This window comes from Allonocardiopsis opalescens (assembly GCF_003002095.1).
Classification (GTDB): domain Bacteria; phylum Actinomycetota; class Actinomycetes; order Streptosporangiales; family Streptosporangiaceae; genus Allonocardiopsis; species Allonocardiopsis opalescens.
Map to the genome: position 1 here is coordinate 453,078 of NZ_PVZC01000003.1, position 57,179 is coordinate 510,256.

General features: G+C 74.4%; 53 protein-coding genes (2 of these 53 cut by a window edge). 33 read left to right on the forward strand and 20 right to left on the reverse strand.

Going from position 1 to position 57,179, the window contains the following annotated elements:
- Positions 1-183 carry the end of an MBL fold metallo-hydrolase gene (locus tag CLV72_RS12165; RefSeq protein WP_106244776.1) on the forward strand. The gene continues 531 nt to the left of window position 1, outside the view, so only the last 183 of its 714 coding nucleotides appear in the window; its start codon lies off the left edge, out of view; its stop codon occupies positions 181-183.
- A 497-nt stretch (positions 184-680) separates the two neighbouring features.
- On the opposite strand, the gene CLV72_RS12170 is transcribed toward CLV72_RS12165, so the two are convergent.
- From CLV72_RS12170 to CLV72_RS12190, 5 genes are all read right to left on the reverse strand, one after another.
- Positions 681-1,937, reverse strand: a complete 1,257-nt coding sequence (locus CLV72_RS12170) for a cytochrome P450 (protein WP_106244779.1) — start codon at positions 1,935-1,937, stop codon at positions 681-683.
- Positions 1,938-2,591: 654 nt separating this feature from the next.
- Positions 2,592-4,112, reverse strand: coding sequence for a glucose-6-phosphate dehydrogenase (locus CLV72_RS12175; protein WP_281262409.1), 1,521 nt, complete (start codon positions 4,110-4,112; stop codon positions 2,592-2,594).
- 78 nt (positions 4,113-4,190) lie between these two features.
- Positions 4,191-4,442 carry a hypothetical protein gene (locus CLV72_RS12180; RefSeq protein WP_106244785.1) on the reverse strand — a complete coding sequence of 84 codons (252 nt, stop codon included), beginning with the start codon at positions 4,440-4,442 and terminating at the stop codon, positions 4,191-4,193.
- Positions 4,442-5,284, reverse strand: coding sequence for a cytochrome c oxidase assembly protein (locus CLV72_RS12185; protein WP_106244787.1), 843 nt, complete (start codon positions 5,282-5,284; stop codon positions 4,442-4,444). The genes CLV72_RS12180 and CLV72_RS12185 overlap by 1 nt, the downstream gene beginning before the upstream one ends.
- A 6-nt stretch (positions 5,285-5,290) precedes the next feature.
- A complete protein-coding gene (locus CLV72_RS12190) occupies positions 5,291-5,764 on the reverse strand; it encodes a DUF2243 domain-containing protein (protein WP_106244790.1) in 474 nt (157 codons plus the stop codon).
- An 83-nt stretch (positions 5,765-5,847) separates the two neighbouring features.
- Here CLV72_RS12190 and CLV72_RS12195 point away from each other — a divergent pair, with 83 nt between their 5' ends.
- The 4 genes from CLV72_RS12195 (at position 5,848) to CLV72_RS12210 (ending at position 9,898) form a co-directional block, all read left to right on the forward strand.
- Positions 5,848-6,378, forward strand: a complete 531-nt coding sequence (locus CLV72_RS12195) for a DUF2231 domain-containing protein (protein WP_106244792.1) — start codon at positions 5,848-5,850, stop codon at positions 6,376-6,378.
- Between the two features lie 285 nt (positions 6,379-6,663).
- Positions 6,664-7,569, forward strand: coding sequence for a manganese catalase (locus CLV72_RS12200; protein ID WP_106244795.1), 906 nt, complete (start codon positions 6,664-6,666; stop codon positions 7,567-7,569).
- Positions 7,570-7,619: 50 nt separating this feature from the next.
- Positions 7,620-8,888, forward strand: coding sequence for an Nramp family divalent metal transporter (locus CLV72_RS12205; RefSeq protein ID WP_245930118.1), 1,269 nt, complete (start codon positions 7,620-7,622; stop codon positions 8,886-8,888).
- Positions 8,889-9,055: 167 nt separating this feature from the next.
- Positions 9,056-9,898: an SAM-dependent methyltransferase gene (locus tag CLV72_RS12210; RefSeq protein WP_106244797.1), complete on the forward strand. Its 843-nt coding sequence runs from the start codon at positions 9,056-9,058 to the stop codon at positions 9,896-9,898.
- A gap of 58 nt (positions 9,899-9,956) precedes the next feature.
- Here the strand turns inward: CLV72_RS12210 and CLV72_RS12215 are convergent, their stop codons facing one another.
- The 6 genes from CLV72_RS12215 to CLV72_RS12240 form a co-directional block, all read right to left on the reverse strand.
- Positions 9,957-11,417: an aldehyde dehydrogenase family protein gene (locus CLV72_RS12215; RefSeq protein WP_106244800.1), complete on the reverse strand. Its 1,461-nt coding sequence runs from the start codon at positions 11,415-11,417 to the stop codon at positions 9,957-9,959.
- Between the two features lie 30 nt (positions 11,418-11,447).
- Positions 11,448-13,085: a thiamine pyrophosphate-dependent enzyme gene (locus CLV72_RS12220; RefSeq protein ID WP_245930120.1), complete on the reverse strand. Its 1,638-nt coding sequence runs from the start codon at positions 13,083-13,085 to the stop codon at positions 11,448-11,450.
- Positions 13,086-13,311: 226 nt separating this feature from the next.
- Complete coding sequence (locus CLV72_RS12225; RefSeq protein ID WP_211302856.1) at positions 13,312-14,127, reverse strand: ABC transporter ATP-binding protein; 816 nt, start codon at positions 14,125-14,127, stop codon at positions 13,312-13,314.
- 15 nt (positions 14,128-14,142) lie between these two features.
- Entirely contained in the window at positions 14,143-14,940 is a 798-nt protein-coding gene (locus CLV72_RS12230) for an ABC transporter permease (RefSeq protein ID WP_106244804.1), read from the reverse strand.
- Positions 14,937-15,779 (reverse strand): ABC transporter permease, encoded by an 843-nt coding sequence (locus tag CLV72_RS12235; RefSeq protein WP_211302833.1) that lies wholly within the window; start codon positions 15,777-15,779, stop codon positions 14,937-14,939. The genes CLV72_RS12230 and CLV72_RS12235 overlap by 4 nt, the downstream gene beginning before the upstream one ends.
- Positions 15,776-16,747: an ABC transporter substrate-binding protein gene (locus CLV72_RS12240; protein WP_106244808.1), complete on the reverse strand. Its 972-nt coding sequence runs from the start codon at positions 16,745-16,747 to the stop codon at positions 15,776-15,778. Before CLV72_RS12240 ends, CLV72_RS12235 begins: the two co-directional genes overlap by 4 nt.
- Before the next feature lie 384 nt (positions 16,748-17,131).
- Between CLV72_RS12240 and CLV72_RS12245 the strand changes: the two genes are divergently transcribed.
- The 10 genes from CLV72_RS12245 (at position 17,132) to CLV72_RS12285 (ending at position 27,234) form a co-directional block, all read left to right on the forward strand.
- Positions 17,132-17,938 carry an IclR family transcriptional regulator domain-containing protein gene (locus CLV72_RS12245; protein WP_106244810.1) on the forward strand — a complete coding sequence of 269 codons (807 nt, stop codon included), beginning with the start codon at positions 17,132-17,134 and terminating at the stop codon, positions 17,936-17,938.
- A gap of 134 nt (positions 17,939-18,072) precedes the next feature.
- On the forward strand, positions 18,073-18,903 hold the full coding sequence (locus CLV72_RS12250) for a CoA transferase subunit A (protein ID WP_106244812.1): 831 nt from the start codon (positions 18,073-18,075) through the stop codon (positions 18,901-18,903).
- 35 nt (positions 18,904-18,938) lie between these two features.
- The gene (locus CLV72_RS12255; protein WP_106245480.1) at positions 18,939-19,667 is read left to right on the forward strand and encodes a CoA-transferase subunit beta; all 729 of its coding nucleotides are present in this window, start codon (positions 18,939-18,941) and stop codon (positions 19,665-19,667) included.
- Positions 19,668-19,974: 307 nt separating this feature from the next.
- Positions 19,975-21,153: a thiolase family protein gene (locus CLV72_RS12260; protein WP_106244814.1), complete on the forward strand. Its 1,179-nt coding sequence runs from the start codon at positions 19,975-19,977 to the stop codon at positions 21,151-21,153.
- Between the two features lie 23 nt (positions 21,154-21,176).
- Complete coding sequence (pcaH, locus tag CLV72_RS12265) at positions 21,177-21,944, forward strand: protocatechuate 3,4-dioxygenase subunit beta (protein ID WP_106244816.1); 768 nt, start codon at positions 21,177-21,179, stop codon at positions 21,942-21,944.
- Positions 21,937-22,518, forward strand: a complete 582-nt coding sequence (pcaG, locus tag CLV72_RS12270; RefSeq protein WP_106244819.1) for a protocatechuate 3,4-dioxygenase subunit alpha — start codon at positions 21,937-21,939, stop codon at positions 22,516-22,518. Before pcaH ends, pcaG begins: the two co-directional genes overlap by 8 nt.
- Positions 22,519-23,428: 910 nt before the next feature.
- Positions 23,429-24,841, forward strand: coding sequence for a 3-carboxy-cis,cis-muconate cycloisomerase (gene pcaB / locus CLV72_RS12275; RefSeq protein WP_245930123.1), 1,413 nt, complete (start codon positions 23,429-23,431; stop codon positions 24,839-24,841).
- Positions 24,838-25,605, forward strand: coding sequence for a 3-oxoadipate enol-lactonase (pcaD, locus tag CLV72_RS32180; RefSeq protein ID WP_170140962.1), 768 nt, complete (start codon positions 24,838-24,840; stop codon positions 25,603-25,605). The genes pcaB and pcaD overlap by 4 nt, the downstream gene beginning before the upstream one ends.
- Positions 25,602-26,036, forward strand: a complete 435-nt coding sequence (pcaC, locus tag CLV72_RS32185; RefSeq protein WP_170140963.1) for a 4-carboxymuconolactone decarboxylase — start codon at positions 25,602-25,604, stop codon at positions 26,034-26,036. The genes pcaD and pcaC overlap by 4 nt, the downstream gene beginning before the upstream one ends.
- Positions 26,037-26,040: 4 nt before the next feature.
- Positions 26,041-27,234 (forward strand): 4-hydroxybenzoate 3-monooxygenase, encoded by a 1,194-nt coding sequence (locus CLV72_RS12285; RefSeq protein WP_106244821.1) that lies wholly within the window; start codon positions 26,041-26,043, stop codon positions 27,232-27,234.
- A 612-nt stretch (positions 27,235-27,846) separates the two neighbouring features.
- Here CLV72_RS12285 and disA read toward each other — a convergent pair.
- Entirely contained in the window at positions 27,847-28,935 is a 1,089-nt protein-coding gene (disA, locus tag CLV72_RS12290) for a DNA integrity scanning diadenylate cyclase DisA (protein ID WP_106244824.1), read from the reverse strand.
- Positions 28,936-29,025: 90 nt separating this feature from the next.
- Positions 29,026-30,408, reverse strand: a complete 1,383-nt coding sequence (radA, locus tag CLV72_RS12295; protein ID WP_106244827.1) for a DNA repair protein RadA — start codon at positions 30,406-30,408, stop codon at positions 29,026-29,028.
- 120 nt (positions 30,409-30,528) lie between these two features.
- Between radA and CLV72_RS12300 the strand changes: the two genes are divergently transcribed.
- Positions 30,529-31,548 (forward strand): adenosine deaminase, encoded by a 1,020-nt coding sequence (locus CLV72_RS12300; protein ID WP_106244830.1) that lies wholly within the window; start codon positions 30,529-30,531, stop codon positions 31,546-31,548.
- Positions 31,549-32,012: 464 nt separating this feature from the next.
- Here the strand turns inward: CLV72_RS12300 and CLV72_RS12305 are convergent, their stop codons facing one another.
- Positions 32,013-32,993: a GntR family transcriptional regulator gene (locus tag CLV72_RS12305; RefSeq protein ID WP_106244833.1), complete on the reverse strand. Its 981-nt coding sequence runs from the start codon at positions 32,991-32,993 to the stop codon at positions 32,013-32,015.
- A gap of 283 nt (positions 32,994-33,276) precedes the next feature.
- Between CLV72_RS12305 and CLV72_RS12310 the strand changes: the two genes are divergently transcribed.
- A complete protein-coding gene (locus CLV72_RS12310; protein WP_106244835.1) occupies positions 33,277-34,449 on the forward strand; it encodes a DUF418 domain-containing protein in 1,173 nt (390 codons plus the stop codon).
- Between the two features lie 117 nt (positions 34,450-34,566).
- Here CLV72_RS12310 and CLV72_RS12315 read toward each other — a convergent pair whose 3' ends face one another.
- On the reverse strand, positions 34,567-35,343 hold the full coding sequence (locus tag CLV72_RS12315) for a PadR family transcriptional regulator (RefSeq protein ID WP_245930124.1): 777 nt from the start codon (positions 35,341-35,343) through the stop codon (positions 34,567-34,569).
- A 213-nt stretch (positions 35,344-35,556) separates the two neighbouring features.
- Here CLV72_RS12315 and CLV72_RS12320 point away from each other — a divergent pair, with 213 nt between their 5' ends.
- A complete protein-coding gene (locus CLV72_RS12320) occupies positions 35,557-36,540 on the forward strand; it encodes a ketopantoate reductase family protein (RefSeq protein ID WP_106244837.1) in 984 nt (327 codons plus the stop codon).
- Positions 36,541-36,559: 19 nt separating this feature from the next.
- Here the strand turns inward: CLV72_RS12320 and murA are convergent, their stop codons facing one another.
- Positions 36,560-37,876: a UDP-N-acetylglucosamine 1-carboxyvinyltransferase gene (murA, locus tag CLV72_RS12325; RefSeq protein ID WP_245930125.1), complete on the reverse strand. Its 1,317-nt coding sequence runs from the start codon at positions 37,874-37,876 to the stop codon at positions 36,560-36,562.
- Positions 37,877-38,024: 148 nt separating this feature from the next.
- On the opposite strand from murA, the gene CLV72_RS12330 reads away from it, so the two are divergent.
- From CLV72_RS12330 to CLV72_RS12340, 3 genes are all read left to right on the forward strand, one after another.
- A complete protein-coding gene (locus CLV72_RS12330; protein ID WP_106244841.1) occupies positions 38,025-38,675 on the forward strand; it encodes an RNA polymerase sigma factor in 651 nt (216 codons plus the stop codon).
- Positions 38,672-39,553 carry a hypothetical protein gene (locus tag CLV72_RS12335; protein WP_146159433.1) on the forward strand — a complete coding sequence of 294 codons (882 nt, stop codon included), beginning with the start codon at positions 38,672-38,674 and terminating at the stop codon, positions 39,551-39,553. Before CLV72_RS12330 ends, CLV72_RS12335 begins: the two co-directional genes overlap by 4 nt.
- A gap of 421 nt (positions 39,554-39,974) precedes the next feature.
- Entirely contained in the window at positions 39,975-40,481 is a 507-nt protein-coding gene (locus CLV72_RS12340; RefSeq protein ID WP_425428061.1) for a DinB family protein, read from the forward strand.
- A gap of 613 nt (positions 40,482-41,094) precedes the next feature.
- Here CLV72_RS12340 and CLV72_RS12345 read toward each other — a convergent pair.
- Positions 41,095-41,577 (reverse strand): hypothetical protein, encoded by a 483-nt coding sequence (locus CLV72_RS12345; RefSeq protein WP_146159434.1) that lies wholly within the window; start codon positions 41,575-41,577, stop codon positions 41,095-41,097.
- A 231-nt stretch (positions 41,578-41,808) separates the two neighbouring features.
- Complete coding sequence (gene dnaE, locus CLV72_RS12350) at positions 41,809-45,330, reverse strand: DNA polymerase III subunit alpha (protein ID WP_106244850.1); 3,522 nt, start codon at positions 45,328-45,330, stop codon at positions 41,809-41,811.
- Between the two features lie 409 nt (positions 45,331-45,739).
- Here dnaE and CLV72_RS12355 point away from each other — a divergent pair, with 409 nt between their 5' ends.
- Positions 45,740-46,651: an SGNH/GDSL hydrolase family protein gene (locus CLV72_RS12355; protein WP_106244852.1), complete on the forward strand. Its 912-nt coding sequence runs from the start codon at positions 45,740-45,742 to the stop codon at positions 46,649-46,651.
- Between the two features lie 143 nt (positions 46,652-46,794).
- Positions 46,795-47,547, forward strand: a complete 753-nt coding sequence (locus CLV72_RS12360) for a pentapeptide repeat-containing protein (protein WP_106244854.1) — start codon at positions 46,795-46,797, stop codon at positions 47,545-47,547.
- Between the two features lie 148 nt (positions 47,548-47,695).
- Here the strand turns inward: CLV72_RS12360 and CLV72_RS12365 are convergent, their stop codons facing one another.
- Complete coding sequence (locus tag CLV72_RS12365; protein ID WP_106244857.1) at positions 47,696-48,394, reverse strand: class I SAM-dependent methyltransferase; 699 nt, start codon at positions 48,392-48,394, stop codon at positions 47,696-47,698.
- Positions 48,395-48,497: 103 nt separating this feature from the next.
- On the opposite strand from CLV72_RS12365, the gene CLV72_RS12370 reads away from it, so the two are divergent.
- The 10 genes from CLV72_RS12370 (at position 48,498) to CLV72_RS12415 (ending at position 56,406) form a co-directional block, all read left to right on the forward strand.
- Complete coding sequence (locus tag CLV72_RS12370) at positions 48,498-49,376, forward strand: sugar phosphate isomerase/epimerase family protein (protein ID WP_106244860.1); 879 nt, start codon at positions 48,498-48,500, stop codon at positions 49,374-49,376.
- Positions 49,377-49,393: 17 nt separating this feature from the next.
- A complete protein-coding gene (locus CLV72_RS12375; RefSeq protein WP_106244862.1) occupies positions 49,394-49,996 on the forward strand; it encodes a TetR/AcrR family transcriptional regulator in 603 nt (200 codons plus the stop codon).
- Between the two features lie 59 nt (positions 49,997-50,055).
- Positions 50,056-50,847 carry a pyrroline-5-carboxylate reductase gene (proC, locus tag CLV72_RS12380; RefSeq protein ID WP_106244865.1) on the forward strand — a complete coding sequence of 264 codons (792 nt, stop codon included), beginning with the start codon at positions 50,056-50,058 and terminating at the stop codon, positions 50,845-50,847.
- A 126-nt stretch (positions 50,848-50,973) separates the two neighbouring features.
- Positions 50,974-52,152: an acetoin utilization protein AcuC gene (locus CLV72_RS12385; protein ID WP_106244867.1), complete on the forward strand. Its 1,179-nt coding sequence runs from the start codon at positions 50,974-50,976 to the stop codon at positions 52,150-52,152.
- Positions 52,153-52,165: 13 nt separating this feature from the next.
- Positions 52,166-52,999, forward strand: a complete 834-nt coding sequence (locus tag CLV72_RS12390; RefSeq protein WP_106244869.1) for a phosphatase — start codon at positions 52,166-52,168, stop codon at positions 52,997-52,999.
- A gap of 153 nt (positions 53,000-53,152) precedes the next feature.
- Positions 53,153-53,356 carry a helix-turn-helix domain-containing protein gene (locus CLV72_RS12395; RefSeq protein ID WP_106244871.1) on the forward strand — a complete coding sequence of 68 codons (204 nt, stop codon included), beginning with the start codon at positions 53,153-53,155 and terminating at the stop codon, positions 53,354-53,356.
- 213 nt (positions 53,357-53,569) lie between these two features.
- The gene (locus CLV72_RS12400; RefSeq protein ID WP_018654693.1) at positions 53,570-53,668 is read left to right on the forward strand and encodes a 30S ribosomal protein bS22; all 99 of its coding nucleotides are present in this window, start codon (positions 53,570-53,572) and stop codon (positions 53,666-53,668) included.
- Positions 53,669-53,795: 127 nt separating this feature from the next.
- Positions 53,796-54,824: an NAD-dependent epimerase/dehydratase family protein gene (locus CLV72_RS12405; RefSeq protein WP_106244873.1), complete on the forward strand. Its 1,029-nt coding sequence runs from the start codon at positions 53,796-53,798 to the stop codon at positions 54,822-54,824.
- Positions 54,821-55,888, forward strand: a complete 1,068-nt coding sequence (locus CLV72_RS12410; RefSeq protein WP_245930126.1) for a lysophospholipid acyltransferase family protein — start codon at positions 54,821-54,823, stop codon at positions 55,886-55,888. The genes CLV72_RS12405 and CLV72_RS12410 overlap by 4 nt, the downstream gene beginning before the upstream one ends.
- The gene (locus CLV72_RS12415) at positions 55,885-56,406 is read left to right on the forward strand and encodes a class I SAM-dependent methyltransferase (protein ID WP_211302835.1); all 522 of its coding nucleotides are present in this window, start codon (positions 55,885-55,887) and stop codon (positions 56,404-56,406) included. Before CLV72_RS12410 ends, CLV72_RS12415 begins: the two co-directional genes overlap by 4 nt.
- 9 nt (positions 56,407-56,415) lie before the next feature.
- On the opposite strand, the gene CLV72_RS12420 is transcribed toward CLV72_RS12415, so the two are convergent.
- Positions 56,416-57,179: the 3' portion of an HAD family hydrolase gene (locus CLV72_RS12420; RefSeq protein WP_106244875.1), read on the reverse strand. Its footprint extends 118 nt past the window's final position; 764 of the gene's 882 nt are visible here — the last part of the coding sequence; the start codon falls outside the window, past its right edge; the stop codon is at positions 56,416-56,418.

Consider the following 57,179-nt stretch of genomic DNA (forward strand, 5'->3'; position numbering starts at 1 on the left):
GCGGCGAACCCGGGCGGGCAGACGATGCTGGGCGTGTTCAACCTGGACCGTGAGCGCACGGCGGCCTCGTTCCTGCGCCTGGCCGGACTGGACGCCGAGATCGCGTGCTTCGGCCATGGCGACCCCATCCTGTCCGGCGCCTCCGCCGCGCTCCGTGCGGCCGCGACCCGACTGGGGTCCTGAGCGGACGCGCGGCGCCGCCTTGGAGGCGAGTGCGGCGGGTGTCCCGCTCGATCCGGGCCGCCGGACCGGTTCGCGCGCCCGTCGCCCGGGCGGCTCCGTTCTTCCCGCCTCTTGGCCCGGCGGCCGGCGGCATGCCCGGCCTCCGGCGCCGTCGCCCGGTCTGAGGGGGCCGCTCTCGGCGACCGGGACGTTCGGCGTCGCGGACGGTCGCGGCGGGCCGCTCCGGCCCGGGCCGCCGACGCGCTCCGCCCGAGTGAGACGGGGATCGAGCTGGAGGCCGTCAGCAAGAGGACATGTCCCCCGCACCGACGTGGACCCGGTCCACGAGGCCGTCTGCGGCTCGCGCCTGCTTCGTGCCGGGAACGCGGCCGCGATCGACCGGAGGGCCGGCCCCGGCCCGGGCTGCGCTGCAGAATTCACCTCGGCCCAAGCGTCGCCGGGAGCCGGTCCCCGGGAACCCCGGTCGGGGATGGCCGGGCGTCCCGGAAGGTGACCGCTCAGCCGGGTGCGCGGACGTCCGCGAGCACCATGCCGCTGAGCGGGCGGGACGGGATGCGGTGGAGCGGGATGGCGAGGTTCTGCTCGGGCACCCGGTAGTCGAGCCGGGCCAGCCGGATCGCCAGGGTGCGGAGCACCGCCACGGTGATGTCCTCACCCGGGCAGCGGTGCCCGGCGCCGGGGTCACCGCCGCCCTGGGGGATCAGCGTGAACGGGTCGATCCCGCCGTCGGCGAACCGCTGCGGGCGGAAGGCGTAGGGGCGGTCCCACAGCGCGGGGTCGTGGTTCTGCCCGTACACGTCGAGCAGGACGGTCGCGCCGGCCGGGATGTGCTCGCCCTGCCAGTCCAGGTCGCGCACGGCCCGCCCGCCCACGAAGGGCGCGAACGGGTAGAAGCGGCGGATCTCGTGCGCGAAGGCGGTGGCGAACCCGCCATCGCCGTCGCGCAGCCTTGCGCGGTGCTCGGGCCAGCGGTGCAGGGCGTGCGCGGCGTAGGCGACGAACCAGCTCACCGCGACGGTGGGCCGCAGCAGGTTGAGCAGTTCCACCCCGGCCGTGTGCGTGTCGAGCGCCTCACCGTCGACGCCGTGGTGCCGGAGCACCGCGTCGGCCGGCGAGTCGGCCGGTGCCTTCGCCGCGCCGCGCCGCACCTCGGCGACGAAGGCGGCCGTCCGCCGCTCCTGCCGGGTGCGGGTGCGCCGCGCCCGCCAGTGCCGGGGCCCGGGGGTTGCGAAGCCGTCCACCATGGCCACCAGGTCCTGCGCGGTGCCGTCCAGGTCGGCCGGGTCGAGCGGCACCCCGGTCCAGTCGTACACGGCGGCGGTCAGCACCCGTGCCGCCTCGTCGAAGAGGACGATCCGCGGTTGCTCGGCCCACTCCTGGACGGCCCTGTCCCAGGCGGAGGCGGCGCCGTCGGCGAGGGCGGTGACCCTGTCCGCGGTCATCAGCGAGGTGAACAGCGACTTGCGGACGCGGTGCGCCGCCCCGTCGAGGTCGTGCACGGCACCGTGGCCGAACAGGGTGCTCTGCACCGGTTCCGGGATCGCGCCGTGCCGCCGGACGTGCGCCTCGTCGTAGAAGAAGCGGGCGGCCTCCGGGCCGCGCAGCGCAACCGTGGGACGGGCGAGCAGCCGTGTGCGCACCATGGCGCCCTGGGCGCGGCGCCGCCGGTCCGGCAGCCAGGCGTACCCCTTCACCAGCAGCGGGACGGTGTCGTCGGTGAATCGGCTCGGGTTCAGCGCGTCGCTCAGGGGCATGGCGCCTCCCCTGCCCGGCCCGCAGGGACGGAAACCGGTCCGTGAGCCGGGCGGGAGGCAAGGGGCTCGGTGGCCGACGGCGTGGCGGCCTCTCCCGCGCTCGGGCACCGAGGTCGGCCGTGCGGGTCGGGTCGCCGGTGGTTCGCGGTATGGTCCGCACGATCCTGGTGGGCCCCGGGCTCCCAGGCGGTGGGACAGCGGACGAGGCGACCGGCCGTGCGGTGCTCTGCGCGACCGGCGCGTCTCGGGTGGACGGCCTGCGTCGCCTGACCTGAGCCCTTGAGGTCGCAGAGCCGGTCGGGCGAGGTCGCGTGGCACTGGCGGATGATCCACCTGGCCCAAGGACTCGAAAGCGTGAGTCGCGGGTGTTCGCGGCGCCGTGGATCCGTGTCGAGACCGCGCTGCGACGGTGGCGGGGGCGAGGAGCGGGCGGAGCGCCGGCGGCGCTCGTCGCAGGACCGCGCGACCGGAGCCGACGACGGGCGGGGCGGGTGCGGCCCGGACGGTCACCGGTGCTCCGGTCCGCTCGTCCGCGCCGCCCGTGCGCCCGACCCGCTCGCCCGCCCGACCCGTCCGCCGTCCGGCCGCGGCGTCCGGGTCCGGACCTTGGACGCAGCCCGTGCGCCCGGGCACCGGATCGAGCGCCGCCGAAGCTCAGGCGGTGTTCGGCCCCTGGGAGCCCGCCGGGTACTCGAGCAGCGGAGCGGCGCCGTCCTGCCAGGCGGCGAGGATGGGTTCGACGATGCGCCAGCTCTCCTCGGCCTCGTCGTCGCGGATGGTGAGGCTCGGGTCGCCCTCCAGGACGTCGAGCAGCAGCCGGGAGTAGGCGGGCAGCTCCTGGGGGGCGAGGTCGGCGCCGAGTTCGGCGGTCTCGAGGTCGAAGGGGTCGCCTTCGCCGTTGAGGTTCACCAGCAGGTCGATGCGGTCGGGGGCGAGCCGCAGCCGCAGCACGTTGGCGACGGCCTGCTGGGACTGGCCGAAGGCGAGGTGCGGCACGGGCTTGAAGTGCACGCTGATCTCGCTGCGGGCGGTGCCCAGGGCCTTGCCGGAGCGGAGCCGGAACGGCACCCCGGCCCAGCGCCAGTTGTCGATCGCGAGGGTGACCTCGGCGAAGGTCTCCGTGCCGTTGGCCGGGTCGACCCCCGGCTCGGCGGTGTAGTCGGGGACCGGGCGGCCGCGCGAGGTGCCCGCGGTGTAGCGGGCCCGTACGGTGCGCCGCGCCGCCTCCTCCGGGGTCATGCCGCGCACCGACCGCAGCAGCTGCACCTTGCGGTCGCGCAGGTCGCGCTCGCCGAGGGTCTGCGGGGGCTCCATCGCCACCAGGCACAGCAGCTGGAGCAGGTGGTTCTGGATCATGTCGCGCAGTGCGCCGGAGCGGTCGTAGTAGCCGGCCCGGCCCTCCAGGGCGAGGGTCTCGTCCCACACGATGTCGACCCGGTCGATGTGGACGGAGTTCCACATCGGCTCGAAGATCCGGTTGGCGAAGCGCAGCCCCAGCACGTTCTGCACGGTCTGCTTGGCCAGGAAGTGGTCGACCCGGAACACGCCGGGCTCGGCGACGACCTCGGCGAGCAACTCGTTGAGGTGGCGCGCGGACGCCTGGTCCTGCCCGAACGGCTTCTCCACCACGACGCGGGCGTCCGCGGGCAGCCCGGCCTTGGCCAGCGCCGAGATGGCCGGGGCGAACAGGGCGGGCGGCAGCGCCAGGTAGGCGATGACGGGGCCGGTGGCGTCGGTCAGCGCTTCGGTCAGGTCGCCGGCGTCGGTCACGTCCGCGCTCAGGTACTCGCAGCGGCCGATCAGCGCGCCGGCGACGCCGTCGGGGAGGTCGGCGGCGTGCTCGGCGAGGGAGGACCGGACGTGTTCGCGGAACGACGCGGTGTCGAGCGGTTCCCGGCTGATGCCCCGGACGCGCAGGTCGTCGGGGAGCGCGTCGGCGGCCAGCAGCCGGGCGAGCGCGGGCAGCAGGTAGCGTCCGGCCAGGTCGCCGGCGGCGCCGCAGATGATGAGGGTCGTCACGGGGCGGTCTCCTCCGCGGGTGGTTGCGGGTCCGCAGCCATCATCCCGCCTCCGGCGGCGCCGGGAGCACGGAGCCCGCAAGGGCGGGCGCCTGCCCTCCCGACCGCCCGTGCCGCCGCGCCTGGGACACGCGCCCGCCGGGGCCGTCGGCCGCACGTCCGGCGCCCCCGGGGTGGACGGCCCCGCACAGGAGCGCCACCCCGTCCGGCCCGGTGCGGGTACCGGAGCCGCCGCTCAGCCGCCGAACCCGGCCAGGGCCGTGTCCAGCCGGGCGGCCAGGGCCGCGATCTGGTCGTCGGAGCTCTCCGGCGCCGCCCCCTGGGCGCGCAGGTCGGCCTGGGTGGCGACCACCAGGGCCCCCTCCGCGGACTCCGCCGCCGAATCCCCGCCGACCACGGCCGCCGCGCCCCGCCGCACCACCAGTGCCGCACCGGGGTCTGGGGCCGCCAGCAGTTCGCGGACGTGCCGTGACTGGATGATCGCCATCACTGCCTCCCTCGCCGTATCGCTTCGCGTGTGGGCCGCCTGGTACCGGCGCGTCCCGCCCGCCGGTACCAGGCGGCGAACAGGGCGACCGCCAGGAGCAGCCCGGCGAGGTCGCCCCCGTAGTACATGAGTTCCGCCGCCGCCCTGACCTGGTCGGGCGGGTGCGGGGAGCCGTGGGGCCGCAGATCGGCGTACATCGTCTTGGCGAGCACGGAGTGCGCGGCCGCGGCGGCGAGCAGCGCCGCCAGGCGGACGGCCGTCCCGGGCCGGCGCGGCGCCGGGTCGGGCCCGGCGACCGACCAGGTGAACAGGTACCCGGCGGCGAAGACGTGCAGCAGCACGGCCGCGTGCAGCGGCGGGTGGGCGTGTGCCGCCGCGTACAGCGGCGTCAGGTACAGCAGGTACATGCCGCCGGTGCTGAGCACCAGTGCGGTCGCCGGGTGGCCGAGCAGGTGGACCGGCCGGGAGCGCAGCACGCCGGCGACCGCCCCGCGGGTCCGCACCGGCAGGCTCCGCAGTGCCAGGGTGGCCGGCGCGGCCGCGACCAGCGCGAGCGGCGCGAGCATCCCGACCAGCAGGTGCTGGAGCACGTGTCCGCGCAGGTCGCGGTGGGCCCATTCCGCCATGGGCGGGAGCAGTGCCGCCGCTAGCAGGGCGGTGCCGAGCAGCCACAGCGCGCAGCGGCGGCCGCTCCACCCGCGGGGCGTCCAGCGCTGGGCGGCGGCCGCCGCCAGGTAGGCGACGGCGGCGGCGAGCAGCAGCAGGAGCAGCGGCGCCGACGGGTCGACCGGCCAGCCGCCGGCCGGCCCGTGTCCGCCGTGCGGTGCGGGAGCGGTGGGCACGGCGCCCTAGTCCGGCCCGGCCCGGCCCCCGCGCCGGGCCGCCAGCGCGAGCACGGTCCCCGCCGCGAGGAGCGCGGCGCCGGCCAGGTTCCACGCCAGGTCGTAGGGGAGCAGGTCGACGCCGTAGCGGATCTGGTGCAGGCCGAGCAGTTTGTGGTTGACCAGGCCGTCGAAGAGCTGGAAGGCGCCCGCGCCGAGCAGCAGGCCGGCCCAGGCCGGCAGCGGGGCCACCGCTCGGCGGCGACGCAGGTCGGCGAGCAGGAAGAGGCCCGCTACCACCGCGATCAGCTCTGCGGCGTGCAGCAGGCCGTCGGCCAGCAGGCCGATGCGGGGGGTGGCGCGGTCGTAGAAGTGGTGCCAGGCCAGCAGCTGGTGGAAGACGATCTCGTCGACCGCGGCGGTGATCCCGGCGCCGACCAGCGCCGCGGCGCCGAGCGTGCGGGTGGCGGGCCGGGGAGGGGCGGGCGTGGCGTGGGGCACGCGGGCCCGGCTACCCGTCTGCGGTCCTGCCAACCGGCCGCCGGGACCGTTTGCCCGATGGGCCGCCGGGTACCCGGCGGCCCATGGCACTGATACGGCGGCTGCTGGGTGCGGTGGAGGAGCAGGACCGGGTCGACGGGCCGGCGCGGGCCGTCCAGGGCGCGGTCCAGGAGGCGCGGAGGGGGCCGGCGGGGGTCCGGGTGGCGGAGGTGCTGCGCGGGTCGTGGCTGGGCCATCCGGCCCACCCGCTGCTCGTCCAACTCCCGATCGGGGCGTGGCTGTCCGCCGCCGTCCTCGACATGGTCCCCGGCGGGCAGGACGCCGCCCGGCGCCTGGTGGGCGTCGGGCTGCTGGCCGCGCCGGCGGCGGCCGCGGCGGGACTCGCGGAGACGAGCGACCTGGATGTGCGGCAGCGCCGGGTGGCCGCGGTGCACGCGCTGGCCAACGGCACCGCCGTGCTGTGCTATCTCGGCTCCTACGCGTGCCGCCGCGCGGGGCGGGCGCGGGCCGGGCGCGGCCTGGCGCTGCTCGGCCTCACCGCGGTGGCGGCGGGCGGCGCGCTCGGTGGCCACCTGGCCTACTCGCAGGGCGCGGGTGTGCACCGCTGGAAGTAGCCCGCGCCCGGACTCCGGCGGACGGCCGGCGCACCGGAAGAAGCGCCGGCCGCGCCGTTGCGCCGCACCCACCAGGAACTCCGTGAATTTCTGCCGCTCCGGTGTTACTTCCGTCGCCACCGCGGGGTAGGCGTGGCGCGCAGGCGAGGCGCGGACACGTCCGGACGACCCGACGGTAATTGACGGGTCCGCCCGGCGGTTCGCCTTGACGCCCCTCGGTTCGCATCTCCTGTACCGATCGTCCCGTACCAGGTCGGCCCGGCCGACCGGAAATGAGTCATGCCCATGTTCCGTCACACGAAGAAATTGCAGTTCGAAGCCAAGCCGGAAAAGCCGGATGCCGTATTCGCGATGAAACTGCAGGAATTGATCGGCGGTGCCTTCGGTGAGATGACCGTCACCATGCAGTACCTCTTCCAGGGCTGGAACTGCCGGATGGAGGGCAAGTACAAGGACCTCATCATGGACGTGGCCACCGAGGAGATCGGGCACGTCGAGATGCTCGCCACCATGGTGGCGCGGCTGCTGGAGGGCGCGCCCGCCGACGTCACCGCCAAGGCGGCCAAGGACCCGGTGACGGCCGCGATCCTCGGCGGGATGAACCCGCAGCACGCGATCGTCGGCGGCGGCGGAGCGCTGGCCGCCGACAGCGCAGGCACCCCGTGGAACGGCAAGTACATCGTCGCCAGCGGCAACCTGATGGCCGACTTCCGCGCCAACGTCGCGGCCGAGGCGCAGGGGCGCCTGCAGACCGCGCGGCTGTACAACATGACCGACGACCCCGGGGTCAAGGCCATGCTCAAGTTCAACCTGGCGCGCGACACCGTCCACCAGAACATGTGGCTGGCCGCCATCGAGCAGCTGCAGGAGGACGGGCTGGAGGGGCCGGTCGCGCCCACCGCCCTGTTCGACGAGGAGAACCAGGAGCACGCCAACACGATCTGGGGCCTGTCGGACGGGACGGCCGCGCCCGAGGGCAGGTGGGCGTCGGGTCCGGCCCCCGACGGGATGCACGAGTTCCGCTACCTGGACGACCCGCAGCCCCTCGGCGGACCCGCGTCCGCACCGCCGCCCGACCCGGCGCTGTACGGCACCTACGCGCCGCCCGGCGGACAGGGCTCGGTGAAGGGCGCGAAGGCGGCCACCAAGCCGCAGAGCATGGGCGACAGGATCAAGGACGCCCTGGAGTAGGGGCGGGCTGACGCGGTGGACGTGCTCGATCGACCGGCCGGGGAGTGACGGTGCTGCAGGAGAACACGGGGGTACGGGAGGGGCGCCCGGCCGGGACCGGGCGCCCCGCGCTGTCGCGGTCGAGCACGCTGACCCTGCTCGTCGGGCCGGCGTTCGTGGCGGCGATCGCCTATGTCGACCCGGGCAACGTGGCCACCAACGCGTCGGCGGGCGCGCGCTTCGGCTACCTGCTCGTCTGGGTGATCGTCGCCGCCAACGCGGTGGCGATGCTGGTGCAGTACCTGTCCGCCAAGCTCAGCATCGCCACCCGCAGGACCCTGCCCGAGCTGTGCCGCGAGCGCTGTCCGCGGCCGGTGGCGCGGGGGCTGTGGCTGCAGGCGGAGGTGGTGGCCGTGGCCACCGACCTGGCCGAGCTCATCGGCGGCGCCGCCGCGCTGCAGCTGCTCTTCGGTGTCCCGCTCGTCGTGGGCGGAGTGATCACCGGCGCGGTGTCGTGGGCGGTGCTGCTGCTCCAGCAGTACCGCGGCCAGCGGGCATTCGAGGCGGTCGTGGCCGGGATGCTCGGCGTCATCGCGGTGGGCTTCGCCTACAGCGCGGTCGCGGCCCGCCCGGAGCTGGAGCCGTTCACCGCCGGCCTGGTGCCCAGGCTCGAAGGGCTGGACAGCCTGCTGCTGGCGGTGGGCATCCTCGGCGCCACCGTCATGCCGCACGCCGTCTACATGCACGGCGCCCTGGTGCTGGACCGCTACGGCCGCGGCCCGGCCGACGGCGCGCGGCGGCAGCGGCTGCTGGCGGCCACCCGGGTGGACGTCGGGGTGGCGATGGTGCTGGCCGGGCTGGTGAACCTGGCCATGCTGACGGTGGCGGCGGCCGTGCTCGACCCCGCCGACGGGGAGTCGCTCGCCGCCGTCCACGGCGGCCTCGGGGAGGCGCTGGGGGCCGGGGCGGCGCTGCTGTTCGCGCTGGCGCTGCTCGCCTCCGGCTTCGCCTCCACCGCCGTCGGCACCTACGCGGGCTCGGTGATCATGGACGGCTTCCTGCGGCGCCGTGTACCGCTCGCGGTCCGGCGGCTGGTCACCCTGGTGCCGGCGCTGGCGGTGCTGGCCGCGGGCGTGGAGCCGGGGCAGGCGCTGATCCTGTCGCAGGTGGTGCTCAGCTTCGGCATTCCCTTCGCACTGTGGCCGCTGGTGCTGTTCACCCGCGACCGGCGGCTGATGGGCCCGCTGGTCAACCGGCCCGCCACGACGGTCGCCGCGGTGCTGGCGGCGGCGGCGATCACGGGCCTGAACGCGGCGCTGGTCCTGGGCGAGCTGCTGTGAGGCGCCGAGCGGGCCCGGGCGCTTCGAGACCGGTTGTCCCATGGTGGGGGATCGTGGTGCGGATCGCGCCGATCCGTCTGCGGATGGGGCGCTTCGCCGCCTAGAATCCCGGTACCGTCCCGGATTCCGTCCGGGGAGCCTTGCCAAGGAATCGGAGTCGCCCGGCCATGTCCGACGAGTTCCCGGTAGAGATCAAGACCGATCAGCCCACCGTGGCCCGGATCTACGACTACGGGATGGGGGGCAAGGACAACTACGCCGTCGACCGCCAGGCCGCGCTGGAGCTCTCCAAGATCACGCCGGAGATGCTGGACGTGGCGCGGGAGAACCGCCGCTTCCTGTACCGCGCGGTGCGCCACATCGCCCGTGAGAGCGGCGTCCGCCAGTTCATCGACATGGGCAGCGGCCTGCCGACCGCGCACAATGTGCACCAGGTCGCGCAGCAGTTCCAGCCGGACGCCTCCGTCGTCTACGTCGACATCGACCCGATCGTGCTGGCGCACGGCCGCGCCCTGCTGGCCGACAACGACAACACGATCGTCATCACCGCCGACATGGCCGACTCCGCCGACATCCTCGCCAACCCCGACCTGCGCGACCTGATCGACTTCGAGCAGCCGGTCGGCGTGCTCTACTTCTCGGTGCTGCACTGCCTGCCCGACGACGCCGATCCCAAGTCGGCGCTGTGGCTCATGCTCGACACCATCCCGTCGGGCAGCTTCCTCGCGCTGTCGCACCTGGTCAGCGAGGACGTCGCGGCGGGCGACGCGTTCACCGAGGGCATGCTGGCGCTCGGCCCCTGGGGGCGGGTGCGCCGCCCCTCGGAGGTGGCCGACTTCGTCGCGGGCCTAGAGCCGGTGGAGCCGGGCCTGGTGGACGTGGCCGACTGGCGGCCGGACCCCGACCAGCCCGAGCTGGACCCGGTGCCGCCGCCGCTGGAGCCGTACCTGGGCAGGTCCGCGGCCGGCAAGTCCGTGTGGGAGCTGGGCGGCGTGTTCCGCAAGCCCTGAGCACCGCGCGATCTCTCCGGCGCCCCCGCCCGGTGCGGGGGCGCCGCCGTGTCCGCGGCTAGAACGGGTACGGGGTGATCTCGCTCTGCACGGTCACCCACTGGGTCTCGGTGAACGCCGCCAGGTTCGCCTGCGGCCCGCCGAAGCGCGAGCCGGTGCCCGAGGCGCCGAGCCCGCCGAAGGGCGCCACCGCCTCGTCGTCCACGGTCTGGTCGTTGATGTGCACGATCCCGGTGGGGATGCGTTCGGCCAGTTCGAGGGCGCGCAGCGGGTCGGCGGTCAGGATGCCCAGCGAGAGGCCGTAGGGGCTGTCGGCGGCCAGCCGGGCGGCCTCGTCGGCGTCGCGGAAGCGCAGCACCGGCGCGACCGGGCCGAACACCTCCTCGGTGTAGGCGGGGCTGTCGGTGCGGACCCCGTCGAGCACGGTCGGCCGGTAGAACAGGCCGGAGTAGCCGCCGCCGGCGGCCAGCCGGGCGCCGCCGTCGACGGACGCTGTGACCAGCCGGTGCACCTTGTCGCGCTGGCCGGCGTCGATGATCGGGCCGAGCGCGGTGCCGTCGTCGCGCGGGTCGCCGACGGTCAGCGCCTCGGCCTTGGCGGCCAGCCGCTCCACATAGGCGTCGGCGACGGACTCGTGCACCAGGTGCCGGCCGGTGGTCATGCAGATCTGGCCCTGGTGCAGGAAGGAGCCCCAGGCGCCTGCGGCGGCGGCGCGGTCCAGGTCGGCGTCGTCCATGACGATCAGGGCGGAGTTCCCGCCCAGCTCCAGGTGGACGCGCTTGAGGTGGCGTCCGGCCGCCTCGCCGACGCGCCGCCCCGCCGCGGTCGAGCCGGTGAAGGAGATGACGCGCACCGACGGCTCGGCGACCAGCGCCTCCCCGGCCTCCGCCCCGCCGGGCAGCACGTGCAGCACGCCGTCGGGCAGCCCGGCGGCGGCGAAGACCTCGGCGATCACCGCTCCGCCGCTGACGGCGGTGCGCGGGTCGGGCTTGAGCACGACCGCGTTGCCGAGGGCGAGGGCGGGGGCGACCGAGCGGATGCCGAGGATGAGCGGGAAGTTGAACGGCGCGATCACGCCGACGGTGCCGGCGGGGACGCGCCGGGCCAGGCTGAGCCGGGGCCGGGCGGTGGCCAGCACCTGGCCGGACGGCTGGGAGGGCAGCCCGGACGCCTCGTAGCACTCGGTGACGGCGAGGTGCACCTCGAAGGCGGCCTTGCCGGCGGCCGAGCCGGCCTCGCGGCGCAGCCAGCCGGCGATCTCGCCGGTGTGCTGCTCGAAGAGGGCGCCGGCGCGGCGGAGCACTTCGGCGCGGCGCTCGTAGGGGAGCGCCGCCCAGGCGGGCTGCGCCTGGGCGGCGCGGGCCGCGGCGGCCGCCACGTCCTCGGCGCCGGCGGAGCCGATGCGGCCCAGTTCGGAGCCGGTGGCGGGTTCGGTGACGGGCGCGTCGCCGCCCCGGGCCGGCACCCAGCCGCCCGAGTAGACCGACGATGTCCAGTTCTGCTGATCGAGAAGGCTCATGGGGCGGCTCCAGGTGGGGATCGGACGGGTTCAGGGCTGGAAGTCGGGGTCGGCCAGTACGGCGACGTCCAGCAGCAGCGGTTCCGCGCGCTCGGCGAGGGTGGGCACGACCTCGTCCAGGACGGCGACGAGTTCGTCGTGGCGGTCGACGCGGCGGGCCGGGCAGCCGAGGCCGCGCGCCAGCGCGGCCACCGACACCTCGGCGAAGTCCGGCCACGGCGGCTTGCCGCCGTGCCGCTCGGCGAGCCGGTCCATCACCGCGTAGCGTCCGTTGGACAGCACCACGAACAGGACGCCGGCGCCGTACCTGGCCGCGCTCCACAGCGCCTGCACCTGGTAGAGCGCGGAGCCGTCGCCGACCACGGCGACGACCGGGCGCCCGGGCAGCGCCATCCGCACCCCGGTGGCGGCCGGGAGGGCGAAGCCGAGGCCGCCCATGGCGGCGGACAGGAAGCCGAGCGGGGCACGCGCCGGGACGAGGGCGTGCAGGGCGGGGCGGCTGGACGGCGTCTCCTCGACCAGCACGGTGGCGGCGTCGAGCCGGGCGCCGAGCGCGGCGAACACCTGGGCGGGGCGGAGCGGTCCGCCGTCCGGCGGCGGCTCGGCGGGTGCGGTGGGGCGGCCGGGCGCCGGCGGGCGGCCCGGTCGGGGGGTGACGTGGGCGGCGAGGCGGGCGGCGAAGGGCGCGACCGGCGCGAGCACCGCGAGGTCCACCGGGCTGCGGTGCGCCTCGGCCGGGTCCGCGGTGACGGCGACCAGGCGGGTGCCGGGCGGGGCGAGCGGGCCCGGTGTGTAGGGGTACTGGCGCCAGACGGCGGTGCCGACCGTGAGCACGAGGTCGTGCCCGGCCAGGGCGGCGCGCAGCCGGGGCCGGTCGGCCGGCAGGTGGCCGGCGAAGAGCGGGTGGTCCTGCGGGAATCCGGCGCGGGCGCCGAAGGATTCCTGCCAGACGGGGGCGTGCAGCCGTTCGGCGAGCCGGGTCAGCGCGGCCCAGGCGGCGGCGCCGTCGGCGCCCGCGCCCACCACCAGGGCGGGCGCCCGGGCCTCGTCGAGGAGGGCGGCGACCCGGGCGACGTCGGCGCCGTCGACTGCGGCGACCCGGTGCACGGCGAGGGCGGCGGCGGGCGGCTCGTCGTCGGGGAACGGGGCCGCCCAGTCGTCCATCGGCACGATGACCAGCGCCGGGCCGCCGCCGTGGACCGCCTCGTGGCAGGCGCGGCCGACGGCGCCCGGCACGTCCTGGGCGCGTGCGGGCTGCTCGACCCGGACGGGGTAGTCGCCGGCCAGTCCGGCGAGCCGGCCGGTCAGGAAGGGTTCGAGTGCGAGGTGCCTGCGGTCCTGCTGGCCGACGAGGACGACCAGCGGCGCCCGGTTGACGCGCGCGGTCGCCAGCGCGCCGACGGCGTTGCCGAGCCCGGCGGTGGTGTGCAGCAGCGCCAGCGCGGGCCGCTCCCGGGCGATCGCCCAGCCGGTGGCCATGCCGACGACCGAGCCCTCGTGCAGCGCCAGCACGAAGCGCAGGTCCTCGGGCAGGTCGGTGAGGAGGGCCACCTCGGTGGAGCCCGGGTTGGCGAAGACCGTGGTCAATCCGTGCCGGCGCAGTACGTCGAACACGGCGCCGCGCACCGTGCGTACCGCACCGGCCCCGCCGGCCGCGCCCCCGCTCACCGCGGCACCCCCGCGGCCCGCCCTGTCAATCCGGCCGTCCACAGCCGAGCCGCCGGCGGGGCCGCCGTCCACAGATCCCCGCCACGCGCACCGCGTCGCTCAGCGGGCTGGGAGGATGGATACAGGGGTGCCCCCCAGGGCGGGAGGGGGCTGTCCACACTCAGACCGACCCCCCGCCCCCTCCACCTCAGGCCGCGATCGCCCGGCCCCCGGCCCCGGCACCCCCTCACCGCGGTGCCGGGGCCGGGGGCGCGGACGGGTCCGGCGCGGGCCGCTCGCCGCGTTTGGCGGCCTGGACCCGGGCGTACACCCGGGCGCGCAGCTCGGTGAAGCGGACGTCGCCCCGGGTGGTCAGCTGGTCGCGCCGGTCGGGCAGGTCCACCGCGAGGTCGTCCTGGACCCTGGTCGGCGAGGCCGACAGCACCAGCACCCGCTGTCCGAGGTAGACGGCCTCGTCGATGTCGTGCGTGACGAACAGGACCGTCACGCCCAGCCGCTGCCACAGGCCGCGGATCAGGTCCTCCAGTTCGGCCCGGGTCTGCGCGTCGACGGCCGCGAAGGGCTCGTCCATCAGCAGCACCCTGGGCTCGTAGGCGATGGCCCGCGCGATCGCGACCCGCTGCTGCATGCCGCCGGACAGCTGCCAGGGGTGGGCGCCGGCCGCGTCGGACAGCCCGACGTCCGCCAGCGCCCGCCGGACCAGCTCGGCCCGCCGCGCCCTGGGCACGCCCTTCTCCTTGAGCGGCAGCGCCACGTTGTCGGCGACACTGAGCCAGGCGAACAGGCTGCGGCCGTACTCCTGGAAGACGACCGCCATGTCGGGCGGCGGCTCGGTGACGGGCTCCCCGGCCAGCCGCACGCTGCCCGACGTGGGCCGCATCAGCCCGGCGACGCACTTCAGCAGCGTGGTCTTCCCGCAGCCGGACGGCCCCACCAGGCAGGCCAGCTGGCCGGCCGGCACCGTGAAATCGAGGCCGCCGACGGCCTCCACCCGCCGGCCGCCGCCCTCGTACACCTTGCGCAGCCCGGTGACCTCCAGCACCGCCGACATCGGCGCTCACTCTCCCCGCGTCGCGGCCCGCAGGCCGTGGTACCAGTCCAGGACGGAACGCTCCACGCGCTGGAAGGCCAGCGACAAGGCCAGGCCCAGCAGCCCGAGCAGCACGATGCCGCTCCACATCTCCGGGATCGCGAATCCCCGCTGGAACTGCACGATCGTGAAACCCAGGCCGCTGGAGCTGGCGAACATCTCGCTGATCACCATGAGGATGATCGCGATGGACAGCGCCTGGCGCAGCCCGGCCATGATCTGCGGGGAGGCCGAGCGCAGCACCAGGGTGCGCAGCCGGGTGAACCCGGAGATCCGGTAGCTGCGGCAGGTGTCGGCCAGCACCGGGTCGACTGCCCGCACCCCCTCGACCGTGTTCAGCAGGATCGGCCACACGCAGCCGGAGACGATGACCAGCACCTTCATCGCGTCGTCGATCCCGGCCAGCAGGATCAGCAGCGGCACCAGCACCGGCGGCGGGACGGCCCGCCAGAACTCCAGCACCGGCTCGGTGAAGGCGCGCAGCCGGGGCGAGGAGCCGATGGCGGTGCCCAGCGCCACGCCCAGCACGGCGGCCAGCGCGAAGCCGGCCAGCAGCCGTACCACGCTGGGCAGCGCGTCGGCCAGGATCCGCTCGGAGAACCACACCTCGGCGAAGGTCACCGCGACCGCGTCGGGGGCCGGCAGGTAGTAGCTGCGCGAGGAGGCGGCGGCCGCCCACCACAGCGCGACGAGCCCCGCGGGCAGCGCGCACACCCGTAGCGCCCGGCGGCCCAGCCGCGCGGCCGCGCCGCCGCCCCGGCTCACGCCGCCGCCTCCGTCCGGACCGAGGAGTGCCAGTGCAGCAGCCGCCGCTCCAGCAGCCGCACCCCCGCGTTGACGGCGACGCCGAGCCCGCCGGTCGCGATGACCAGCGCGTACACCGACGCGATGGCGCCGCTGCTCTGCGCCACCGCGATCTCGCGGCCCAGGCCGGGGCTGCCGATCACCAGCTGGGCGGTGATGGCGAGGATGAGGGCGACGGCGGCGCCCAGCCGCAGCCCGGTGAGCACGTAGGGGAGCGCAGACGGCCAGGTCACGTACCGGATCCGCGACCAGCGGGACAGCCGGTAGGAGCGGGCGGTCTGCTCGGCGACGGGGTCGACGTCGGCCACCCCGTACAGCACCTGGAGGTAGATCTGCCAGAAGGCGGCGTAGACGACCAGCAGCAGGGTGGAGCCGATGTCGGTGCCGTACAGCAGCACGGCGAGCGGGATCAGCGCCACCGAGGGCACCGGCCGCAGGAACTCCACGGTGGAGGTGGTGAACGCGCGCACCGCCGGCAGCGAGCCGATCGCGAAACCGAGCAGGCACGCGGCGGCGAAGGCGATGGCCAGGCCCAGCGCCCAGGCCAGCACGGTGTCCCACAGCGCGACCCAGAACGCCGCCTCGGCGGCCCGGGCGGCCAGCGCCGCCAGCACCTCCGTGGCCGGCGGCAGGTAGCGGCCGGGCACCAGGCCCAGGCGCGGCACCAGCTCCCACACGGCGAGGAAGGCGAGCACGCCCACCGCGCCGAGCGGCGCGGTGCCGGCCGCGCCGCCCGCCGCCGCGGTCCGGGCCGGGGAGGCGCCGCCCTCCGCGGGCGTGCGGGTGCCGCGGCCGGTCAACGGTAGAACTCGTCCCAGTCGGGGGCGGCGTCGATCAGGCCGTCGGCGACCATCAGCTCGGCCACGGTGGTGACGGAGCCGCGGTCCACCTCGGCGGGGAAGCGGGGCAGCCGGATCCGCTCGATGACCTCGGGCTCGATCTCGGTGTAGGTGGCGAGGATGCGCCGGACCTCGTCGGGGTTCGCGTCGGCGTAGGCCATCGACTCGTTGAGCGCCTCGGTGATGGCGTCGATCAGCTCAGGGTTCTCGGCGGCGATGGGCGCGGAGGTGAAGTAGGTGGCGATGGAGAGGTTCTCGTCCACGTCCACGAAGTTCGAGGCGATCTCGCGGGCGCCGGACTCCAGCGCCTGGGTGAGGAAGGGCTCCACGATCCAGGCCGCGTCGACCCGGCCGGTCTCCACGGCGGCGGGCATGTCGGGGAAGCCCAGCTCCACGAAGCGCACCGCGGTCGGGTCGCCGCCGTCCTGGCGGATGGACTCGCGCACGCTGGTGTCGCCGATGTTCTGCAGGTTGTTGACGGCGACCTCGGCGCCGGCCAGGTCGGCGGCGCTGCGGACGGGGCTGTCGGCGGGCACCACGACCGCGCCGAAGTCGCCGCCCTGCTCGCCGTTGCTGGACGCTCCGTTGGTCAGCACCTGCAGCGGCAGCCCCTCGTGCGCGCCGACCAGCAGCGAGGTGACGTTGGCGAAGGCGAACTGGTAGTTGCCGCTCATCACCCCGGGCACGCTGGCGGCGCCGCCCGAGCCGGTCTCGATGGTCAGCTCGATGCCGCGCTCTGCGAAGAAGCCCTGCTCCTGGCCGAGGTAGATGGGGGCGACGTCCACGATGGGGATCACCCCGGCGGTGACGGGCACCGGCTCTCCGCCGGCCTCGGGCACCTGGCCGCCGGATCCGCCCGAGCAGGCGGCGGCCGCGACCAGCGCGAGGGCCGCCGCGGCGGCCGGGACGACGGGGATCTTGCACCGCATTGCTGCTCCCGGGGGAAGGGGACGGGCGGGGCGGCGACGGGACCGGGCGGTGACGGCATGCGCGGTACCATGTTCGTCAGCCGTACGGCTGTGCTGGCAGCGAACTTAAGTGACGCGAGCCACAGCGTCAAGGCTCCGAACCGACGCGTTACCGGTGCGCTCCGGCGCCTCCGCGCGCCGGCCCGCCGCGGCCGCGGCGCCCCTTGATCCTTGGACCGGAAGGCGGAGCGGTACCTTTGCGGCGGGTCCGGCGCCGGGAGCGGCGGCCGGCACCGGCCATCCTGCGGCGCCCGCCGGGCCGCCCGCGGCCGGGAGAGCCGAACAGCGAGGAAGCGAGTTGAGAGGCCCAGCCATGAACGCCTCACCCTCCGGCCGGGACCGCCGGTGAGCGCCACCGAGCCCCGCGGCGACTACTTCGTCCAGTCCCTGGAACGCGGACTGGCGGTGATCCGGGCCTTCGACGCCGACAGCCCCGAGCTGACCCTCAGCGAGGTGGCCCGGCTCACTGGGCTGACCAGGGCGGCGGCGCGGCGCTTCCTGCTCACCCTGCACGACCTCGGCTACGTCAGGACCGACGGGCGGCTGTTCTCGCTGACGCCCCGCGTGCTGGAGCTGGGCTACGCCTACCTGTCGTCGGTGGGCCTGCCCGAGGTGGCCGCCCCGCACCTGGAGCAGCTCGCCGCCGAGGTGCGCGAGTCCTCCTCGGTCTCGGTGCTGGACGGCGGCGATGTCGTCTACATCGCCCGGGTGCCCACCTCGCGGATCATGACGGTCGCGATCAACGTCGGCACCCGCTTCCCCGCCTACGCCACCTCGATGGGGCGGGTGCTGCTGGCCGGGCTGCCGGAGGAGGAGCTGGACGCCTACCTGGAGCGGCTGGTCCCGGACCGGCTCACCGCGCGCACCGTCGCCTCGGCGTCCGGGCTGCGCGCCGAGGTCGCCCGGGTGCGCGCCCAGGGCTGGGCCATCGTCGACCAGGAGCTGGAGGAGGGGCTGCGGTCGGTGGCCGCGCCGATCCGCGACCGCGACGGGCGGGTGGTGGCGGCGGCCAACCTGTCCGCGCACGCCAGCCGCACCTCGGTCGCCGACATCCGGCGAGAGCTGCTGCCGCCGCTGCTGGCCGCCACCGCCAGGATCGAGGCCGACCTCGAGATCGCCACCCGCGGCCGGGGCGCGGCCCGCCGCGCCTAGCCGCGGCTCCGCGCACGCCGGTGTGCGACCGCGGCCGCTCCGGTGCGCTCCCGTGCCGCCTTGACCAGGCCAGGTGCCGTCGTTATGTTCGCTAGGGGAACTTCCATTCGGCATCCGTACGACCGGGGGGCAGTGTGGCGACGATCCTGCCACTGGACGAGGCGGTGCGCCGGCTGGTCCACGACGGCGACACCGTCGCCCTGGAGGGCTTCACCCACCTCATCCCGATGGCCGCCGGCCACGAGCTGATCCGGCAGCGGCTCCGCGGACTCACCCTCGTGCGGATGACGCCCGACCTCGTCTACGACCAGATGATCGGCGCCGGACTCGCCGACCGGCTGGTGTTCTCCTGGGGCGGCAACCCCGGCGTCGGCTCCCTGCACCGCTTCCGCGACGCCGTGCAGAACGGGTGGCCGGGACCGCTGGCCATCGAGGAGCACAGCCACGCCGGGATGGCCAACCGCTACGTCGCCGGGGCCTCCGGGGTGCCCTTCGCGGTGCTGCGCGGCTACCGGGGTACCGACCTGGTCGGCCAGACCGCCACGATCAAGCCCATCACCTGCCCGTTCACCGGCGAGGAGCTGACCGCCGTGCCCGCCCTCAACCCCGACGTCGCCATCGTGCACGCCCAGCGTGCCGACCGGGCCGGCAATGTGCAGCTGTGGGGCATCCTCGGCGTGCAGAAGGAGGCGGTCCTCGCCGCCCGCCGCTCGCTGGCCACCGTCGAGGAGATCGTCGACGAACTCGCCCCGGTGCCCGGCGCGGTCCTGCTGCCCGCCCGCGTCGTCACCGCCGTCGCCGAGGTCCCCGGCGGCGCCAGCCCGTCCTACGCCCAGGGCTACTACGACCGCGACAACGACGCCTACCAGGCGTGGGACGCCATCGGCCGCGACCGCGCCGCCTTCACCGACTGGCTCCGGCGCGAGGTCCACGGCCGCGCCGGAGTGAGCGGCGGCGCCGCGTGAACGCGCCCGCCGGCGCCGACTGGACCGCCGACGAGATGATGACCGTCGCCGCGGCGCGGGCGCTGCGGCCCGGCGCCGCCTGCTTCGTCGGCATCGGCCTGCCCAGCACCGCCGCCAACCTGGCCCGCCGCACCCACGCGCCCGACCTGTGGCTCATCTACGAGTCCGGCGCCCTCGGCGCCAAGCCCGACCGGCTGCCACTGTCCATCGGCGACGGCATCCTCGCCGACACCGCCGACACCGTGGTCTCGGTACCGGAGATCTTCAACTACTGGCTCCAGCCCGGGCGGATCGACGTCGGCTTCCTCGGCGCCGCCCAGATCGACCGGTACGCCAATATCAACACCACCGTGATCGGCCCCTACGGCGAGCCGGAGGTGCGGCTGCCCGGCGCCGGAGGCGCCCCCGAGATCGCCGCCTCCTGCCGCGAGGTGATCGTGATCGTCCGGCAGAACAGGCGCACCTTCACCGAATCCGTCGACTTCGTGACCTCCGTCGGCTTCGGCCGCGGCCCCGGCGACCGGGAGCGCCTGGGCCTGCGCGGCGGCGGACCGGTGCGGGTGATCACCGACCTCGGCGTCCTCGAACCCGACCCCGACACCCGCGAACTCACCCTGACCAGCGTGCACCCCGGAGTCGACCCCGAGCAGGCCCGCGAACGAACCGGCTGGGAGCTGAAGCTCGCCCCCGACCTCGCCCGCACCCAGGCCCCCACCCCCGCCGAACTGGCCGCCCTGCGCGCCCTCCTCCAGACCCAGCGCTGACGGAACCTCCCGTGCCGTCCGTGCCACCCGTGCCGCCCGCCCCCAGCCCATCCCCCGCCCTCCCAGGGGGGCGACCCCACATCCAGTCTCCCGCACCGCCGCCCGGCCCCGCCAGGGCCGGCGCGGGGCTGTGGATAACCTCCCGCCCCGGGCGCGAACCTGTGGACAGCGCGCGCCGCCTCAGCGCGCGGCGGCCGTACTCTGGCCACCGCGGCGGACCTGCGCCCGCCGCGCGACCCCTCGGCCGCCCCCCGCGGCCGTTCCCACCCGCGTCCGGGGCGCCGCCCCGCCCGGCCCAGGAGGCACCGTGTCCGACACCTTCGTGATCGACGCCGTCCGCACCCCCTTCGGGCGCTACGGCGGGGCGCTCAGCGGCGTCCGCCCCGACGACCTCGCCGCCTGCGCCGTCCGCGGCCTGCTCGACCGCAGCCCCGGCCTGGACCCCGCCGCCATCGACGACGTCCTCTTCGGCAACGGCAACGGCGCCGGCGAGGACAACAGGAACGTCGCCCGGATGGCCGTCCTGCTCGCCGGCCTGCCCACCTCCGTGCCCGGCGCCACCGTCAACCGGCTGTGCGGCTCCGGCCTGGAGGCCGCCATCGAGGCGAGCCGGGCCGTGCAGACCGGCGACGCCTCCCTCGTGCTGGCCGGCGGGGTGGAGTCGATGACCCGCGCCCCCTGGGTGCTGCCCAAACCCTCCCGCGCCTTCCCCACCGGCACTGAAACGCTGCACTCCACCACCCTCGGCTGGCGGCTCGTCAACCCCGCGATGCCCCCGCGGTGGACGGTCTCGCTCGGCGAGAGCACCGAGCAGGTGGCCGAACTGCACGGCATCGGCCGCGAAGCGCAGGACGCCTTCGCCCTGCGCAGCCACCAGCGCGCCGCGGCCGCCTGGGCGGCCGGCCACTACGCCGACGAGACCGTGCCGGTCCCCGGCACCGACCTCGCCACCGACGAGAGCATCAGGCCCACCACCAGCCTGGAGGCGCTGGCCCGGCTCAAACCCTCCTTCCGTCCCGACGGCACCATCACCGCCGGGAACGCCTCCCCGCTCAACGACGGCGCCGCCGCGCTGCTCATCGGCGACGCCGCCGCGGCCGCCAGGACCGGCCGCGAGCCGCTGGCCCGCATCGCCGCACGCGGCGTCGCCGCCGTCGACCCCGACCGCTTCGGCATCGGCCCCGTCGAGGCCGCCCGGACCGCGCTGCGCCGCGCCGGAATCGGCTGGTCCGACCTCAGCGCCGTCGAACTGAACGAGGCCTTCGCCGCCCAGTCCCTGGCCTGCCTGAAGCTCTGGCCCGAACTCGACCCCGAGATCGTGAACATCAACGGCGGCGCCATCGCCATCGGCCACCCCCTGGGCGCTTCGGGCGCCCGCATCCTCGGCTCGCTCGCCCACCACCTGCGGCGCACCGGCGGCCGCTGGGGGCTGGCAGCCATCTGCATCGGAGTCGGCCAGGGCCTGGCCGTCGTCATCGAAGCCTGACGCACCAGGACAGGACACCCGCCATGGCACACCCCGGACCCGCACACGGCGGCGAGCACCGCACCGAGCACGGACTCGTCGTCCCCGACCGCTACGTCCGCGACGACGCCGTACACCCGCCGCTGGACTCCCCCACCTACCGCAGCACCGCGCTGCGCCACCCCAAGCGGCCGCTCACCGTGCTCCCGCACCTGCTCACCGAGGTCACCGGCCCCGCCTTCGGCCAGGAGCGGGTCGGTCCGCTCGACCACGACCTCACCCGCCAGCACCCCGGCGAGCCCATCGGCCAGCGCATCATCGTGCACGGCCGCGTCCTGGACAGCGACGGCAGACCCGTGCCCGACTCCCTGGTCGAGGTCTGGCAGGCCAACGCCGGAGGCCGCTACCGCCACACCGCCGACAACTGGCCCTCACCGCTGGACCCCAACTTCTCCGGCGCCGGACGCACCCTCACCGACTCCGAGGGCCGGTACCGCTTCGTCACCATCCAGCCCGGCGCGTACCCCTGGCGCAACCACCCCAACGCCTGGCGGCCCGCCCACATCCACTTCTCGCTGTTCGGCCGCGCCTTCACCCAGCGGCTCGTCACCCAGATGTACTTCCCCGGCGACCCGCTGTTCTTCCAGGACCCCATGTGGAACTCCATCCCCGACGAACGCGCCCGCCGGCGGCTGGTCGCCCGCTACGACCACCACGTCACCGAGCCCGAGTGGGCGCTGGCCTTCGAGTGGGACATCGTGCTGCGCGGCCGCGCCGCCACCCCCTTCGAGAGCGAGGCCGACGATGACTGACCCCCGCGCCGCCGAGCCGCCCGCCACCACCCCCTCGCAGACCGTCGGCCCCTACCTCGCCATCGGCCTGCCCTGGGCCGACGGCCCCTACGCGGCCGCCGAGGGCGTCCCCGGCGCTTTCTGGCTGCGCGGCCGCGTCCTCGACGGCGAGGGCCGCCCCGTCGGCGACGGCCTGGTCGAGACCTGGCAGGCCGACCCGGACGGGCGCTTCGACCACCCCGACGACCCCCGCGGCCCCGCCGCCCGGCCCGGCTTCCGCGGCTTCGCCCGCTGCCCCACCGACGCCGAAGGGCGCTACGCCGTGCACACCCTGCGGCCCGGGCCGCTACCCGGACCCGGCGGCACCACCCAGGCGCCGCACATCGACGTGTCGGTCTTCGGCCGGGGCATGATGCACCGGGTGGTCACCCGCGTGTACTTCCCGGACGAGGCCGAGGCCAACGCGGCCGACCCCGTCCTCGCCTCCGTCCCACCCGACCGCAGGACCACCCTGGTCGCCGAGCCCGACGGCGAGGGCTACCGCTTCGACATCCGGCTCCAGGGCCACGATGAGACCGTCTTCTTCGCGCTGTGAACCCTTGGCCGCGGCGGCCCGGCCCGGCTCTGGCCCCGCTGCGGGGCGGCCGGGCGACCACCGCATGCGCGCCATGCCGGGCCGGGCACCCGCCCGGCGGCCCGAGCGCCTCGACCGTTTCCGGAGCCTGGCGCGCACCGCGGACACGAACGGCCCGAGTTCCCTGTCCAGTCGGTCTGTTCGACGCCAAGGCGACGAATCGATCGCAATAAGGCCGCCATTCCGGCGACTTCGTCAGCATCCCGATGCTGATTTCGACGTTCGCGTCATCGCGGCGCAGTGCCTTCGGCCCGCGGCCGACCGCGGAGACGCCGGGGCACCCGGCGCCCGGCCCGTGACGGGAAGCGGCGCCGCGGTGTCGACGAGGGCGTTTCGTCGCCCTAATTCGGCGGAAATGTTCGAGACCGGCCCGGCTAACAGGCTCATGACGCCGCCGACCTGCGCTTTCGTCCTCCCGGCGCGGCCGCGTACTGCGGCGCTCCGAGAAAGCGGAGGTACGGCGGACGAACCGGAGAGCGCCGGGGGCCGCGGTGCCCCACCTGCGGCCGGGAGTGGCGCCAAGGTGCCGGGGCGGGACACGTCGTCGACTCGGTGCCGAGGAGACCTCTGCGAGCGGCCGGACACCGGACTCTCCAAGCCGCCGCAGGGGGCCTGCGTTCCTCCCGGCGTGGCCGCGCACCGCGGCGCGCCGACTGAAGGGAAGCGACGGCGAACGCCCATGGGAACGCCGGAGCGCGCGGTGCCTGCCTGTGACGTTGAGCGGCCGTCGCCAAGGTGCCGAGGAAGCGTCCGTGAGGCGTCCAGGCGGCCGACTCCTCCGACCGCCGACGCGTGCTCACGTCCCCGTCCAGAGCATGTTCCGCGGAGGCCCGGGTGAGGGGAGCAGCGGCTGGGGATCATGGGAGGACCGGTGCGACAGCGGCCGTCCGGCGGCCGCCCCGTCGCGATGATCGACCGCAGGAGGACCGTGAACCCGCCTTCTCCACCTGAGCCGCCCGGCCTGTTCGACGGGGTCTTCGCGGCGGGCGAGATTCGGCACCGCGTCAGCGACGGCGCCTGGCTGCGCGCGCTGCTGGACGCCGAGGGCGCCCTGGCCCGGGCGCAGGGCGCGGCCGGGCTGATCCCGGCCGCCGCGGCCGCCCGCATCACCGAGGTGTGCGCCACCGCCCGGCCGAGCACCGCCGAACTCGGCGCGGCGGCGGCCGGAGGCGGCAATCCCGTCATCCCGCTCGTCTCCTGGCTGCGCACCGCCGTGGGCGCCGACGCCGCCGACCACGTCCACCACGGCGCCACCAGCCAGGACATCATGGACACCGCCGCCATGCTGGTGGCGCACCGCGCCCTCGGCGCGGTACTGGCCGACCTGCGCGCCGTGCGCACCGCCCTGGCCGCCCTCGCCGCCGAGCACCGCGACACCCCCATGGCGGCCAGAACCCTGCTGCAGCAGGCGCTGCCCACCACCTTCGGGCTGGTCGCCGCGGGCTGGCTCAGCGGCGTCGCCGCGGCGGCCGACCGCCTCGCCGAGGTGCGCGCGCGGCGGCTCGCCGCCCAGCTGGGCGGCGCCGCCGGCACCCTCGCCTCATTCGGTCCGGCGGGCCCGGCCCTGGTCGAGGCGTACGCCGCCGAGCTGGGCCTGGCCGCGCCCGCGCTGCCCTGGCACACCGAGCGCACCCGGATCGCCGAACTGGCCGGGGCACTGGGCGGCGCGGCCGGCGCCCTCGCCAAACCGGCCAGGGACATCACCCTGCTGGCCCAGACCGAGGTCGGCGAACTCGCCGAGGTCGGCCCGCCCGGCAGCGGCGGCTCATCTGCGCTCCCGCACAAGCGCAACCCGATCGCCGCCGTCAGCGTGCTGGCCGCCGCCGCGCAGGCGCCCGGCGAAGCGGCGTCGCTGCTCGCCGCCATGGTGCACGAGCACCAGCGGGCCGCAGGCGCCTGGCACGCCGAATGGCCGCCGCTGCGGCGCCTGCTGACCGCCACCGGCTCGGCAGCGCACTGGCTGCGCACCTCGCTGGAACGGCTGCACGTCGACGCGCCCCGGATGCGCGCCAACCTCGACCTCACCGGCGGCCTGCTCCTCGCCGAACGCGTCACCGCCGACCTCGCCCCCGAGCTGGGCCGCGCCGCAGCCCGCGAACTCGTCACCCGGGCAGCCGCGGCCGGCGGCGACCTGGCCGGGGCGCTCGCCGCGGAACTGGCGCGGTGCGGCGGCCCGCACCGCACCCCGGCCGCGATCGCGTCACTGCTCGACCCCGCCGGATACCTCGGCGCCGCAGCACAACTCACCGACCGGACCGTACGCTCCCAGCGGGAGGAAGCATGACCACCGCCGTCCACCACGTCGCCGACGGACCCGCCGACGCACCCGTGCTGCTGCTCTCCGGCTCGCTCGGCAGCTCCGTCGACATGTGGGAGCCGCAGGTGGCGCCGCTGTCGCGGCGGTTCCGGGTGGTGCGCCTCGACCACCGCGGTCATGGCCGCTCGCCCGTGCCGCCCGGCCCCTACGACCTGCCCGACCTCGCCGGCGACGTACTGGCGCTGCTGGACCGCCTCGGCGTGCGCCGGGCCCACATGGCCGGGCTCTCCCTGGGCGGAGCCGTCGCCATGTGGCTGGCCGCGCACGCGCCCGACCGCATCGACCGCCTCGCGCTGCTCGGCACCTCCGCCGACTTCGGCGACCCGGCACCCTGGGCCGAGCGGGCCGCCACCGTACGGGCGCACGGTACCGTCGCCATCGCCGACACCGTCGTCGGCCGCTGGTTCACCCCCGGCTACGCGGCCGCGAACCCCGACACCGTCCGGCGGATGCGCGACATGGTCGCCGCCACCCCGGACGAGGGCTACGCCGCCTGCTGCGGCGCCATCCAACGCACCGACCTGCACGCCGACCTGCCCGCCATCACCGCCCCCACCCTCGTCCTCGTCGGCGCGGACGACCCCGCCACCCCACCCGAGCACGCCGAACGCATCGCCGCCGCCATCCCCGGCGCCAAGCTCACCGTCCTGCCGGACGCCGCCCACCTGGCCAGCGTCCAGCAGGCCGAGCACGTCACCACCGCCCTGCTCACCCACCTGGACCCCCCATGACGACCCCGCCCCCGCCCGACACCGCCTCCGACGAAGCCCGGCGCGCCTCCGGAACGGCCGTCCGCCGCGCCGTCCTCGGCGACGCCCACGTCGACCGCGCCACCGCCGCCACCACCCCCTTCACCGCCCCCTTCCAGGACCTCATCACCCGCTACGCCTGGGGCGAGATCTGGACCCGCCCCGGCCTGGACCGCAAGGTGCGCAGCTGCGTCACCCTGACGGCACTCGCCGCCCTCGGCCACCACAACGAACTGGCCATGCACGTACGGGCCGCGCTGCGCAACGGCCTCACCCCCGAGGAGATCCAGGAGGTGCTGCTGCAGACCGCCGTCTACGCGGGCGTACCCGCCGCCAACACCGCCTTCGCGATCGCCCAGCGCGTCCTCGACGAGGAGGGCGCGGCCCCGCCCTCCGCCGGACAGGCCGGGTGAGCCCGTGTACGCACCGGTCGGAATCATCGGCGCGGGCCCCGCGGGCCTGCTGCTGTCGCACCTGCTGCACCTCCAGGGCATCCAGTCATGGGTCCTCGAGGCCCGAAGCCGCGACCACGTCGAGAGACGGGTGCGCGCGGGCGTACTCGAACAGCCCACCGTCGACCTGCTGCACGAGGTCGGCCTCGGCCATCGGCTCGCCGCCGAAGGGCTGCGCCACGAGGGCACCCGTCTCCGCTTCGCCGGCACCACCCACCGCATCGACTTCGCCGAACTCACCGGCGGCCGCGCCGTCACCGTCTACGGTCAGCAGGAGGTCGTCAAAGACCTCATCGCCGCCCGGCTGGTGGCCGGCGCCACCCTCCTGTTCGACGCCCCCGCCACCGCCACGGCCGGCCTGGACTCCGCCCGCCCCAGCGTCCGCTACACCCTCGACGGCACCGCCCGCACCGCCGAATGCGACTTCCTGGTCGGCGCCGACGGCTTCCACGGCATCAGCCGCGCCGCGATCCCCGCCCACCGGCTCACCGTCTACGAGCGCGCCTACCCCTACGCCTGGCTCGGCATCCTGGCCCGGTCGTCGCCGGCCGGCGACGAACTGATCTACGCCCGCCACGACCGCGGCTTCGCGCTGCACAGCATGCGCACCCCCGAGATCACCCGCCAGTACCTCCAGGTCGATCCGGACGACTCCGTCGACGCCTGGCCCGACGACCGCATCTGGGCCGAACTGGAGCAGCGCTTCGCCGCCCCAGGCTTCACACTCGGACGCGGACCGATCATGGACAAGGGCATCACCCCGATGCGCGGCTTCGTGGTCGAGCCGCTGCGGTACGGGCGCCTGTTCCTGGCCGGGGACGCCGCGCACATCGTGCCGCCCACCGGCGCCAAGGGCATGAACCTCGCCATCGCCGACGTGCGCCTGCTCGCGCACGCCTTGGGCGGGTTCTACGCCGATGGGCGCGAGGACCTGCTGGACGCCTACTCGGAGACGGCGCTGCGCCGGGTCTGGCGCGCGGAGTACTTCTCCTGGTGGATGACGTCCATGCTGCACCGTGCGCCTGGGGGCGACGCCTTTGGTGAGCGGCTCGCCTATGCGCAGTTGGAGCATGTGGCCACCTCGAGGGCGGCCGCCACCAGCCTGGCCGAGAACTATGTCGGGCTGTCTGCCGACCGGCCCTGGGCTTACCGGTTGTGAGGGGTGCCGGGCCGTTGCTCGCTTCGGTTGCGGGGCTTGTCCGGGTGGGCTCCTCTCCTTGTGGGCGGGTGGGGTGTGGGCTTCCTTTCGTGGTGTTGTCGGCTGGGGTGACGGTCACGTTGCCGTGGTTCACCAGCGGCCGTTCGTATGCGTGTCGGAACGGCCCCGTTGGCGGGGCCGTGCTTCCCGTGAAGCCCGCCGACTGTTCGTCGACGGCACACTGGGCGCCCGGGTTCGCGGGTGCGTGCGGAGGGGCCAGCACGCATCGGCCTCTCCTCCCCTGACGGAACCTGGAGCGGCGGCAACGTGACCGCCACGCCTCAGAGCATGCCGCGCGGGGGCTCGGGGTGCCAGCGCGGGCGGGCGAGGCTGTGGACAGTGCGGTATGCGGCGGCGGGTCGTCCACAGGGGGGCGGGATGGTGTTGACGGATGCGGTTCGTCGTGCGCGCGGGTTCGGTGGCGCGCGCTCGGCGCGGGGGAAGGCGGGGCGCGTCGGGTACGGCGGGAGTACGCGAGCCCGGGCGGGCCGAGACGCGCCGGGTACACGCCAGTTCGGGCCAACCAGGTATGCGTCGGCCCAGGCGGACCGGGCGGGCCGTGGAGCCGCCGAATCAGACGTAGCGTTCCAGGATGGAGGACTCCGCCAGCCGGGACAGACCCTCTCGGATGCTTCGGGCGTGGGCGTCGTTCATGCCGCCGACGGCCCGGAGGTCGGCGACGCTGGCCGCGAGGAGCTTCTGCAGGCCGCCGAAGTGCTCGACCAGGCGGTCCTCGGCCGCCTCGGGCAGCCGGGGCACCTTGGCGAGCAGGCGGTGGCCGCGCGGGCTGACCGGGGCGTCCAGGGAGACCGCGCCGCCGAGGCCGATGGTCTCGGCCACCGCGGTCAGCTCCAGCAGTTCGGAGGCGGACAGCGCGTCGAGCTGGTCGAGCACGTCGCGCAGCGCGCCGGGGCGGGTGGCGGAGCCGGCGGGCAGGTAGTCGCGGACCACCAGTTCGCGTTCCAGGCCGACGCCGGCGACCAGTTCGTCGAGTTGCAGCGACAGCAGCCGGCCGTCGGTGCCGAGTTCGACGACGTAGCCCTCGATCTCGTCGGCGATCCGGCGCACCATCTCCAGCCGCTGCGCCACCGCGCAGACGTCGTGCACGGTGACGAGGTCCTCGATCTCCAGTGCCGACAGGGTGCCGGCCACCTCGTCCAGGCGCAGCTTGTAGCGCTCCAGGGTGGCCAGCGCCTGGTTGGCGCGGGACAGGATGGCGGCGGAGTCCTCCAGCACGTAGCGGGAGCCGTCCAGGTAGAGGGCGATGATGCGCATGGACTGGCTGACCGAGATCACCGGGTGGCCGGTCTGCCTGGCCACCCGCTCGGCGGTGCGGTGGCGGGTGCCGGACTCGCCGGTGGGGATGGCGGGGTCGGGCACCAGGTGCACGGCGGCGCGCACGATCCGGCCGTTGGGGCCGTCGAGGACGATGGCGCCGTCCATCTTGGCCAGCTCGCGCAGGCGGGTGGCGGAGAACTCGACGTCCAGCTCGAAGCCGCCGCTGCACAGCGCGGCCACTTCGGAGTCGTAGCCGAGGACGATCAGCGCCCCGGTGTTGCCGCGCAGGATCCGCTCCAGCCCGTCACGGAGCATGGTGCCCGGAGCGACAGCGGCGAGAGTGGTCCTGCGGCGCTCGTCGAGCCCCCTGAAGTTCGCTGGCACGTGACCCCCGGCGGTCGATAGGTCCCCGTCAGTGTAACGATGCCCGACTTGCCCGCCTGCCGGTGGACGACTTATCGAATCGTGACTCGATCACGACCCACCGTCACGGCCGGACGGAGCGAGCAGCGAGCGGAGTTCGGCGACGTTGTCGAGCTCGACGGCGCGGATGCCGGGCACCGCGCGGCCCAGGCCCTTGGGGACCAGCGCGTCGGTGAAGCCGAGCCTGGCCGCCTCCGCGAGCCGGCGCTGCACACCGGTGACCTGCCGGATCTCCCCGGCCAGCCCGACCTCGCCGCAGGCCACCATCCGCACCGGCACCGGGCGGTCGGCGTAGGCGCTGATCAGGGCGGCCATCAGCGCGAGGTCGACGGACGGCTCGGTGAGGCGGACGCCGCCGACGGTGGCGGTGAAGACGTCGTGCTTGCCGAGGAACAGGCCGCCGCGCCGCTCCAGCACCGCGATGACCATGGCGGCGCGGGCGGAGTCCAGGCCGGAGGTGGCGCGCCGGGGCTGGCCGAGGTTGCTGGCGGCGGCCAGGGCCTGCACCTCGGCGACCAGCGGGCGCTGGCCCTCCAGGGTGACGGTGACGCAGGTGCCGGGCACGGGTTCCTCGCGCCGGGTGAGGAAGAGGCCGCTGGGGTCGGGCAGGCCGACGATGCCGGTGTCGGAGAGGTCGAAGCAGCCGATCTCGTCGGTGGGGCCGTAGCGGTTCTTGACCGCGCGCACCATGCGGAGCCGGGAGTGGCGGTCGCCTTCGAACTGGAGCACGACGTCGACCAGGTGCTCCAGGGTGCGGGGCCCGGCGATCGAGCCCTCCTTGGTGACGTGGCCGACCAGCACGACGGTGATGCCGCGCTCCTTGGCCAGCCGGATCAGCGCGCCGGCGACCTCGCGCACCTGGGTGACGCCGCCGGCGGCGCCGTCGGCCTCGGCGGTGGTGATGGTCTGCACGGAGTCGACCACCAGCAGCTGCGGTTTGACGTCGTCGACGTGGCCGAGCAGCGCCGAGAGCTCGGTCTCGGCGGCGAGGTAGAGCCGGGGCGCGAGCGCGCCGACGCGCTCGGCGCGCAGCCGCACCTGGGCGGCGGACTCCTCGCCGGTGACGTACAGGGCCGGGGCGTCGCGGCCGCACAGGGCGGCGACCTCCAGCAGCAGGGTGGACTTGCCGATGCCGGGCTCGCCGGCCATCAGCAGCACCGCGCCCGGGACCAGCCCGCCGCCGAGTACGCGGTCCAGCTCCTCCATGCCGCTGGGCGCGGCCCGGGCCGCTTCGACGTCGACCTCGGCGATCGGCCGGGCCGGCGCGCTGACGGGCCCGGCCGCGACGGCGCCGAGCTTGGGGGCGCCGATCTCGGTGACGGTGCCCCACGCCTGGCACTCGGTGCAGCGCCCGACCCACTTGAGCGCGGTCCAGCCGCATTCGGCGCACCGGTAGGCGGGCTTCTGCGGGGACTTGGCGGTCGACTTGGCCATGGGTCAGACGTTAGGGCCTGGCACCGACAGCCGTCTCCGCCGCGTCGTACTTCGCGGTCCGCGCCGCGCTTCCGTGCTTGACTGGCCGGGCCGCGCCGTCCGCGACCGAACGGGGGATCCGTGCACGACTTCATCGCCGGCCTGCCAAAGTGCGAGCTGCACCTGCACATCGAGGGCACGCTGGAGCCGGAGCTCAGGTTCGAGCTGGCCCGCCGCAACGGCGTGGAGCTGCCGTACGCGTCGGTGGCCGAGATGCGCGCGTCCTACGAGTTCGACAGCCTGGCGTCGTTCCTGGCCGTCTACTACGACGGCATGGGGGTGCTGCGCACCGAGCCCGACTTCTACGAGCTGGCGACGGCCTACCTGGAGAAGGCGGCGGCGCAGAACGTCCGGTACGCGGAGATCTTCTTCGACCCGCAGGCGCACACCGGGCGGGGTGTGCCCTTCGACGTGGTGATCCGGGGGCTGGCCCGCGCGATCGGCGACGCCGAGGCGCGCCTGGGCGTGCGGGCCCAGCTGATCATGTGCTTCCTGCGCGACTACCAGGCCGAGTTCGCGATGGCGACGCTGCTGGAGTCGCTGCCGTACCGGCAGTGGATCGCGGGGGTCGGGCTGGACTCCGACGAGCGGGGCAACCCGCCGGCCAAGTTCGCCGCCGTGTTCGAGCGGGCGCGGCGCGAGGGGTACCGGCTGACGATGCACTGCGATGTGGACCAGCCCGACACGACCGAGCACATCCGGCAGTGCCTGGAGCTGATCGGGGTGGACCGCATCGACCACGGGGTGAACGCGCTGGAGGACCAGGCGCTGGTGGACGAGATCGCCAGGCGCGGCCTGGGGCTGACGGTCTGCCCGATCTCCAACGGCTTCGTGGTGGAGGGCGCCAAGGCGGCCGAGATCCGGCGGATGCTGGACCTGGGGCTGCGGGTGACCATCAACTCCGACGATCCGGCGTACTTCGGCGGCTACGTGCAGGAGAACCTGGTGCGGGTCTACGAGGAGCTGGACCTGACCGCCGAGGAGCTGGTCCGGTTCGAGCGCAACGCCTTCGAGATCGCGTGGCTGCCGCGCGCGGTGAAGGACGGCTACCTGGCGGAGCTGGAGGCGTACGCGGCGGCGCGGGGCGCGTCGGCCGGCTGAGCGGGCCGCCGCCGGGCCCTGGAGCCCGGCGTGGGTAGCCGGGGCGGATCGGCGCGCGAGGGTCGGGCGGAGGACGGAGTGCATACCCCCGCCCACCCTGGGGGCACCCCTGTGACAGTTCTTCCGCTCTGGCTTGTGCATGGGTGGTGCTGTGCACAGGGTGTGGATAAGTTTCGGGTGGGCTGCGTGTCTGTGGACGGTGGGCCGGCGGGCACGGCGGCGGTGTGGTCGACTGGTCGGTCGCGCACGGCCCGGCCGGGGGTGCGGCGGCGGGCGGCGCGCCGTCCCGGTACGGGGACGGCGGGGGCACGCGTTCGCGCTCGCCGCGAGGGCGGGGCGTACCGCCCGGCCGCTGCGGTCTCGGGGGGACGAGTGGTCAGGAGTGCCGCCGCAGAGGCCGGTCGGACCGGTCGACGGCTCCTGCCAGGGCGAGGGCGCGGTCGGGAGCGGCGCCCCGTGGCCGGTCAGCGTCCCGACTCAATCAAGGGCGCGAGTCCGTCGAGCAGGTGCTTCATGCCGAGCTCGAAGAGGGCGTGCACGTCGGGCGGCCCCGAGATGCTGAAGGTGAGGGGAAAGCCGCCCTGGGCGGCGATCCGCAGGAACTCCTGGCCCCGTGACCGCCACCAGTGTTCGGCGTCCAGCCCGAACTCGTACTCCTCCACCACCGCCCGGGTGCCCTGGAGCGCCATGCCGGAGGTGTAGGCGGACACGAAGGTGAGGATCGCCATGGCCTCGTCCGGGGAGCGCCCCTGGGCCGTGATGACCCTCATCATCCACTCGGCGTTCTGCACCAGCCCGGGGGCCTGGACCGACCCGGCGAGCGGGGTCAGCCGGACGGCCCAGGGGTGCCTCCGGTAGATGTCCCACTCGGCCCGCAGCGCCAGTTCGAGGGCTTCGCGCCAGTCGCCGGGCGGCGGCTCGGGCAGCGCCCGCTCGGTGTAGATCTGGTCGATCATCGCCGTAACCAGGGCGTCCTTGCTGGCGACGTGGCGGTACAGGGCCATGGTGCTCACCCGCAGTTCGGTGGAGACCCTGCGCATGGACAGGCCGTCGACGCCCTCGGCGTCGGCGATGGCGATCGCGGCGCCGATGATGGCCTCCCTGGTCAGCGCGGCCTTGGCGCCGGGACGGCGCTCGGCACTCTCCGGCGGACGCGAGGGCTCCCGCCTCCCATGGGGGCCGGGCGGCCTCGCGGCCGGGGCGGGCGCGCCCCGCACGACGGTGCCCACCCCGCGCACCGCTTCGACCAGGCCCTCCCGGCGCAGGGCCGCCAGCGCCTTGGTGGCGGTGGCCATGGCCACCCCCCACTCGCGGACGATCTCCCTGGTCGAGGGCACCCGCTCGCCCGGCCGCAGCTCCCCGGCACCGATCCGTGCCCGGATGTCGGCGACGACCCGTGCGTAGGGCGGCAACTCCCCTTGGGAGTCCGGCGCGGCCGCGGACATCGGCCTCCCCTTCCGATCCTGTTCCACTCCCACCGAGTGTACTAGTGCACATGGCGTCGGGGCGCACCTGGCCCGGGACGCCGGAACGCGCCGACGGAACTCCTCTCCGTCCATGGTGCACTAGTGCGATGGCCTGGAATGACCAGCAAAAACGGCTTTGCTTGGACGGGATTGGCTGTTTATTGTGTACGCGCACGCGTGCCGCATCGAAGTGTGCAGTCGACTGCTCGGCTCGTGTACGCCGTCCAACTCCCGTGAACCCACGGCCCTTCCGGAGGCCACCATGTCCCGCACGCCCACGTCCGAGCACGCCGCCTCGGACGGCCCGGCACGCCCGCTCGCGCTCGACCGCCGCGCCCTGGCCCCGGACCTGGCCCGCGGCGTCATGCTGCTGGTCATCGCGCTCGCGCACGCCCACCTGTTCACCGTGTTCATCGGCGGCCCCGACAAGGCGCCCACCGTCGCGGACCGGATCGCCACCGCGGGCACGGTCATGTTCGTCGACCTGCGCGGCTATCCCATGTTCGCGGCCCTGTTCGGCTACGGCCTCGCCCAGATCCACCGCCGCTGCCGCGAACAGGGACTGGCCTGGCCCCGGATCCGCCGCCTGCTGCGCCGGCGCGGCCTCTGGCTGGTCGTCTTCGGGCTGGCGCACACCGTGCTGCTCTTCCCCGGGGACATCCTGGCCGTCTACGGCCTGGTGGCGCTGCTCCTGGTCGGCGTGCTGCGGCTGCGCGACCGCACCCTGGTGCTGCTGGCGGTGCTCTGGCTCCCGGTGGCCGCGGCCGCGCACGCCCTGGTCGCCGCCGACGACGCCATGACGGGCGGCGGTATGCCGCGGCTGCCGGACGGCTTCGTCAACGAACTCCTCTTCCGCCTGTCCCTGTTCTCGATCCTGGGCGTGATGATGTTCATCAGCACCCTGGTCCCGTTCGTGATCGGGGTGCTGGCGGCCCGGCACCGGCTCCTGGACCGGCCGCACGAACACCTGCGGCTGCTGCGCGCGGTCGCGTTCATCGGCGTCCCCCTGGCCGCCCTGGGCGGGCTCCCCCTGGCCCTGGACGAGGCGGGGGTGTGGGCCGGCGCCTCACCCGGGGACGTGCTGGTCACCACCGCTCTGCACCAGGTGAGCGGCTACGCGGGCGGCCTGGGCTACGCGGCGCTGATCGCCCTGGCCGCCGTCCGCCCCGGCCACCGGCAGGGGCCGGCGACCACGGCGCTGGCCGCGCTCGGCCGCCGCTCCATGACCTTCTACCTGGCCCAGTCGGTGGCGTGGGCGGTGCTCTTCTCCTCCTACACGCTGGACCTGCCGCTGACCTCGCCGGCCGTCGGCGCGGGCGTCGCGGTGGCCGTGTGGCTGACCACCGTGCTGCTCGCCGAGCTGATGCGCCGCCGGGACATGCGCGGGCCGGCCGAGGCGGCGCTGCGCCGACTCACCTACGGGCCGTCGCGCTGAGCCGCCCGGAACTCCCGCGCGCACGGAGAAGGGCTCCGTCCATGCCGGACGGAGCCCTTCCCTGCCCGGCGCCGCCGGCGGTGCAGCCCCCGCGGCCACCGTCGGCGGCGCGGCGGGTCAGGACTCCGCCGGCTCCCCGCGCTCGCCGTCGGCGTCCTCGTCGCCGGGCTCGTCGGCGAGGATGCGGTACAGCGAGCGGCGCGTCTCGCGCAGCACCCGCTGGGCCGCCTCGATCTGCGCGGGGCTGCCGGCCGCGCTCACCTGGGCGGCGGCCGAGTGCAGGTGCGCCAGGAGTTCGTGCAGCTCGTAGGCGCTCTCGTCGACGGAGCCGGCGGCGATCTCCCAGGGCGGGGTCAGCGAACCGGCGCGCTCCTCGAGGTAGTCGCGGCCGGCCTGGGTGAGCGTGAAGCCGTTCTCGGCCGGCTGGACCAGGCCCTCCTCCTCCAGCTGCTGCAGCGCCGGGTACACCGAGCCGGGGCTCGGCCGCCACATGCCGTGGCTGCGCTCGGCCAGCTCGCGGATGAGCTGGTAGCCGTTGCGCTCGCGCTCGGCGAGCAGCAGCAGGATGCCGGCCCGCACGTCTCCGCGCCGCACCCGCGGCCGGCGCGGAGGCCCGCCGGGTCCGCCGTGGAAGCCGCCGAACATGAACGGGCCGAACGGGCCGGGCGGGAAGGGGCCGCCGGGGCCACCGGGGCCGCCGGGGCCGCCGAAGGGCCCGCGCCGCCGTCCGCGGCGCCTGCCGCCGCCCTCGCCGTGGTGCTCGGCGCGGCTCATCGGCTCCGAGGGGTCGGCTTCGCGCCGGCCGCCCCAGCCGCCGGACTCGCCCCAGGGGCCCTTCCAGAACATCGCCCACCGGCCCTGCTCCGGGCCCGGCATCGCGTGTGGCATGCCCATGACACTCTCCTTTGCATCTTCGAACGTCTTAGAGTTATCGCGATACGTTGACGATATATCGGTAACTGGAGACTGGCAAGTGGCCTCCGCGAGGAAGAGGAGCCGGACGGCGCTGCCCCGTGCCGCCCGCCGCCGTCCGGACGGTGATCGCTAAGTTGGGAGGCGGCCCGCGGCGGACGCCCGCGGGCGGCCCGGCGGCAGCGAGGAGGCGCGATGGCGTTCGTGGTGTACGGGGCGGGGGCCATCGGCGGGCTGCTCGGCGGCTCGCTCGCGCGTGCCGGGGAGGACACCGTGCTGATCGCGCGGGGCGCCAACCTCGCCGCGATCCGCGAGAACGGCCTGCGCATGGAGATCGCCGGACGTACCGAGACGGTCCGGGTGCGCACCGCCGAGGACCCCGCGTCCGCCGGCCTGCGCGCGGGCGACACCGTCATCCTCGCGATGAAGTCGCAGGACACCCCGGCCGCCGTCGAGGCGCTGGCCGACGCGGCGCCGCCCGGCATCGCGGTGGTCTGCGCGCAGAACGGCGTCGAGAACGAGCGGCTGGCCCTGCGCCACTTCGCCGAGGTGTACGGCATGTGCGTGCTCTGCCCGGCCACCCACCTGGAGCCCGGCGCGGTCAGCGCCTTCACCGAGCCCTACTACGGCGTCTTCGACCTCGGCCGGTACCCGCACGGCGGCGACGGCACCGCCGAGCGCATCGCCGAGGCCGTCACCGCCTCCGGTGCGCTGTCGCGGGTGCGGCCCGACATCATGCGGCTGAAGTACACCAAGCTGCTGGGCAACCTCGCCAACGCCGTCGAGGCGGCCTTCGGAGCCGACGCGCACGGCGAACTCGACGCCGACGCCGCCCGGCTGCGCCGGCTGGCCGAGGATGAGGGCCGCGCCGTCCTGGCCGCCATCGGGGTGGACCCGCTGCCCGCCGAAGAGTTCTGGGCCGACTACGCCGCGCTCACCCGGACCGAGCCGAGGCCGGACGCGGCCACCCGCGGCTCCACCTGGCAGAGCCTGCGGCGCGGCGCGGGCCGCGCCGAAGGCGACTACCTCAACGGCGAGATCGCGCTCCTCGGGCGGCTGCACGGTGTGCCGACGCCCGTCAACGCCGAACTGCAGCGCCTCACCCGGCGGCTGGCCCGCACCGGGGCCGCGCCCGGCTCCGCCTCGGCCGCCGAGGTGCTGGCCCGCGCCGGGGCCTGACGGCGGCGCGGGCGGGCGCTCAGCCGGCGGGCTGCACCCGGCGCACGTGCAGGCCCAGTTCGCTGAACTGCTCCAGCGGGTGGTGGTAGCCGCGCTCGATGTGGTGCACCCCGCGCAGCGTCGAGGGGCTGCCCGCCACCGCCGCCGCCAGCACCGCGGAGAAGCCCGCGCGCACGTCGGGCATGGTGACGTCGGCGCCGCGCAGCTTCGACACTCCGCGCACCACCGCGGAGTGGATGGCGTTGGTGTCGTGGAAGCGGCAGGCCGGCCCGCCCAGGCAGGTGTCGAAGACCTCGATCTCGCAGCCCATGCTCTGCAGCGCCGGCACGTACACCAGGCGGTTCTCGAAGACGGTCTCGTGCAGCACCGACATGCCCTCGGCCTGGGTGAACAGCACCACCAGCGGCGTCTGCCAGTCGGTGACGAAGCCCGGGTAGGTGTCGGTGTGCACCGCGGCCGAGCGCAGGCCGTCGGGCGCCGAGCCCATCACCCAGTCGTCGGTGATCTCGAAGCGGGCGCCCATCTTGGCCAGGGTGGTCAGCGCGGTGACCAGGCGGTCCTGCGGGCAGCCGTGCACCCGCACCTCGCCGCCGGTGATCAGGCCCGCGACCAGGTAGGAGAAGGCTTCGAGGCGGTCGCCGCCGAGGGTGGTGGTGGCGCCGTGCAGCCGGTCGACGCCCTCGATCACGAAGCGGCGGTCGGGGCTCATCTCGATCCGGGCGCCCATCCGCTGCAGGAAGAGCGCGAGGTCGATGATCTCCGGCTCCAGCGCCGCGCCGCGCAGCACGGTCTTGCCCTGGGCCAGCACCGCGGTGAGCAGCACCGTCTCGGTGGCGCCGACGCTCGGGTACGGCAGGTCGATGCGGGCGCCGTGCAGCCGGCTGGCCTTGGCCGTCACCCCGTTCTCGTCGACGCGCACCTCGGCGCCGAAGCGGCGCAGCGCGTCGACGTGGAAGTCGACGGGGCGCCGGCCGATGGGATCGCCGCCGACCAGCGGCAGCTCGGCCTCGCCGGTGAGGTGCAGCAGCGGGCCGAGCATCAGGATCGGGATGCGGTTCAGGCCGGTGAATGCCTCGGGCACCCGCGGCTCGGCGACCGGGCCCGGCACGACGGTGATCTCGCCGTCGGAGCGCTCCACGCCCATGCCCAGGGATTCCAGCATGGCCGCGGTGATCGCCACGTCGCCCACGTCGGGGGTGTTGCGCAGCGTGCTGGGGGAGTCGCCCAGCATCGCGGCCACCAGGTGCTTGGTGACGCCGTTCTTCGCGCCGCGGACGCTGATGTCGCCGCGCAGCGGGCCGGACGGTTCGATCTGCCACATCGCCTCAGAAGTCACGCTCGCCAAGATACTCTTCACCGCTTGCCGCGACATGTCCGCTTTCGGGCGCGCCGGTGACCTTGCGCCGCCGGTCCGGAGCGGCCGAAGCCCGTGTTCACGGCGGTGCGGGAACCCGGACGGGGCGTGCGGACACGGAGGGGATGTGATGGAACAGGCATCGACCGACGGCGAGCTGTGGCGGCTGGCCGCCGACGGGCGCGCGGAGGCCTTCGGCGCGCTCTTCGAGCGGCACGCGCGCGCCGTCTACAACCACTGCTTCCGCCGCACCGCGGACTGGTCCGCCGCCGAGGACCTGGTCTCGGTGGTCTTCCTGGAGGCGTGGCGGCGCCGCGGCGAGGTGCGCGTCGAGCGCGACTCGGCGCTGCCGTGGCTGCTCGGCGTGGCCAACAACGTGCTGCGCAACCGGCGGCGCTCACTGCGGCGACACGCCGCCGCGCTGGCCAGGCTGCCCGCGCCGCCCGCCGAGCCCGACCCCGCCGAGGGCGTGGCCGAGCGGGTGGACCTGGAGCGCCGGATGCGGCGGCTGGCGGCCGCGATGGAGCGGCTGCCGCTGCGCTACCGCGAGGTGGTGGAGCTGTGCCTGTGGTCGGGGCTCGGCTACGCGGAGGCCGCCGTCGCCCTCGGGGTGCCCGTCGGCACGGTGCGCTCCCGGCTCTCGCGCGCGAAGGCGCGGCTGCGGGCGCTCGGAGCGGCGGCCGAGGACGGGGCCGGGGACGCGGCGGAACCCGCCGGGCGCGGCGGACACGGATGGGGTGGGCGCGGCACCGCGCTCCGGGTCTCGGAGGAGGGGACATGACGAACACGCCAGTGCCGGAGAAGGACCTTCCCGCGGCCCGTTTCGCCCAGCGGAAGGACCACCTGATGAGCGAGATCGAACGCGACGCGCGGCCGGGCCGGCGGCGCCTGGGCCGGTGGGCGGTCGGCGCCGCGGGCGCCCTCGTCCTGGCCGGGGGCGGGGCGGCCGTCGCCACCTACGTGTGGGACGGCGGCGGCGCGCCCGTCGCCACCCAGCTGAGCTGCCACACCAGCGGCGAGGGGCCGGGCAGCGGGAACGACATCTCCTGGATGTGGCAGACCACCGACCAGGACCCCGTCGACTTCTGCCGGGAGCAGTGGCTGGCGGGCGCCATCCGGACGGAGCTGGACGGGGACGGCATGCTGCACGGCGAGCCGCGCGACCCGGGCCGCCTGGTCGCCTGCATCGACGAGGGCGGCTGGGTGGGGGTCTACCCGCTGGCCGCCGGGGAGTGCGCCGACATCGGCCTGGAACCGGTGCGCGAGGCCACCGAGACCGAGCGCGCGGAGGCCGTCGCGGTCCGCGCCCTCGCCCAGGAGCTGCACGAGACGGCGCAGCCCGTGGACGAGTGCATCCCGCTCGCGGACCTCGGCGCGCGGATGGAGGAGGCGCTGGACCGGCACGGCCTCGACCACTGGACCGTCGCCCCGCCCCCCGGCGGCGCGGTCGACTGCGGCATGGCCGTCCCCAACGACGCCCGCGACCGCATCGAGCTGTTCCGCTACGTCCCGGACACCCCTGAGTACCGCGAGCGGTACCCGGAGGAGTTCGACGAGGCCCGGCCGGCCGACGGGGACGACTCCGCCGACGAGGAGGAGCCCACCGGCGAACCGGAGGGCGACACCGTCGTCAACCTCGATGGCGGTGCGCCCGAGTAGCCGCCCGGACGAGGACGGCCGCACGCTGGACGACGGCCGGTGGCCGCCCGCGCGGCCCGGACCGGTCCGGGCCGCGCGGGCGGTCGCGCGTAGCGGTTCCGGCCGCCGCGCGACCGGCCAGTCCACCACACCGCCGCCGTTCGGGCCAGGCCGCCGTCCACAGGAGTGCGGCCGAGCGGAGAGTTGTCCACACCCTGTGCGCGGGCCTGTCGAGGCGCAGGCCGGAGCGGAAGAATTGTCACAGGGGTGCCCCCCAGGGTGGGCGGGGGTACGCACTCGTGATTCCGGTTCCGGCACGGTGCGGAGCCGCCGCCCGGACGGTGCGGCCCTGGCCGGCGGACGTCGGGTGCGGCCCGGGACGGCGGTGCGGGCGGGGCGCGCCCGACGACGCGTTCGGGCCGCGGCTGCGACAATGCCGGGCATGGTCACCGAGCTGCGCGTCGATCCGCCGTACGACGCTGACGAGCGCACCATGCTGAACAGCTGGCTGGACTGGCACCGCGCCACCGTGCGGGTCAAGTGCACCGGGCTGGACGCCGCCGCCAGGGAGGCGCCGCTGCCCGGCTCACCACTGATGAGCGCCGCCGGGCTGGTGAGCCACCTGCGCTGGGTGGAGAGCTACTGGTTCGAGGTCGTCATGCTCGGCCGCCCCGCCCGCGCGCCCTACACCCCCGACGACCCCGACGCCGACTTCCGCGCCGGCGCGGACGCACCGATAGCCGAGCTGCTCGCCGACTACGAGCGCCAGTGCGAGCTGTCCCGCGAGATCGCGGTCGGCCTCGACCTGGGGGAGCACGGCGCCCGCCCGCGCGGCGAGTCCCGCGTCACCCTCCGGTACGTCCTGGTGCACATGATCGAGGAGACCGCCCGCCACAACGGCCACCTCGACGCCATCCGCGAACTGGTCGACGGGACGACTGGGGAATGAGCGCTCCGGCCGCGCACACGCCCCGGCGGCGGCCCCGTGCTGGACCTGGCCGGGGCGGCCGTGCGGGGGCCCGGCGGCAGGCGGCTGCTGGACGGCGCCGACTGGCGGGTGCGGGCCGGGCGAGGGCTGGGTCGTGGTCGCCCCACCGGCGCGCGCAAGAGCACTCTGCTGTCGATCGCGGCCGGCCGGCGCCACCTCGTCCGTCTGCTTCGACAGCCGCCTGCGCGTCCCCAGACTCGACGGCCGCGGGCCCGCCCGCGCCACCGGCCGCCTGACGGACCTGCCGTACAGGTAGTGGTAGGCACGAGAGCCTGTTCTCAGGGGACGGAATCGGATACGGCTGCTGTCAGCCCGCCTCATGCGGAGGTGTGGAAGTGGGGCCGAGAACCCCCGAGGTATACCGGGATCTCGGCCTTCCCGCTCCCAGTCGCCGTCGGCTCGGGTGTGTACTGGATTGATTCCATGGCCATCGCTGTATCCAGGCGCGCGTACCGCTGTTTTGGGTGGACGAAATTCGGTACACTCCTTTGCAGCTGGTTTCTGCTAGAGGTCCAGAAGTGGGGCCGAGAACCCCCGGGGTATACCGGGATCTCGGCCTTCGCGCTGTATGGGCTCACAGAAGATCCAGTTCGTCTTCAACGAGCTTGTCCTGGAGCAGCTCGCCGTAGTCCTTCCGCCCACTTTTGGCACGCGCTCGTACGGCGGCTATGACGTCGGCGACCCAGGCGAGCGGCTCCGTCGACGGCGCCACGTGCTCGAGCCGGATGGAACCGGTGATACGCCTGCTCTGACGCGCCGCGTTGACGGTGTTCATGTCCTTCTTGTTGAGCAGTTCGGTCCGCTGCTCCAGCAGGTAGAGCCCGACATTCCAACTCTGCAGGTGTTCGAGCATCCGCTCCAGGCACTTGCGTCGTGCGCGCTCCTGCCGGCGCAGGTCGACGGGGGTACCGACGACCACCAGATACTCGGCCCGGAGTTCGGCCACGACCTGGACGACCTTCGCGCGGTCCGGCTCCTGGAGGTCCGCCCAGTGGAGCTTGGGCGCCGTGACGGGGCGGCGGAGAGCACGCATCCGGTCGCGCAGTTCCGGTGCCACCCGGGATCGACGACGACCGCCGCGAGGACGTAGTAGCCCGTGCCGTCGGCCGCCTCCTTGAACGACTCGTCACCGTAGGCGTGCCGGGGCGGGGCGTCGGTCATCGGGCTGCTCAACCTGGTTCATTCTGTCGTAATGGCGGACCGACAGAATTTTTTCACAGGTCGGACGAGCATATGGAGTTATTCGCTTTCGATCAGCGAAGGTTCGATTTCTCCGTTTTCCGCAATTTCACCCCAGGCAAGCCGGCCCCAGGAGCTGCTTGAGGTCGGCGATGAGTTCGGGGGACGGGGAGACGCGGCGGTTGAGGCGGAAGACCTGGGTGCGGCTGCCGTTGTGGAGTTGGAGGTGGACCTCGGTCTGGCCGCGGTGGCCGACGAGGATCTCCTTGAGCTGCGGTACGACGGGGCGGACGGCCTTGACGGCGGGCATGGAGATGACGAAGGGGCCGGTGCCGGCGGTGGCCTTGGACAGGTCGGGCTGGGTGACCTCCATGGCGATGAGCTTGGGGGTGTCCTCGCGCTTGTCCAGGCGGCCCTTGACGACGAGGACGGCGTCCTCGGCCAGCACCTGGGAGCACAGCTGGTAGGTGTTGGGGAAGAACATGCACTCGATGGAGCCGCCGAGGTCCTCCAGCTGGGCCATCGCCCAGGTGTTGCCCTGCTTGGTGACCTTGCGGTTGACGCCGGAAAGCAGGCCGCCGACGGTGACGACCTGGCCGTCGGGGCGCTCGGCGGCGGTCAGCTCGGCCACCGCGCAGTCGGCGGCGTCGGCGAGGATGTGCTCGATGCCGAACAGGGGGTGGTCGGAGACGTAGAGGCCGAGCATCTCGCGTTCGAAGGCGAGCAGGGTGGTCTTGTCCCACTCGCCCTCGGGGACCTGGACGTCGAAGGTGACGTCCTCGGCGTCGTCGCCGCCGCCGAACAGGGAGTCCTGGCCGATGGCCTCGTTGCGCTTGATGCCGATCACGGCGTCGATGGCCTGCTCGTGCACGACGACCAGGCCCTTCCTGGGCTGCTGGAACTCGTCGAAGGCGCCCGCCTTGACCAGCGACTCCACCACCCGCTTGTTGCAGACGGGGGCGGGCACCTTGCGCAGGAAGTCCTTGAAGTCGGCGTAGCGGCCCTTCTTGGCGCGCGCCTCGACGATTCCGTCGACGACGTTGCCGCCGACGTTGCGGATGGCGGTGAGCCCGAACCTGATCTGGTCGTCGCCGCGCGGGGTGAAGTTGGCGTCGGATTCGTTGACGTCCGGCGGCAGCACCTTGATGCGCATCCGGCGACACTCGTTGAGGTAGAGCGCGCTCTTGTCCTTGTCGTCCTTGACGGAGGTGAGCAGCGCCGCCATGTACTCGGCGGCGTAGTTCGCCTTCAGGTAGGCGGTCCAGTAGGAGATCAGGCCGTAGGCGGCGCTGTGCGCCTTGTTGAAGGCGTAGTCGGAGAAGGGGACCAGGATGTCCCAGAGCGCCTTGATCGCCTGGTCGGAGAAGCCGCGCTCCTTCATGCCCTCGGAGAAGGGCACGAACTCCTTGTCCAGCACCTCCTTCTTCTTCTTGCCCATCGCGCGGCGGAGCAGGTCCGCTTGGCCGAGGGAGTACCCGGCCACCTTCTGCGCGATCTCCATGACCTGCTCCTGGTACACGATCAGGCCCTGGGTCGGCGCGAGGATGTCCTTGAGGGCGTCCTCCAGTTCGGGGTGGATCGGGGTGATCTCCTGCTGGCCGTTCTTGCGCAGCGCGTAGTTGGTGTGGGAGTTCGCGCCCATCGGCCCGGGGCGGTACAGGGCGCCGACCGCGGAGATGTCCTCGAAGTTGTCGGGCTTCATCAGCCGCAGCAGCGCGCGCATCGGGCCGCCGTCGAACTGGAACACGCCCAGGGTGTCGCCGCGGGCCAGCAGCTCGTAGGTGGGCTTGTCGTCCAGCGCCAGGGTGGTGAGGTCGAGGGTCTCGCCCCGGTTGGCCTCGATGTTCTTCAGGCAGTCGTCGATGATGGTGAGGTTGCGCAGGCCCAGGAAGTCCATCTTCAGCAGGCCGAGCGTCTCGCAGGTGGGGTAGTCGAACTGGGTGATGATCACCCCGTCGCTGTCCCTGCGCATCACCGGGATGTGCTCGATCAGCGGCTCGGCGGACATGATCACGCCGGCGGCGTGCACGCCGGTCTGCCGGATCAGCCCCTCGAGGCCCTGGGCGAGGTCGATGACCTGCTTGACGTCGACGTCGTCCTCGTAGAGCTTGCGCAGCTCCCCGGCCTCGTTGTGGCGGGGGTGGGAGTCGTCGAAGATGCCGGTGAGCGGGATGTCCTTGCCCATGACGGCGGGCGGGAAGGCCTTGGAGATGCGGTCGCCCAGCGCGTAGGGGAAGCCGAGCACCCGCGAGGCGTCCTTCACGGCCGCCTTCGCCTTGATCGTCCCGAAGGTGACGATCATGGAGACCTTGTCGTCGCCCCACTTCTCGGTGACGTAGCGGATGACGTCGCCGCGGCGGCGCTCGTCGAAGTCGATGTCGATGTCAGGCGGGGACTCGCGCTCGGGGTTGAGGAAGCGCTCGAAGAACAGGGAGTGGGCCATCGGATCGAGTTCGGTGATGCCCAGCGCGTAGGCGATCATCGCGCCCGCCGCGGAGCCGCGGCCCGGGCCCACCCGGATGCCGTTGGCCTTGGCCCACTGGATGAAGTCGGCCACCACCAGGAAGTACGAGGGGTAGCCCTTCTGGATGATGACGTCGATCTCGTACTCGACCTGGCGCCGGTACTCGTCGGAGATGCCGTCCGGGAAGCGGCGCTCCATGCCGCGCCAGACCTCCTTGCGGAACCAGCTCTGCTCGGTCTCGCCCTCGGGGACGCCGTAGACCGGCATCAGGTTGTGGTAGTCGAACATCCCGGCCGGGTCGACCTTCTCGGCGATCAGCAGGGTGTTGCGGCAGCCCTGCTGCCAGGCGTCGGAGGTGTCGACGGCGCGCATCTCGTCGGCGCTCTTGAGGTAGTAGCCGTCGCCGCCGAAGCGGAAGCGGTTGGGGTCGGCGATCTGCGAGGCGGTCTGCACGCACAGCAGCGCGTCGTGGGCGTCGCGCTCGTTGGCGTAGGTGTAGTGGGAGTCGTTGGTGACGACGAAGGGGATCGACAGCTCCTTGGCGATCCGCAGCAGGCCGTCGCGGACCTTGAGCTCGATGTCGAGGCCGTGGTCCATGATCTCGACGAAGTAGTTCTCGGCGCCGAAGATGTCGCGGTAGTCGGCGGCGACCTTGACGGCCTCGTCGTAGTGGCCGAGCCGCAGCCGGGTCTGCACCGCGCCGGAGGGGCAGCCGGTGGTGGCCATCAGCCCCCCGGCGTGCTCGGCGATCAGCTCGCGGTCCATCCGGGGCCACTTGCGGGCGAAGCCCTCCTTGTAGGCGAGGCTGGACAGCCGGAACAGGTTGTGCAGCCCCTCCTTGTCGCGCGCCCAGATCGTCTTGTGGTTGTAGAAGCCGCCGCCGGAGACGTCGTCGGACTTCTGGCTCGGGTCGCCCCAGCGCACGGACTGCTTGTGGAAGCGCGACTCCGGCGCGACGTAGGCCTCGATGCCGATGATCGGCTTCACGCCGGCCTTGGTGGCCTGCTTGTGGAAGTCGAAGGCGCCGTGGACGTTGCCGTGGTCGGTGATCGCGACCGCCGGCATCTTCTCGTCCTGGGCCACCTGGAAGAGCTGCTTCAGCCGGGCCGCGCCGTCGAGCATCGAATACTCGGTATGAACGTGCAGGTGCACGAACGAGTCGGCCATGGCGCGGCTCCCCCGGGGGCTCGGTGACTGGTGGTGCAGATGAGCCTAGAACGCTTCGGCCGCCACGGGGACGGCACGGCGGCGATCTGCCGGCGGCCGCTTCCGGCGGTGCCGCGTCCACGCAGCTCAGCCTAGGTGCGAGCGGCCCGGATTTCGCGGTGTGAAGATCCCCCGCGACACGCGCGGGGCGTGTCGCGCGCCCGTGCGTGCGCCGAGGGGCGGCGCGGGCCGTTCGGGCGCCTCCGGCGGACTTCGATGGACACGGGCATCCTCGGTCGGTCACAATGCGTAGTGACTTGCGGCCGTGCAGTGATCGACTTCTGTCCGGTAACGGCCATGCACGTTGACGGAACGTGTGAGTCCGATCACGTTCTGGATCGAGGCTCCGCCCCGCCCATGAGGAGAACGTGTGTCCACTCGCCCGTCTCGCCCGTCGCCGCGCCGCCGCTCCGCCGTCCTCGCCGCCCTGGTCGCCGCCGCCTTCCTGCCGGCCACCGCCGCCTACGCGGACACCTCCGGTGCCGCCGCCGCGGTCACGCAGCGCTACGTCGCCCTCGGCGACTCCTTCACCGCCGGCCCGCTCATCCCCGGGGAGATCGACGGCCCGCTCACCTGCCTGCGCTCGTCGAACAACTATCCGAACGAGCTGGCCGACGCGGTGCCCTTCGCCGAGTTCGAGGACGTCAGCTGCTCGGGCGCGACCACCGAGCACATGACGCGGGCGCAGGGCCTCAACGCCCCGCAGTTCGACGCGCTGACCGACGACACCAGCCTGGTCACCATGACGATCGGCGGCAACGACGCCGGCTTCGTAGACATCCTGCTGGAGTGCGCCGCGCTCAGCCTGTCCGACCCGCACGGCAACCCCTGCGAGCGCCACTACACCGCCGGGGGCGGCGACGAGCTGGCCGAGCGCATCCCGGGGGTGGCCGACGAGGTCGAGTCGGTGCTGGCCGGCATCGCCGAGCGCTCGCCGCAGGCCACCGTCGCCCTCGTCGGCTACCTGGACCTGCTGCCGGAGCGCGGCGGCTGCTGGCCGGTGGTGCCGATCGCCGACGGCGACGTCGCCTACCTGCACGGCTTCCAGGACGCGCTGAACGCCGCCCTCGCCGAGCGGGCCGAGGCGGCCGGCGCCGAGTTCGTCAGCGTCAGCGAGCCCGGCCACGACATGTGCCGGCCGCACGCCGACCGCTGGGTGGAGGGCATCCTCGTCACCAACCCGGCCGCCCCGGTGCACCCCAACGCCCGCGGCATGACCGTCGTCGCCGAGCGCATCGCCGCGGCGCTGGACCTGCCGGCCGCCGCCGACGCGCGGCTCTAGCGGCCGTCCGCTCCGGCGGCCCGTCCGGTGGGCCGCGTCGCCGATACTGGGACGACCAGCACGTCCGCGCCGCCGCGGCGCGGCGCGGGCCACGCGGCCCGCTCCGCGCCCGGCGGCGCCCCCACCGGGCAGGAGGCGCCGCCGTGTCCGACACGCGCCAGGCCGGGCGGCCGCACCCCGCCGCCGGCTCCGAGCTGCGCGCCGACTGCGCGAACTGCTTCGGCCTGTGCTGCGTCGCGCTCGCCTTCACCGCCTCGGCCGACTTCGCCGCCGACAAGGCGGCCGGCGAGCCCTGCGGGAACCTCGGCGATGACTTCCGCTGCGGCATCCACACCCGGCTGCGGGCCGGCGGCTACGCCGGCTGCGCCGTCTACGACTGCTTCGGCGCCGGCCAGCGGATCTCGCAGCGCACCTTCGGCGGCCGCGACTGGCGCCGCCACCCCGCGCAGGCGGAGACGATGTTCGCGGTGCTGCCGGTCATGCGCCAGCTGCACGAGATGCTGTGGTACCTGGCGCAGGCGCGGACCCTCGAAGCCTCCGGCGAGCTGGGCGGGGCGCTGCGCGAGGCCGCCGCCGCCACCGAGCGGCTGGCCGCCGCGGAGCCCGCCGAACTGCTCGCCCTGGACGTGGCCGCCCACCGCGCGACCGTGAACACCCTGCTGCTGCGCACCAGCGAGCGGGCGCGCGCCCGCGCCGGGCGGCGCGCCCCCGACCGCAGGGGCGCCGACCTGATCGGCGCGAAGCTGCGGGGCGCGAAGCTGCGCGGCGCCGACCTGCGCGGCGCCGACCTCACCGGCGCCCTCTTCGTCACCCGCTCCCAGCTCGACGCCGCTCGCGGCGACGCCCGCACCCGCGTCCCCGCCGCCCTCGACCGCCCGGCCCACTGGACGCCGTAGCGCCCCGAACCGCCGCTCGTCAGCGCGAACCGGCGCCGAGGTGGGACATCCGCCACGTTCGGCGCGCGCTCGTGTCTGGACCGACGGGGAGGGAAGACACGGGCTTGAGGCGCGCCGAACCGCCGCGCCGAAGGCGCGGCAGAGAAGCTCAGTACTCCCGCCACCACAGGTTGACGGCGTAGTCGACCTCCAGGCCGCGGTGCTCGGCGGCGAAGCGGGCGGCCAGCTCGGCCGGGAACTCGATCCGCAGGACGGCTTCCAGGTGGGCCCGCTCGGTGAAGGACCAGCGGCTCGCGATCGGCCGCCGCTGGAAGCCCTGGCGGGCCCAGAAGCGCTCCACCGCCGACGGGTCGTAGGACGGCAGCCAGCGCCGGAACCAGCCGCCGAAGGTGCCGGTGCTCGCGTCGTTGTCGACGATGAAGGCGGTGCCGCCCCGGGCCAGCACCCGCTCCAGCTCGCGCAGCCCCGGCTCGCAGCCGGGGCCGAAGAAGTACGCCCACCTTGCGTGCGCCAGGTCCGCCGAGGCGTCGGGCAGCGGCAGCCGCTGCGCGGTGCCCTGACGCACCGCCGCGTTGGGCAGCCCCTCGATCCGGCGCCGCGCCGCCCGCGCCAGTCCGGCGTGCGGCTCCACGCCGACCACACTCGCGCACCGCCGCGCGAAGCCGGGCAGGTGGTAGCCGGTGCCGCAGCCGATGTCGACCGCGCGGGCGCCGGCCGGCGGCCGGATCTCCGCCATCGCCGCCTCGACCGCGCCGTCGGGGTCGAAGGCGCGGTTCTCCAGTTCGTATACGTCGGGGGAGTTCCAGATGTTCGGGCTGGGCACCGCCCCCGTCAGGGCTTCGCGCACCCGTCCACGGTAGGGCCGGGGCGGACGGCCCGCTCCGGCCACCGAAGCACTTATTTCGTGCCCGAGGGCCGAATCGGGACGCCGAGCGCATAGTCTTGGGCGAGTGAGCGCTATTCAGGTCTCTGACGCGCTCGTCGCACTGTCGACGGCGTCGGTCTATCCCGAAAAAGCCCCGGACGCTTTCGAAGTCGCGGCCGGCCTCGGCTATGACGGCGTCGAGGTCCTGGTCACCAACGACCCCGTGAGCCAGGACGCCGACGTCCTGCGCCGGCTGGTCGACTACCACCAGATCCCGGTGCTGGCCGTGCACGCGCCCTGCCTGCTGGTCACCCAGCGGGTGTGGGGGCGCGACCAGATGGCCAAGTTGGTGCGGTCCAAGGACATGGCCGAGAAGCTGGGCGCCCGCGTGGTCGTGGTGCACCCGCCGTTCCGCTGGCAGCGCGAGTACGCTCGCGAGTTCGAGACGGCGCTGGCCCGCATGCAGGACGAGACCGACGTCGTGTTCGCGGTGGAGAACATGTTCCCGGTGCGGGTGCGCGGCTCCGAGGTCGCCCCCTACTCGCCCGGCTGGGACCCCACCGAGCAGGACTTCCCGCACGTCACCCTGGACCTGTCCCACACCGCCGTGTCGGGCTCGGACGCCATGCACATGGCCCACCGCCTCGGCGACCGCCTCGCCCACGTCCACATGGCCGACGGCATGGGCGTGCCCAACCGTGACGAGCACCTGGTGCCCGGCCGGGGCACCCAGCCGTGCGCGCCGATGCTGGAGCACCTCGCCGAGAGCGCCTTCGACGGCCTGGTCGTGCTGGAGATCAACACCCGCAAGGCCACCCGCGAGGAGCGCCGCGCCGACCTCAGCGAGGCGCTGAACTTCACCCGCCTGCACCTCGCCGGCCGGGTCGCGGCGGCCGCCGCCGGCCCGCGCGGCGGCGACCGCGTGTGGTCGGTCTCCTCCGACGGCACCGTCGCCGACGGCTGAGGGCGGCCCCTCCCGCCATGCCCGACCCGGCCGACGCCGCGCCGACCGCGCCCAGGGCCGGCCGCCGGCCCGGCCCCACCGCCACCCGCGCCGCGATCCTGGACGCCGCCCGCCGCCTGTTCGGCGAGCGCGGCTACGACGCCACCTCGGTGCGGGCCATCGCCCGCGCCGCCGACGTCGACCCGGCGCTGGTGCACCACTTCTTCGGTACCAAGGAGGGCGTCTTCACCGAGGCGCTGGAGCTGCCGGTGCAGCCGTCGTCCATCCGGGCGGCCATCCTGGACGGGCCCAGGGAGCAGGTCGGCGACAGGCTGATCAGGCACGCGCTGCGGCTGTGGCGCGACCCCGAGATCGAGCGGCGGGTGCTCGGCCTGCTGCGCGCCGCCACCACCAACAGCGGCGTCGCCGAGCTGATGCGCTCGGCGATGACCCGCGAGCTGCTGGAACCGGTCTGCGCCGCTCTGGGGGTGCCGCTGCTGCGCGCGAACGCGGTGGCATCCCAGCTGGTCGGCCTGGCGGTGGTCCGCTCGGTGATCCGGCTCGAACCGGTGGCCTCGGCCTCCGACGACGAGATCGCCGCCCTGGTCGGGCCCACCATCCAGCGCTACCTGGACCCCTGAGGGCCGGCGGAGCGCGGCGCGCCCGCGCGGCCGCCGGGGAGCAACTACGCTGGATTCCCATGATTGCCATTCTGGGCGCCGGGAAGATGGGCGAGGCGCTGCTGTCGGGGCTGCTGCGCTCCGGCCACGACCCCGCGGACGTCGTCGTCTCCGACGCGCGCCCCGAGCGCTGCGCGGAGCTGCTGGAGAGCTACGGCGTCAAGGCGCTGGCCAACACCGAGGCGGCGGCCGCCGCCGAGACCCTGCTGCTCGCGGTGAAGCCGCAGGACATGCCGGCGCTGCTGGCCGAGATCGCGCCGCACGCCGGGGCGGTCCGGCTGGCGATCTCGATCGCCGCCGGGGTGCGCACCGCCACCATCGAGGAGTGGCTGCCGGCCACCCCGGTGGTGCGGGTGATGCCGAACACGCCGATGCTGGTCGGCCAGGGGGCGAGCGTCATCTCGGCGGGCAGCCACGCCACCGAGGAGCACCTGGTGCAGACCGAGGAGCTGCTGCGCGCGGTCAGCACCGTCACCCGGGTGCCCGAGCGGCACCAGGACGCCGCCACGGCGCTGTCGGGCAGCGGCCCGGCCTACGTCTACTACCTGGCCGAGTCCATGATCGACGCCGGGGTCACCATGGGGCTGCCGCGCGCCACCGCCCGCGAGCTGACCCTGCAGACCCTCACCGGCGCCGCCACGCTGATGCGCGACTCCGGCGAGCACCCCGCTGTGCTGCGCGAGGCCGTCACCTCGCCGGGCGGCACCACCGCGGCGGCCGTCGCCGAACTGGAGCGGCGCGGGGTGCGCAGCGCCGTCCTGGACGCCATCGTCAAGGCGCGCGACCGCGGCGCGGAACTGGCCGGGGAGTGAGCCGGGCGGCCCGCCGCCCCAGCCGCCACCCCGCGCGCCGCCGCGGCCGGGGCAGCGGCTAGCGTGGTCGGAATTCCCGTCGACACCGCCTGGTACCGCCGAGTCCGGCGGCGGGCTGGAGGACAGATGAGCCACTCGTTGCAGGTGTCCTGGCAGGATGGGCTGACCTCCTACAACTTCGGGCCCTCGCACCCCCTCGCCCCCGTGCGGGTGGAGCTCACCATGGAGCTGGCGCACACCCTGGGCGTCTTCGACCTCGACGGGGTCGTCCGGGCCGGCTTCGAGCCGGCCGACGACGACCTGCTCGAACTGCTGCACGACCGCAGCTACATCTCGGCGGTCAAGGAGGCCGGCTCCACCCTGCGCCCCAACGGCGCCTTCGGCCTCGGCACCCCCGACAACCCCGTCTTCGCCAATATGCACGACGCCTCCGCGCTGGTCGCGGGCGGTTCCGTTGCGGCGGCCCGCGCGGTGTGGACGGGCGCCGCCGAGCACGCCGCCAATGTCGCCGGCGGGCTGCACCACGCCATGCCGGCCAGCGCCTGGGGCTTCTGCGTCTACAACGACATCGCGCTCGCCATCGCCTGGCTGCTGGAGCAGGGCGCCCAGCGCATCGCCTACGTCGACGTCGACGTGCACCACGGCGACGGCGTGCAGACCATGTTCTACGACGACCCCCGGGTGCTGACGATCAGCCTGCACGAGTCGCCGCGCACCCTGTTCCCCGGCACCGGCATGCCCTCGGAGAGCGGCGGCCCCCGCGCCGAGGGCACCGCCGTGAACGTCGCGCTGCCGGCCGGTACCGGCGACGAGGGCTGGCTGCGCGCCTTCCACGCCGTGGTCCCGCCGCTGGTGCGCAACTTCCGGCCCGACGTGCTCGTCACCCAGCAGGGCTGCGACAGCCACGCGCTGGACCCGCTGGCCCACCTGATGCTGAGCGTCGACGGCCAGCGCGCCGCCTACGCCGCCCTGCACGAGCTGGCCCACGAGGCGGCCGGCGGCAAGTGGGTGCTGGCCGGGGGCGGCGGCTACGAGCTGGTGCAGGTGGTGCCGCGGGCCTGGACCCACCTGCTGGCCGAGGCGGCGGGCCGGCCGATCGCGCCGGCCACCGAGACGCCCAAGGACTGGCAGGAACTGGCCCGCCGGAAACTGCGCGAATTCGCGCCGCTGACCATGACGGACGGGCGTACACCCGAGTACCGTCCCTTCGAGCAGGGATACGACCCCGCCGACCCGGTCGACCGCGCCATCCAGGCCACCCGGGTCGAGGTGTTCCCGGCGCACGGTATCGACCCGAACCTGTAGCGAAGGGCGGCCCATGGACCCGGCAGTGGACGGCGGAGCGCCCGGCGCGCCCACGCGCGAGGAGCTGGTCCGGCACCTCGTCCGGACCCGCATCGCCGGCGAGGTCGACACCCCGCGGCAGAACAACCTCAAGCACTACCGCCAGCTCGCCGCCGGCGACGCCTACTTCAAACTGGGCCTGTCCTTCGAACGCGACTGGGAGTTCGGCGACATCCTGGACGTGATGGCCAAGATGTGCGGGGTCAGCCCCGACCCGCGCCACCAGTGGGGCACCGACACCATCGACCCCGAGCGCACGGTCGACGCGCTGGAGGCGGCCGCCGGCCTCATCGCCGGCGTGGCGCGCGACGGCGGCAACGTGCTGGTCGCCACCGGCCACCCCGACGCGCTGATGGAGACCTACCGCTCCCTGCTGGACGCGATGACCGGCGCGGGCGCGATCGGGCTCACCCCGGCCGCCGGCTTCAGCTACGGCGTGCGGCGGGTCGGCGACGAGCTGCCGACCCGGACCCTGGAGTGGCACGGCGGGGTCGGCGCCGTCGGCGACGGCGTGCGGCTGCGGCACAGCCACGACCCCTTCGCGATGCGGGCGATGCTGAAGGAACTCGAGGAGTCCGACGGGGGCGGGTTCTGGCCGGATTTGGTCATCGCCGATCATGGATTCGCAGGTGCGGCGGCCCAGGCCGGCATCCCGACCATCGGCTTCGCCGACTGCAACGACCCAGGTCTGTTCGTGGGCGCCGCCGAGGGCACCGTGGCGGTGGCCGTGCCCCTGGACGACAACGTCCTTCCCAGCCACTACCGGCCGATGACCGCCTATATCCTGGCCGCCGCCGGACTCGCGTGACGACACACCGGGACGTGGGTAAGAACGACAGAAGTGAGATCTGGGAGACGCGCTGTTCGCCAGGGGATCGGTGAACCGGGGCGGAACCGGACTCGCTCCGGGCGTGACGGGAGTCACCGGAGTAATCCGGTGCGACGCGGAAGAAGGCGTCGAATGGGCAAGGGAGACAGGTCTCTCAACGAGGTCAGGTTCTTAACGGTGGCCGAAGTGGCCGCGATCATGCGCGTGTCGAAGATGACGGTCTACCGGCTGGTGCACTCCGGTGAACTGCCGGCGGTACGGGTCGGGCGCTCGTTCCGCGTTCCTGAGCAGGCCGTTCACGATTACCTCGACGACGCCTTCATCGAAGCGGGCTGAGTCGCACCGATCCGGATCGCTCCGCTGCCCCACGGCGCGGGCGGTCCGGTCGATCAGACACGGTAGGCTATGGCTTCGGGTGCCGTGTCGGCTTCAGCGACGGCGCCGCATGCCTGCTCTCGTGGTGTTCTTCGCTGTACGGCTCGCTGTGCCGCACGAAAATCGCCGGCGGCGGCATGACAAGCGTTTCCGTACCAGCGAATGGGGTGCCCCATGGGCTCTGTGATTAAGAAGCGCCGCAAGCGGATGGCCAAGAAGAAGCACCGCAAGCTGCTGAAGAAGACCCGCATCCAGCGCCGCAACAAGAAGTAGCGCGCCGGGGAGGCCCGTCGGGCCCGGGGCGCCGCGCAGCCGGCCGCCCCGCCCGTGCGGAGGCTCCCCGCTCTCGCGGGGCCCGGCCCCGCCGTGGTGCCGAAACCCACCCACCCGAGGAGCCGCGATGGCCCGCACCGTGCTGGTCACGGGGGTCTCGCGCTACCTCGGCCGGGAGGTGGCCGGGGCGCTGCAGGCCGATCCGTCCGTCGAGCGCGTCGTCGGGGTCGACTTCCAGGTGCCGGAGCGGCCGCTCGGCCGGATGGAGTTCGTCCGCACCGACCCCCAGGGCACCGGCCTCGGCCGGGTGGTGGCCGACGCCCGGCCCGACACCGTCGTCCACCTCGGGCTGATCGCCATGCCCGAGAGCGCGGGCGGGCGGGGGCCGATGAAGGAGAACAACGTCGTCGCCGGCATGCAACTGGTGGCGGCCTGCCAGGAGTCCGCCTCGGTGCGGCGCCTGGTGGTGCGCTCCACCAGCGCCGTGTACGGCTCGGCCGCCTCGGCTCCGTCGCTGTACACCGAGGACATGCAGCCCGTCGAGGCGCCGCGCACCGGCTACGCCAGGGACGCGGTCGAGGTCGAGAGGTACGTCCGGGGGCTGCGGCGGCGCCGCTCCGACATCTCCGTCGCGGTGCTGCGCTTCGTGAACTTCATGGGCCCCGGGGTCGACTCCCCGCTCACCCGGTACCTGCGGCTGCCCGTAGTGCCCCGGGTGCTCGGCCACGACCCCCGCATCCAGTTCATCCACACCGACGACGGGGTGGAGGTCATCCGCCGGATGGCCTTCAGCGCCGACAGCGGCGTGTTCAACGCCACCGCGCGCGGCATGATGCTGCTCTCGCAGTGCCTGCGCCGGGCCGGCCGAGCCGAGCTGCCGGTGCCCGAACCCGGGCTGCGGATGCTGGCCGGCCTCGCCCGCGGCAGCGGCCTGTCCGACTACTCGCCCGAGCAGCTGCGGCTGCTGTGCCACGGTCGGGGGGTGGACGGCACCCGGCTGGAGGAGACCCTGGCCTGGAAGCCGCGTTACAGCTGCGTGGAGGCCTACGACACCTTCCTCGCCGCCCACGGCATGGGCAGCGCCCGCCAGGCCGAGCTGTTCGACCGACTCACCAGGCCGCTCACGGCGGCCCCGCGGGTAGGGGGAGAGCAGTGAACCCGCCAGACGCAGGCCCCACCCGGGGCGACGGCTCCGCGTCCGGGGGCTCCGGCGGCGACGAGGGCGCGAAGATCATCGTGCTGCGTCCGCGCTCCCGCCGCGCCGAGCGGGAGGCGGCCCGCCTTTCCGGGCCGCAGCCGCCGCCCCCGCCGCGCCGCGAGGCCGGCGCGCACCGGGCCGAGTCGCCGCCCGAGCCGGACGAGCCCGCGCGGCCGCGCAGCGCCGACGAGCGCCTCGCCGACTTCCTTGGCTTCGTGCGCCGCCGGCTGACCGGCGACTACACCGTCGACGACTTCGGCTTCGACCCCGAGCTGACCGAGCGGGTGCTGCTCCCGGCGGCGCGGCTGGCCTATGAGCGCTGGTTCTCCATCGAGCTGCGCGGGCTGGAGAACATCCCGATGGACGGCGGGGCGCTCGTGGTGGCGAACCACTCCGGGGTGCTCCCCTTCGACGCGGTCATGCTCCAGGTCGCCGTGCACGACTACGCCGAACGGTGGCTGCGGCTGCTGGTGGCCGACATCGTCTACGAGATGCCGGTGCTGTCGCACCTGGTCAGGAAGGGCGGGCACACCCTCGCCGCCCCGGCCGACGCGGCCCGGCTGCTGGCCGACGGCGAGCTGGTCGGCGTCTTCCCCGAGGGCTACAAGGGCATCGGCAAGCCCTTCCGCGACCGCTACCGGCTGCAGCGCTTCGGCCGCGGCGGCTTCGCCACCGCCGCGATCCGCGCGCACGCGCCGATCGTGCCGTGCGCGATCGTGGGCGCCGAGGAGATCTACCCCAAGATCGGCGACCTGCGGCCGCTGGCCCGGCTGCTCGGCGTGCCGTACTTCCCGATCACCCCGATCTTCCCGCTGCTCGGCCCGCTGGGCGCCATCCCGCTGCCCACCCGCTGGATCATCGAGTTCGGCGCGCCGATCGACACCGCCGACTTCGACCGCGCCTCGGCCGACGACCCCGTCGCCGTCTTCAACCTCACCAACGAGGTGCGCGACACCATCCAGCAGCAGCTGAGCCGGCTGGTGGTGGAGCGGGGCAGCGTCTTCCGGCGCGACCCCGGGTGAGCGTGCGCGTCGCCGGGCCGCCCGCGCGGATCCGGTGGGCGGTCGGCCTGCTCGGCGTCCGGCCGGGCGACCGGGTGCTTGAGGCCGGCTGCGGGCCCGGCGTGGCGGCGCGGCTGGTCTGCGATCTGCTGGATGATGGGCGGATGCTGGCGGTGGACCGCTCGGCCGTAGCGGTGCGCCGCACCACCGCGCGCAATGCCGAGCACGTCGCGTCCGGGCGGCTGGAGGTGCGCCAGGGTGAACTCGGCGGCCTGGACCTGCCGCCGGGGAGCTTCGACACGGCGTTCACCGTGAACGTGAACCTGTTCTGGACGCGTTCGCCCGCCCGGGAGTTGGCCGTGCTGCGGGCGGCGCTGCGTTCGGGCGGGCGGCTGTACGTGCTCTACGGCGGCGGGCCGGCGGACGGCGGGCGGGTCCTGGCCGCGGTGTCGGCCGCGCTGGCCGGGCACGGCTTCGGCGGCGTCCGGACGCACCAGGGCGAGGCGGGTTCGGGGGTGTCGGGGCTGGTGCCCGGCTAAGCGGGCGGCTCAGCTCTCGCGCAGCCGGCGGCTGAGCGCCACCCCGGCGGCGATACCGCAGGCCACCCCGCCGAGCAGCATGGCGGTGGGGAGCATGGCGCGGGCCGCGCTGCGGGCGCGGCGGAACTCGTGGATGGGCCAGCCCTCCTGCTCGGCGTAGCGGCGCAGGTCGCTGTCGGGGTTCACGGCGTGCGGGCGGCCGACCAGCTTGAGCAGCGGGAGGTCGTTGTAGGAGTCGCTGTAGGCGGAGCAGCGGGTGAGGTCCAGGCCCTCGCGCTTGGCCAGCGCGCGCACCGCCTCCGCCTTGGCCGGGCCGTGCAGCAGCTCGCCGACCAGGCGGCCGGTGTAGACGCCGTCGCGCGACTCGGCGACGGTGCCGAGCGCGCCGCTGTAGCCCAGGCGGCGGGTGAGGATGTTGGCCAGTTCCACCGGGGTGGCGGTGACGAGCCAGACCCGCTGCTGGGAGTCGAGGTGGCGCTGGGCCAGCCGCCGGGAGCCCTCCCAGATGCGGTCGGCCATGGTGTCGTCGAAGATGTCCTCGCAGAGGGTGACGAGGTCGCTGACCTTGTGGCCCGCCACGAAGGCCAGCGCCGCCTCGCGGGCGGCGTGGATGTGCTCGGGCTGCTCGTTGCCGCTGATGCGGAAGACCACCTGGCCCCAGGCGAACTTGGCGAGGTCGCGGGTGGTGAAGAGGTCGCGTGCGGCCAGCCCTCGGGCGAAGTGGTAGATGGAGGCGCCGCGCATCAGGGTGTTGTCGACGTCGAAGAAGGCCG

Coding starts and splice junctions, on each gene's coding strand:
- CLV72_RS12340 (WP_425428061.1), top strand. CDS start 39,975: ATGGTCACCGAGCTGCGCGTCGATCCGCCGTACGACGCTGACGAGCGC.
- CLV72_RS12195 (WP_106244792.1), top strand. CDS start 5,848: ATGGCACTGATACGGCGGCTGCTGGGTGCGGTGGAGGAGCAGGACCGG.
- CLV72_RS12240 (WP_106244808.1), bottom strand. CDS start 16,747: ATGCGGTGCAAGATCCCCGTCGTCCCGGCCGCCGCGGCGGCCCTCGCG.
- CLV72_RS12375 (WP_106244862.1), top strand. CDS start 49,394: ATGCCCGACCCGGCCGACGCCGCGCCGACCGCGCCCAGGGCCGGCCGC.
- CLV72_RS12215 (WP_106244800.1), bottom strand. CDS start 11,417: ATGAGCCTTCTCGATCAGCAGAACTGGACATCGTCGGTCTACTCGGGC.
- CLV72_RS12395 (WP_106244871.1), top strand. CDS start 53,153: ATGGGCAAGGGAGACAGGTCTCTCAACGAGGTCAGGTTCTTAACGGTG.
- pcaH (WP_106244816.1), top strand. CDS start 21,177: ATGGCACACCCCGGACCCGCACACGGCGGCGAGCACCGCACCGAGCAC.
- pcaD (WP_170140962.1), top strand. CDS start 24,838: ATGACCACCGCCGTCCACCACGTCGCCGACGGACCCGCCGACGCACCC.
- CLV72_RS12320 (WP_106244837.1), top strand. CDS start 35,557: ATGGCGTTCGTGGTGTACGGGGCGGGGGCCATCGGCGGGCTGCTCGGC.
- radA (WP_106244827.1), bottom strand. CDS start 30,408: ATGGCCAAGTCGACCGCCAAGTCCCCGCAGAAGCCCGCCTACCGGTGC.
- CLV72_RS12255 (WP_106245480.1), top strand. CDS start 18,939: ATGATGACCGTCGCCGCGGCGCGGGCGCTGCGGCCCGGCGCCGCCTGC.
- CLV72_RS12400 (WP_018654693.1), top strand. CDS start 53,570: ATGGGCTCTGTGATTAAGAAGCGCCGCAAGCGGATGGCCAAGAAGAAG.
- proC (WP_106244865.1), top strand. CDS start 50,056: ATGATTGCCATTCTGGGCGCCGGGAAGATGGGCGAGGCGCTGCTGTCG.
- CLV72_RS12405 (WP_106244873.1), top strand. CDS start 53,796: ATGGCCCGCACCGTGCTGGTCACGGGGGTCTCGCGCTACCTCGGCCGG.
- CLV72_RS12200 (WP_106244795.1), top strand. CDS start 6,664: ATGTTCCGTCACACGAAGAAATTGCAGTTCGAAGCCAAGCCGGAAAAG.
- CLV72_RS12385 (WP_106244867.1), top strand. CDS start 50,974: ATGAGCCACTCGTTGCAGGTGTCCTGGCAGGATGGGCTGACCTCCTAC.
- CLV72_RS12180 (WP_106244785.1), bottom strand. CDS start 4,442: ATGGCGATCATCCAGTCACGGCACGTCCGCGAACTGCTGGCGGCCCCA.
- CLV72_RS12170 (WP_106244779.1), bottom strand. CDS start 1,937: ATGCCCCTGAGCGACGCGCTGAACCCGAGCCGATTCACCGACGACACC.
- CLV72_RS12390 (WP_106244869.1), top strand. CDS start 52,166: ATGGACCCGGCAGTGGACGGCGGAGCGCCCGGCGCGCCCACGCGCGAG.
- pcaG (WP_106244819.1), top strand. CDS start 21,937: ATGACTGACCCCCGCGCCGCCGAGCCGCCCGCCACCACCCCCTCGCAG.
- dnaE (WP_106244850.1), bottom strand. CDS start 45,330: ATGGCCGACTCGTTCGTGCACCTGCACGTTCATACCGAGTATTCGATG.
- CLV72_RS12315 (WP_245930124.1), bottom strand. CDS start 35,343: ATGGGCATGCCACACGCGATGCCGGGCCCGGAGCAGGGCCGGTGGGCG.
- CLV72_RS12335 (WP_146159433.1), top strand. CDS start 38,672: ATGACGAACACGCCAGTGCCGGAGAAGGACCTTCCCGCGGCCCGTTTC.
- CLV72_RS12210 (WP_106244797.1), top strand. CDS start 9,056: ATGTCCGACGAGTTCCCGGTAGAGATCAAGACCGATCAGCCCACCGTG.
- pcaC (WP_170140963.1), top strand. CDS start 25,602: ATGACGACCCCGCCCCCGCCCGACACCGCCTCCGACGAAGCCCGGCGC.
- CLV72_RS12305 (WP_106244833.1), bottom strand. CDS start 32,993: ATGTCCGCGGCCGCGCCGGACTCCCAAGGGGAGTTGCCGCCCTACGCA.
- CLV72_RS12310 (WP_106244835.1), top strand. CDS start 33,277: ATGTCCCGCACGCCCACGTCCGAGCACGCCGCCTCGGACGGCCCGGCA.
- CLV72_RS12330 (WP_106244841.1), top strand. CDS start 38,025: ATGGAACAGGCATCGACCGACGGCGAGCTGTGGCGGCTGGCCGCCGAC.